Annotated in this window: 54 protein-coding genes, 5 tRNA genes, 5 pseudogenes and 1 other annotated feature (2 of these 65 cut by a window edge); of the genes and pseudogenes, 44 read left to right on the top strand and 20 right to left on the bottom strand. The window is 40.9% G+C overall.

Annotation, left to right across the window (positions count from 1 at the left end; all coding sequences use genetic code 11):
* The 6 genes from NQU59_RS09815 to NQU59_RS09840 form a co-directional block, all read left to right on the top strand.
* Positions 1–6, top strand: partial view of a hypothetical protein gene (locus tag NQU59_RS09815; RefSeq protein ID WP_257063276.1) — the 3' end only. The gene continues 633 nt to the left of window position 1, outside the view; 6 of the gene's 639 nt are visible here — the last part of the coding sequence; its start codon lies beyond the left edge, outside the window; it ends in the stop codon at positions 4–6.
* A 17-nt stretch (positions 7–23) separates the two neighbouring features.
* Positions 24–989 carry a 2-hydroxyacid dehydrogenase gene (locus NQU59_RS09820; RefSeq protein ID WP_005243080.1) on the top strand — a complete coding sequence of 322 codons (966 nt, stop codon included), beginning with the start codon at positions 24–26 and terminating at the stop codon, positions 987–989.
* 111 nt (positions 990–1100) lie between these two features.
* Complete coding sequence (locus NQU59_RS09825; RefSeq protein ID WP_257063278.1) at positions 1101–1688, top strand: 1-acyl-sn-glycerol-3-phosphate acyltransferase; 588 nt, start codon at positions 1101–1103, stop codon at positions 1686–1688.
* A gap of 125 nt (positions 1689–1813) precedes the next feature.
* Positions 1814–3256, top strand: a complete 1443-nt coding sequence (locus tag NQU59_RS09830) for a M48 family metalloprotease (RefSeq protein WP_257063279.1) — start codon at positions 1814–1816, stop codon at positions 3254–3256.
* Between the two features lie 30 nt (positions 3257–3286).
* Positions 3287–3652: a GFA family protein gene (locus NQU59_RS09835; protein ID WP_005243072.1), complete on the top strand. Its 366-nt coding sequence runs from the start codon at positions 3287–3289 to the stop codon at positions 3650–3652.
* A 40-nt stretch (positions 3653–3692) separates the two neighbouring features.
* Complete coding sequence (locus NQU59_RS09840) at positions 3693–4052, top strand: hypothetical protein (RefSeq protein ID WP_005243069.1); 360 nt, start codon at positions 3693–3695, stop codon at positions 4050–4052.
* Positions 4053–4125: 73 nt separating this feature from the next.
* Here NQU59_RS09840 and NQU59_RS09845 read toward each other — a convergent pair whose 3' ends face one another.
* Both NQU59_RS09845 and rpsU read right to left on the bottom strand, forming a co-directional pair.
* Positions 4126–4572: a GatB/YqeY domain-containing protein gene (locus NQU59_RS09845; RefSeq protein WP_005243067.1), complete on the bottom strand. Its 447-nt coding sequence runs from the start codon at positions 4570–4572 to the stop codon at positions 4126–4128.
* 29 nt (positions 4573–4601) lie between these two features.
* A complete protein-coding gene (rpsU, locus tag NQU59_RS09850; protein WP_004652785.1) occupies positions 4602–4817 on the bottom strand; it encodes a 30S ribosomal protein S21 in 216 nt (71 codons plus the stop codon).
* Positions 4818–4962: 145 nt separating this feature from the next.
* Here rpsU and tsaD point away from each other — a divergent pair, with 145 nt between their 5' ends.
* The 5 genes from tsaD to NQU59_RS09875 all read left to right on the top strand — a co-directional run bounded on the left by tsaD (position 4963) and on the right by NQU59_RS09875 (position 8165).
* Complete coding sequence (tsaD, locus tag NQU59_RS09855) at positions 4963–5970, top strand: tRNA (adenosine(37)-N6)-threonylcarbamoyltransferase complex transferase subunit TsaD (protein ID WP_005243066.1); 1008 nt, start codon at positions 4963–4965, stop codon at positions 5968–5970.
* Position 5971: 1 nt separating this feature from the next.
* On the top strand, positions 5972–6424 hold the full coding sequence (locus NQU59_RS09860) for an AAA family ATPase (protein ID WP_257063281.1): 453 nt from the start codon (positions 5972–5974) through the stop codon (positions 6422–6424).
* Positions 6424–7206: a tRNA(His) guanylyltransferase Thg1 family protein gene (locus NQU59_RS09865; protein WP_257063283.1), complete on the top strand. Its 783-nt coding sequence runs from the start codon at positions 6424–6426 to the stop codon at positions 7204–7206. Before NQU59_RS09860 ends, NQU59_RS09865 begins: the two co-directional genes overlap by 1 nt.
* 12 nt (positions 7207–7218) lie before the next feature.
* Entirely contained in the window at positions 7219–7722 is a 504-nt protein-coding gene (locus tag NQU59_RS09870) for a hypothetical protein (RefSeq protein WP_005243063.1), read from the top strand.
* 119 nt (positions 7723–7841) lie between these two features.
* Positions 7842–8165, top strand: coding sequence for a hypothetical protein (locus tag NQU59_RS09875; RefSeq protein ID WP_005243062.1), 324 nt, complete (start codon positions 7842–7844; stop codon positions 8163–8165).
* An 8-nt stretch (positions 8166–8173) separates the two neighbouring features.
* On the opposite strand, the gene NQU59_RS09880 is transcribed toward NQU59_RS09875, so the two are convergent.
* The 3 genes from NQU59_RS09880 to NQU59_RS09890 all read right to left on the bottom strand — a co-directional run bounded on the left by NQU59_RS09880 (position 8174) and on the right by NQU59_RS09890 (position 10368).
* Positions 8174–9100, bottom strand: coding sequence for a DMT family transporter (locus tag NQU59_RS09880; RefSeq protein ID WP_257063285.1), 927 nt, complete (start codon positions 9098–9100; stop codon positions 8174–8176).
* Positions 9097–9675 carry a TetR/AcrR family transcriptional regulator gene (locus NQU59_RS09885; protein WP_257063286.1) on the bottom strand — a complete coding sequence of 193 codons (579 nt, stop codon included), beginning with the start codon at positions 9673–9675 and terminating at the stop codon, positions 9097–9099. Before NQU59_RS09885 ends, NQU59_RS09880 begins: the two co-directional genes overlap by 4 nt.
* Before the next feature lie 150 nt (positions 9676–9825).
* The gene (locus NQU59_RS09890) at positions 9826–10368 is read right to left on the bottom strand and encodes an HPP family protein (protein WP_005243058.1); all 543 of its coding nucleotides are present in this window, start codon (positions 10366–10368) and stop codon (positions 9826–9828) included.
* A 91-nt stretch (positions 10369–10459) separates the two neighbouring features.
* Here NQU59_RS09890 and NQU59_RS09895 point away from each other — a divergent pair, with 91 nt between their 5' ends.
* Positions 10460–11020, top strand: coding sequence for a TetR/AcrR family transcriptional regulator (locus NQU59_RS09895; protein WP_043971618.1), 561 nt, complete (start codon positions 10460–10462; stop codon positions 11018–11020).
* Between the two features lie 71 nt (positions 11021–11091).
* Here NQU59_RS09895 and NQU59_RS09900 read toward each other — a convergent pair whose 3' ends face one another.
* Together NQU59_RS09900 and NQU59_RS09905 are read right to left on the bottom strand one after the other, a co-directional pair.
* Entirely contained in the window at positions 11092–12192 is a 1101-nt protein-coding gene (locus NQU59_RS09900) for a DUF6670 family protein (RefSeq protein WP_257063290.1), read from the bottom strand.
* A 101-nt stretch (positions 12193–12293) separates the two neighbouring features.
* Positions 12294–13184, bottom strand: a complete 891-nt coding sequence (locus NQU59_RS09905) for an ATP-binding protein (RefSeq protein ID WP_257063291.1) — start codon at positions 13182–13184, stop codon at positions 12294–12296.
* A gap of 174 nt (positions 13185–13358) precedes the next feature.
* Between NQU59_RS09905 and NQU59_RS09910 the strand changes: the two genes are divergently transcribed.
* The 9 genes and pseudogenes from NQU59_RS09910 to NQU59_RS09950 all read left to right on the top strand — a co-directional run.
* Positions 13359–14867, top strand: a complete 1509-nt coding sequence (locus NQU59_RS09910) for a DUF3336 domain-containing protein (protein ID WP_043971623.1) — start codon at positions 13359–13361, stop codon at positions 14865–14867.
* A complete protein-coding gene (locus NQU59_RS09915; RefSeq protein WP_257063293.1) occupies positions 14842–15666 on the top strand; it encodes a protein kinase domain-containing protein in 825 nt (274 codons plus the stop codon). The genes NQU59_RS09910 and NQU59_RS09915 overlap by 26 nt, the downstream gene beginning before the upstream one ends.
* 106 nt (positions 15667–15772) lie before the next feature.
* Positions 15773–15857: transfer RNA gene (locus NQU59_RS09920), tRNA-Leu, on the top strand.
* A 68-nt stretch (positions 15858–15925) separates the two neighbouring features.
* Positions 15926–15999 (top strand) — tRNA-Trp (locus tag NQU59_RS09925).
* Between the two features lie 150 nt (positions 16000–16149).
* Positions 16150–16234 (top strand) — tRNA-Leu (locus NQU59_RS09930).
* A gap of 63 nt (positions 16235–16297) precedes the next feature.
* Positions 16298–16371: transfer RNA gene (locus NQU59_RS09935), tRNA-Trp, on the top strand.
* A 535-nt stretch (positions 16372–16906) separates the two neighbouring features.
* The gene (astA, locus tag NQU59_RS09940; RefSeq protein ID WP_005243041.1) at positions 16907–17944 is read left to right on the top strand and encodes an arginine N-succinyltransferase; all 1038 of its coding nucleotides are present in this window, start codon (positions 16907–16909) and stop codon (positions 17942–17944) included.
* A gap of 457 nt (positions 17945–18401) precedes the next feature.
* Positions 18402–19865 (top strand): amino acid permease, encoded by a 1464-nt coding sequence (locus NQU59_RS09945; RefSeq protein ID WP_005243039.1) that lies wholly within the window; start codon positions 18402–18404, stop codon positions 19863–19865.
* A 248-nt stretch (positions 19866–20113) separates the two neighbouring features.
* A pseudogene (locus NQU59_RS09950) lies at positions 20114–21612 on the top strand (type VI secretion system Vgr family protein); the annotation flags it as partial.
* Between the two features lie 116 nt (positions 21613–21728).
* Here the strand turns inward: NQU59_RS09950 and purB are convergent.
* From purB to NQU59_RS09970, 4 genes are all read right to left on the bottom strand, one after another.
* On the bottom strand, positions 21729–23117 hold the full coding sequence (gene purB / locus NQU59_RS09955) for an adenylosuccinate lyase (protein ID WP_005243024.1): 1389 nt from the start codon (positions 23115–23117) through the stop codon (positions 21729–21731).
* A 108-nt stretch (positions 23118–23225) separates the two neighbouring features.
* Positions 23226–23957, bottom strand: coding sequence for a high frequency lysogenization protein HflD (gene hflD / locus NQU59_RS09960; protein ID WP_005271865.1), 732 nt, complete (start codon positions 23955–23957; stop codon positions 23226–23228).
* An 18-nt stretch (positions 23958–23975) separates the two neighbouring features.
* On the bottom strand, positions 23976–25109 hold the full coding sequence (gene mnmA / locus NQU59_RS09965) for a tRNA 2-thiouridine(34) synthase MnmA (RefSeq protein ID WP_005271862.1): 1134 nt from the start codon (positions 25107–25109) through the stop codon (positions 23976–23978).
* A gap of 4 nt (positions 25110–25113) precedes the next feature.
* On the bottom strand, positions 25114–25602 hold the full coding sequence (locus NQU59_RS09970) for an NUDIX hydrolase (RefSeq protein ID WP_043974389.1): 489 nt from the start codon (positions 25600–25602) through the stop codon (positions 25114–25116).
* A gap of 299 nt (positions 25603–25901) precedes the next feature.
* Here NQU59_RS09970 and NQU59_RS09975 point away from each other — a divergent pair.
* Positions 25902–26693: pseudogene (locus NQU59_RS09975) on the top strand (acetamidase/formamidase family protein); the annotation flags it as partial.
* Between the two features lie 17 nt (positions 26694–26710).
* Here NQU59_RS09975 and NQU59_RS09980 read toward each other — a convergent pair.
* Positions 26711–27931 (bottom strand): annotated as a pseudogene (locus NQU59_RS09980) (IS3 family transposase).
* Positions 27540–27656 (bottom strand) — a sequence feature (AL1L pseudoknot). Its footprint overlaps the pseudogene before it by 117 nt.
* A 51-nt stretch (positions 27932–27982) precedes the next feature.
* Here NQU59_RS09980 and NQU59_RS09985 point away from each other — a divergent pair.
* Together NQU59_RS09985 and NQU59_RS09990 are read left to right on the top strand one after the other, a co-directional pair.
* A pseudogene (locus NQU59_RS09985) lies at positions 27983–28390 on the top strand (acetamidase/formamidase family protein); the annotation flags it as partial.
* Positions 28391–28425: 35 nt separating this feature from the next.
* The gene (locus NQU59_RS09990) at positions 28426–28722 is read left to right on the top strand and encodes an FmdB family zinc ribbon protein (RefSeq protein WP_081408471.1); all 297 of its coding nucleotides are present in this window, start codon (positions 28426–28428) and stop codon (positions 28720–28722) included.
* 75 nt (positions 28723–28797) lie between these two features.
* On the opposite strand, the gene NQU59_RS09995 is transcribed toward NQU59_RS09990, so the two are convergent.
* The 3 genes from NQU59_RS09995 to NQU59_RS10005 form a co-directional block, all read right to left on the bottom strand.
* A complete protein-coding gene (locus tag NQU59_RS09995; protein ID WP_043974187.1) occupies positions 28798–29340 on the bottom strand; it encodes a gamma carbonic anhydrase family protein in 543 nt (180 codons plus the stop codon).
* 90 nt (positions 29341–29430) lie between these two features.
* Complete coding sequence (dacC, locus tag NQU59_RS10000; RefSeq protein WP_043974190.1) at positions 29431–30579, bottom strand: D-alanyl-D-alanine carboxypeptidase PBP5/6; 1149 nt, start codon at positions 30577–30579, stop codon at positions 29431–29433.
* 127 nt (positions 30580–30706) lie between these two features.
* Positions 30707–31111, bottom strand: coding sequence for an MCR_0457 family protein (locus NQU59_RS10005; RefSeq protein WP_005243001.1), 405 nt, complete (start codon positions 31109–31111; stop codon positions 30707–30709).
* 325 nt (positions 31112–31436) lie between these two features.
* Between NQU59_RS10005 and NQU59_RS10010 the strand changes: the two genes are divergently transcribed.
* Positions 31437–31799, top strand: a complete 363-nt coding sequence (locus NQU59_RS10010; protein ID WP_257063298.1) for a hypothetical protein — start codon at positions 31437–31439, stop codon at positions 31797–31799.
* A 124-nt stretch (positions 31800–31923) separates the two neighbouring features.
* Here the strand turns inward: NQU59_RS10010 and NQU59_RS10015 are convergent, their stop codons facing one another.
* Positions 31924–32298, bottom strand: coding sequence for an MCR_0457 family protein (locus NQU59_RS10015; RefSeq protein ID WP_257063299.1), 375 nt, complete (start codon positions 32296–32298; stop codon positions 31924–31926).
* A 102-nt stretch (positions 32299–32400) separates the two neighbouring features.
* On the opposite strand from NQU59_RS10015, the gene surE reads away from it, so the two are divergent.
* The 3 genes from surE to NQU59_RS10030 all read left to right on the top strand — a co-directional run bounded on the left by surE (position 32401) and on the right by NQU59_RS10030 (position 35173).
* Complete coding sequence (surE, locus tag NQU59_RS10020) at positions 32401–33171, top strand: 5'/3'-nucleotidase SurE (RefSeq protein WP_257063301.1); 771 nt, start codon at positions 32401–32403, stop codon at positions 33169–33171.
* Between the two features lie 110 nt (positions 33172–33281).
* Entirely contained in the window at positions 33282–34106 is an 825-nt protein-coding gene (locus NQU59_RS10025) for a peptidoglycan DD-metalloendopeptidase family protein (RefSeq protein ID WP_005242996.1), read from the top strand.
* 137 nt (positions 34107–34243) lie between these two features.
* A complete protein-coding gene (locus NQU59_RS10030; RefSeq protein WP_005242995.1) occupies positions 34244–35173 on the top strand; it encodes a LysR family transcriptional regulator in 930 nt (309 codons plus the stop codon).
* 42 nt (positions 35174–35215) lie between these two features.
* Here NQU59_RS10030 and NQU59_RS10035 read toward each other — a convergent pair whose 3' ends face one another.
* Positions 35216–37852, bottom strand: coding sequence for a Lon protease family protein (locus tag NQU59_RS10035; RefSeq protein ID WP_257063303.1), 2637 nt, complete (start codon positions 37850–37852; stop codon positions 35216–35218).
* 186 nt (positions 37853–38038) lie between these two features.
* On the opposite strand from NQU59_RS10035, the gene NQU59_RS10040 reads away from it, so the two are divergent.
* The 4 genes from NQU59_RS10040 to rpmE all read left to right on the top strand — a co-directional run bounded on the left by NQU59_RS10040 (position 38039) and on the right by rpmE (position 42143).
* Positions 38039–40210, top strand: coding sequence for an AmpG family muropeptide MFS transporter (locus NQU59_RS10040; RefSeq protein WP_257063304.1), 2172 nt, complete (start codon positions 38039–38041; stop codon positions 40208–40210).
* Between the two features lie 2 nt (positions 40211–40212).
* On the top strand, positions 40213–40614 hold the full coding sequence (gloA, locus tag NQU59_RS10045) for a lactoylglutathione lyase (RefSeq protein ID WP_005242991.1): 402 nt from the start codon (positions 40213–40215) through the stop codon (positions 40612–40614).
* Positions 40615–40751: 137 nt separating this feature from the next.
* Complete coding sequence (locus tag NQU59_RS10050) at positions 40752–41720, top strand: bile acid:sodium symporter family protein (RefSeq protein WP_005242989.1); 969 nt, start codon at positions 40752–40754, stop codon at positions 41718–41720.
* Positions 41721–41918: 198 nt separating this feature from the next.
* Positions 41919–42143, top strand: coding sequence for a 50S ribosomal protein L31 (gene rpmE / locus NQU59_RS10055; protein WP_004652835.1), 225 nt, complete (start codon positions 41919–41921; stop codon positions 42141–42143).
* 104 nt (positions 42144–42247) lie between these two features.
* Here the strand turns inward: rpmE and NQU59_RS10060 are convergent, their stop codons facing one another.
* The 3 genes from NQU59_RS10060 to epmB are packed head-to-tail and all read right to left on the bottom strand — an operon-like array spanning position 42248 to position 47107.
* Positions 42248–44341, bottom strand: coding sequence for an EAL domain-containing protein (locus NQU59_RS10060; protein WP_043974198.1), 2094 nt, complete (start codon positions 44339–44341; stop codon positions 42248–42250).
* Positions 44323–46077, bottom strand: a complete 1755-nt coding sequence (locus tag NQU59_RS10065) for a hypothetical protein (RefSeq protein WP_005242987.1) — start codon at positions 46075–46077, stop codon at positions 44323–44325. Before NQU59_RS10065 ends, NQU59_RS10060 begins: the two co-directional genes overlap by 19 nt.
* Before the next feature lie 13 nt (positions 46078–46090).
* Positions 46091–47107 (bottom strand): EF-P beta-lysylation protein EpmB, encoded by a 1017-nt coding sequence (gene epmB, locus NQU59_RS10070; RefSeq protein WP_005242986.1) that lies wholly within the window; start codon positions 47105–47107, stop codon positions 46091–46093.
* Between the two features lie 86 nt (positions 47108–47193).
* Between epmB and efp the strand changes: the two genes are divergently transcribed.
* From efp to NQU59_RS10125, 12 genes and pseudogenes are all read left to right on the top strand, one after another.
* Entirely contained in the window at positions 47194–47763 is a 570-nt protein-coding gene (efp, locus tag NQU59_RS10075) for an elongation factor P (protein ID WP_004652839.1), read from the top strand.
* Between the two features lie 461 nt (positions 47764–48224).
* Positions 48225–50327 (top strand): carbon starvation CstA family protein, encoded by a 2103-nt coding sequence (locus NQU59_RS10080; protein ID WP_005242984.1) that lies wholly within the window; start codon positions 48225–48227, stop codon positions 50325–50327.
* Positions 50328–50329: 2 nt separating this feature from the next.
* Entirely contained in the window at positions 50330–50632 is a 303-nt protein-coding gene (locus tag NQU59_RS10085) for a YbdD/YjiX family protein (protein WP_257063310.1), read from the top strand.
* Positions 50633–50710: 78 nt separating this feature from the next.
* Complete coding sequence (locus NQU59_RS10090; RefSeq protein WP_005242981.1) at positions 50711–51670, top strand: AAA family ATPase; 960 nt, start codon at positions 50711–50713, stop codon at positions 51668–51670.
* A gap of 15 nt (positions 51671–51685) precedes the next feature.
* Positions 51686–52603, top strand: a complete 918-nt coding sequence (locus tag NQU59_RS10095; protein ID WP_257063312.1) for a DUF58 domain-containing protein — start codon at positions 51686–51688, stop codon at positions 52601–52603.
* A 2-nt stretch (positions 52604–52605) separates the two neighbouring features.
* Entirely contained in the window at positions 52606–54579 is a 1974-nt protein-coding gene (locus NQU59_RS10100; RefSeq protein WP_257066248.1) for a transglutaminase family protein, read from the top strand.
* Between the two features lie 47 nt (positions 54580–54626).
* A tRNA-Val gene (locus tag NQU59_RS10105) sits at positions 54627–54703 on the top strand.
* A 120-nt stretch (positions 54704–54823) separates the two neighbouring features.
* Positions 54824–54916 (top strand): annotated as a pseudogene (locus NQU59_RS18755) (transcriptional regulator); the annotation flags it as partial.
* Positions 54917–54925: 9 nt separating this feature from the next.
* Complete coding sequence (locus NQU59_RS10110; protein WP_257063313.1) at positions 54926–55249, top strand: hypothetical protein; 324 nt, start codon at positions 54926–54928, stop codon at positions 55247–55249.
* On the top strand, positions 55242–55490 hold the full coding sequence (locus tag NQU59_RS10115; protein ID WP_257063314.1) for a hypothetical protein: 249 nt from the start codon (positions 55242–55244) through the stop codon (positions 55488–55490). The genes NQU59_RS10110 and NQU59_RS10115 overlap by 8 nt, the downstream gene beginning before the upstream one ends.
* On the top strand, positions 55483–55827 hold the full coding sequence (locus NQU59_RS10120; protein ID WP_257063316.1) for a hypothetical protein: 345 nt from the start codon (positions 55483–55485) through the stop codon (positions 55825–55827). The genes NQU59_RS10115 and NQU59_RS10120 overlap by 8 nt, the downstream gene beginning before the upstream one ends.
* Positions 55820–57671, top strand: the 5' portion of a protein-coding gene (locus tag NQU59_RS10125) for a phage/plasmid primase, P4 family (RefSeq protein WP_257063317.1). It continues 830 nt past the right edge of the window; 1852 of the gene's 2682 nt are visible here — the first part of the coding sequence; it begins with the start codon at positions 55820–55822; its stop codon lies beyond the right edge, outside the window. Before NQU59_RS10120 ends, NQU59_RS10125 begins: the two co-directional genes overlap by 8 nt.

The raw sequence follows: 57671 nt of genomic DNA on the forward strand, positions 1-57671 counted from the left end.
CAATAAAGAACGGAAATCGAATCATGAAGAAAGTCGTTGTATTCAGCCAAATAGATCAGGACGTTTTAGCGCAGTTACAGCAAGATTATCAGGTGGTGGTACTCAACCCGAAACTGGGCGATATCAATGAACAGATTCGAACTGAAGTGGTAGACGCTGATGCCATGATTGGTGCAGGACGCTTACTCAATGAAAGCAATTTAGCTCCGGCCCAAAAACTCAAAATTATTTCGACCGTGTCGGTTGGTTACGATAACTACGATGTCGACTATCTCAATCAAAAGAAAATCTGGCTCGCGAATACACCGCATGTTTTAACTGAAACGACGGCTGATCTTGCCTTTACTTTGTTGCTCAGTGCCGCACGTCAAATTCCTTATCTAGATGCATGGACCAAACAAGGTCAATGGAAACGCACTGTTTCTACTGAACAATTTGGTGTGGATGTTTTTGGTAAAACCTTGGGTATTATTGGCTTGGGGAATATTGGGGCTGCCATTGCCCGCCGTGGTTTTTATGGTTTCAATATGAATATTTTGTACCATAACCGCCGTGAAAAGATTGAAGTGGCGCAAGCTTTGAATGCGCAGTATCGTGACTTAGACCAGCTCTTACAGCAGTCGGATTTTATTGTGGTGGCTGTTGATTTAAATCATGAATCAAAAGCACTGATTGGTGCAGAGCAGTTTGATTTAATGCAAAAACATGCCGTCTTCGTCAATATTGCACGGGGTTCTGTGGTTGATGAGAATGCCTTAGTCGACGCCTTGCAACAACACAAAATTTTTGCTGCTGGTTTAGATGTTTATGCCAAAGAACCGTTGCAAAGTTCTCCCTTATTCGAATTGGCAAATGCAGTCACAGTACCGCATCTAGGCTCAGCGACAGCTGAAACACGTCAGAAAATGGTGAAGCTAGCTTATCAAAACCTGATAGATGCTTTAGAAGATCGTACGCCACGTTATCTGGTCAATCCAAAGTTTGAATAATTGCTTACAATGCTGAGCAATTGGTTGCTGCATTATTGCACTATCCCATCTTTTTAAATTGATTAATATTGGTACACTTGCGCCCTTTGTGACTTCATCTTGGGGTGTCTGGTGTTCGAGAAATTAGCTGAACAAAGTTTGGGCTTAATGGGCTGGGAAATTGATAATCATTGGGATTTAAATATTGACCAATGTGTGATGATTGCGGCGCCGCATACCAGCAATTGGGATGCGCTTTATGCCCGTTTGGCATTAAAGGCTTTGGGGGTTAATGTTCGACTTACCATCAAAGACAGTTATATGAAATTGCCATTTGGCCCCTTTGTCCGAGCTATGGGGGGGATTGGAATTGATCGTAGCGTGAAGCATGAAGGTCAAGCACGACCAAGCATGGTTCAACTGATGAGCGATTTATTTAAGATGCATCCCAAGTTGGTGATGTTGGTGACTCCAGAAGGGACACGTGCCAAACAGGAACAATGGAAAACAGGTTTTTATCATGTTGCAATGACAGCAGGTGTACCGATTGCACTTGCCTATATGGACTATGCCAAGAAAAAAACTGGTGTAGGTAAAATTGTCTATCCTACGGGCGATTATCAAAAAGATATGACTGAAATTATGTCTTTTTATGCGGAAATCAGCGCCAAATTTCCAGAAAAATTTAGTGTCGACCAGCGTTACATCGCGGCAGAGTGATTCAAGCGCTTGCAAAAATCATAAAGTCAGGCAGGTTTTTCCTGCCTTTTATAACACTTTGTTGCAAATTTCTCCTACTTTCAATGCTATATTGAATTTCTTTATTAAAATCATAGAGAAACCACTTGAGATCGTTGCTGCTCGCCTGTGGCCTTTTCGCCACAACCCAACTCAGTCACACTGAAGTTTTTTTACCTTCGCAGGGCGTAGGGCAAGCAGAAGTGCCTGAAATTGGCAGTGGCATAGGTTTGCTCGATCAACAAAAAGAAAAATTTATTGGTGAAAAAGTTTATCGTGAAGTGCATCGTCAAATGCCAACAGTACAAGATGCATGGTTAGAAGATCAGTTCTTTCAGGTCTTTTCTGGGATCCTAAGCCAGACCCAACTTGGACAGCCAATTGGTTTAGTCATTATCAAAGATCCTCAAATTAATGCCTTTGCCGTACCTGGTGGTCTATTTGCATTGAATACTGGTTTAATTACCTCTGCCAAAAATATTGATGAGATTGCAGGCGTGATGGCGCATGAAATTGCACACGTTGCACAGCGACATTATAGCCGCTCTCAAGAAGCGTTTAAGGGGCAGGGTTTACTCGCATTAGCGGGAATTATCGTCGGTGCTGCCATTGCGTCTCAGGCAGATGGTAATGCGGGTGCAGCGGTAATGATGGGGACACAAGCTGCATTGATGGATAAGCAGTTGAGTTATAGCCGTAATCAGGAACGCGAAGCGGATCGTATCGGGATGCAGTTTATGTATGCTGCTGGTTATAACCCGCAAAGTATGGCCGATTATTTTGAAACAATGCATCGAGCGACCAGTCGGGTCAGCTTTTTACCGGACTTCTGGTTTACTCATCCTTTAACCACTGAACGGATGAGTGAGGCGCGTTTGCGTGCCAATCAACTACCTAAAGTGAAATCAAAAATTTATGATCTCGATTTTGAAATTTTAAAACTTTATACTTTGGTTGTTTCTAATCAGGCCACTGAAATTCAATTACAGGCATTGGCGAATCAAAACAATACCGCAGCGCAATTGGCGCTGAGCAAGTTTTATCTTGAACAAGGTGATTATAAGCAAGCACAAGCCAACTTGGATTTGGTGAAAGCGAAACTCAAGAACCATGTGCTGATTCCCTTGATTCAAACTGATATCTATCTAGGCCAAAATAAATTAGATCAAGCATATAGCAGCATTAACTCGATCCAGAAAGTTATGCCTGAAAATAGAGCTTTATCTTATAAGCTAGCAGAGGTGCTGATTCGCCAAGGGCAAATTGCACAGGCGCAGGCTTTGGTACAACGTTTTATCCATAAAAACCAACGTGACATTGAAGGCTGGCAGTTGCTGCAACAAGCCACCAATTTAGACAAAAGTTCACCCTTACAAGCCGTCAATGTGTTGGGTTATCGGGCAGAGGCTGAGTACTGGTCAGGTTATGAAGAAAATGCGATTAAGTCGATGTTGCATGCACAACGACTTGCGAAAGGAAATGTGGCGATGTCGGCTAAGATTGACGCACGGTTGAAACAGATGCAAGATGAGCGTCGTATGAAACTCTAATATGCATTAAAACAATTAAAGGAAAGGCACATGATTCAAGGGCAATGTTTGTGTGGCGCTGTGCAGTATCAATATCATGGGGAAATTGAAAACAGCATTTTATGTTATTGCAGCGATTGCCAACGGGCACAAGGCTCTATTGCGGGCTGGAACAGTCCAGTCGAGCAAAGTAAATTTGAACTGATTACTGGGCGTGAGCAGCTAAAAGAATATTTTCACACGCCAAATAAGGCGCGTGTATTTTGTCAAAACTGTGCCAGTCCACTCTATTCTTACCGCAAGGATTTGCCTGATGTGATTCGTTTACGACTTGGGACGGTGACCGAAGGAGAAGTTCCTGCACCTAAAGAAGAATTTTTTCTTGAGCATAAACCAAATTTTATTGAATTAAGATAAGATGACGAGCGTAAGAAATCGCTGAGAAGTTAGAACATTTATGAAGAAGATTTTAGTTTTTATTTTTGCGATAAGCAGTGTGGGGATCAGCTCAGCAGCATCGATTGAGCAGTATGCAAACTCAGTCGATAAAATTCGAGGCACATATGCACAGGATATTCGGAGTTTTTTACGAAGTCTAAATCCACAAACTTCACAATTTAGCCCTGAGCAGCAAGCAAAGTATTGTCAGATTAATCAGCGTTATATTCAGGATATGTCCGATGCGATTGAAAAAAATCGATCATCATTACCAGCGCAATATGCCAGCATGACTAAACAAGATGTAATCAAGCAGGTGGTTGAGTCAAAAGAAATGCAAATGCTTGCAAAATATAATGTTCAGTGTGATTTTAAATAATAAAAATACTTTGGGTTCATTGTTAAAATGAATCCAATTTAAAAAATAGGGGAATATAAAGGAGTTAAGCGGATTAGCTTAATTTTGCTTTAATTTTAGCAGATACTTGTGCAGGATCGGCACGCCCGGCTATGATCGGACGTAGAGAATTCATCACCTTACCCATATCTTTCATGCTAGTAGCTTCTTGAGCAGCAATCGTTTGCTCAATGATAGAATCAAGTTCTTCCTCAGTCATAGCTGCTGGTAGAAATTGAGATATAATCTCAACTTCGGCTTGTTCTTTACTAGCTAAATCATCTCGACCAGCGCCAGAAAAGGCCTTGATCGATTCTTTACGTTGTTTAATTTGCTTTTCAATGACCGCAAGAACCTGAGCATCGTCAAGCTCTTTGCGCTCATCGACTTCGATTTGCTTAATTGCTGCCTGTACACCACGAATAACCGTTACTGTTGCCATATCTTTGGCACGCATTGAGTTTTTTAACACGTCAGTAATCTGGTTTTTTAAAGTATTCATAGTCTCTTCAGCAGTCAATCACAAATTAATTAGTAAAGGCGAGTAGTACGTACAGATTCGCGAGTCAATTTCTTTTGATAACGCTTAACTGCAGCAGCTTTTTTACGCTTACGTTCTTGAGTTGGTTTCTCATAGAATTCGCGCTTACGAACGTCAGCTAAAACACCCGCTTTTTCGCATGAACGTTTGAAACGACGGATAGCTACGTCTACTGGTTCGCCTTCTTTCAACTTAACTTGTGGCATGTAAAATCCTCTAAGATTATGGATAAGATCTAACGCACGATTGCACTAGATCGCAAGTGAAGGTCAGTATTTTACTCATTTACAACTCAGATCACAAGTCTATAATAGCTTCGATATTATTTTTGATCGTTGTAAAGGCAGTTTAATGATTGTTTTGGGCTTAGAAACTTCGTGTGATGAAACTGGGTTAGCACTCTATGATAGCGAGCTCGGCTTACGTGGACAGGTTTTATATAGCCAGATTAAATTGCATGCGGAATATGGTGGCGTTGTCCCTGAGTTGGCATCACGCGATCATGTTCGAAAGATGATTCCTTTGATTAATCAACTGCTTGAGCAAAGTGGTGTTAAAAAACAAGAGATTGATGCAGTTGCCTATACCCGTGGTCCTGGACTGATGGGTGCACTGATGACAGGTGCTTTATTTGGACGCACTTTGGCATTTGCATTTAATAAACCTGCGATTGGTGTGCATCATATGGAAGGTCATATGCTTGCTCCATTACTTTCCGAGACTCCACCGGAATTTCCGTTTGTGGCTTTATTAGTCTCTGGTGGGCATACTCAATTAATGGCTGCCTATGGCATTGGTCAATATGAGTTATTGGGTGAGTCCATTGATGATGCGGCAGGTGAAGCCTTTGATAAAGTCGCAAAAATGATGAATTTACCTTATCCAGGTGGACCGAATATTGCGAAATTGGCGTTACAGGGCGATGCCAAAGCATTTGAATTCCCGAGACCAATCTTGCATCAAGGTTTGGATTTTTCTTTTAGTGGCCTTAAAACAGCGGTTTCTGTACAACTGAAAAAGTTAGGTGAAGAAAATCGCGATGCCGATGTGGCAGCTTCTTTTCAAGAGGCGGTTGTTGATACACTGGTTAAAAAATCAGTGAAGGCTTTAAAGCAAACAGGTTTAAAACGTTTGGTGATTGCAGGCGGCGTGAGTGCTAATCTAAGATTGCGCGAGCAATTAGAAACGTCACTGGCAAAGATCAAGGCTCAAGTTTATTATGCCGAGCCTGCATTGTGTACAGACAACGGCGCCATGATTGCCTTTGCTGGATATCAACGTTTAAAAGCTGGGCAACATGATGGTTTGGCGGTGACGACGACACCAAGATGGCCAATGACTGAGTTACAACCGACCTAAAATGGAACTTATCATTTTTGTCGGTGGACAAGCTTCAGGTAAATCAACATTTTTTAAGCAATATTTCTCTGATACACATATTCGTCTCAATCTTGATATGTTGAAAACCAGACATCGTGAGAAAATATTGTTTAATGCCTGTTTAGAAGCAAAACAGAAAGTTGTTATTGATAATACCAATCCGAGCAAACTAGATCGAAAGATATATGTTCAAGAAGCAAAAAATGCCCACTTTAAAGTGATTGCATACTATTTTGATAGTTGTTTGGATGATTTACTACTACGAAATGAACAGCGAGAAGGAAAAGCAAAAATTCCTCGAGTTGGGGTTATTTCAACTTTTAAAAAGTTAGAAATACCTGAGCTTAATGAGGGTTTTGATGAAATTTACAGCGTTTCAATTGATCAAGAAAATGACTTTAATATGAGCTTGCTGTATCAAAGAGAACAATAATGAGATTTGAAGATTTAGATACAAGATTAAGAAAATATGAGACGGCTTACGATTTCTGTATCCCGCCTGAAAACTATATTGTGGTCAGGCTAGATGGTCGGGGGTTTACACGGCTAACCAAAGAGATCTGGCAATTTGAAGCGCCATTTGATGTACATTTTAGAGATTTAATGGTAGAAACCACAACCCATTTATTACAGTGTGGTTTTAATATCATTTATGGTTATACCCAGAGCGATGAAATTTCTCTTTTATTCCATTACCGCGATGAAAGTTTTAACCGTAAGGAACGTAAAATTCTTTCTATTTTAGCAGGTGAAGCCAGTGCAAAATTCTCTGTTCTGCATGGTCAAATTGCTACTTTTGATGCCCGAGTTTGTGTTTTACCCAATTCGCAATTAGTAGATGACTATTTCCGTTGGAGACAAGAGGATGCTCATCGAAATGCATTAAATGCGCACTGCTATTGGATGTTAAGAAAATCGGGTCATGCCGTAGGTGAAGCAACGGAACAAGTTAAAGGATTAAATCGTCAAGAAAAGCATGATTTACTCTTTTCACAACAGATTAATTTTAATGAACTCCCTGCATGGCAAAAGCGTGGTACCGGTGTTTATTGGAAAGACGTTGAAAAAACGGGGCTGAATCCGAAAACTGGTGAAATTACACAAACGACAAGAAGGCAGTTAGTTGCTGACTTTGAGTTGCCTTTAAATGAACTCTATAGTGAATTTATAGGTCAAAAATTTTTTGAAAATATTTTTATGAACAGTCGTTCATAATGGAGTAGTAAGTTGAAAATTTCTTATATTTTTACATGTGGCCGATTAGAGTCTTTATTTAAGATTCTCTGCCTCACTCAAAAAGGTGAGGAGAAGGTTGCATCAAAAGAAAAAGTCATTGAACAATATAGAAAAGATATCGCTTTGGGGCGGCCATTTGAAGAAACTGAGCTTTATCAATTGATTGAGCAAAGTGAAGAAAAGATTGTGATTAACCGCTTGAGTAATATTCTGCGCGAAAAACCTACTCAGCAGAAGGGTAGCTTTGATGCGGACGAATATAAGACCGGTGCATGGTCTGAGTTTAGTGATTATAAGCTGGCAGTTCGATTCTCAAATGCGAAAACCGAGTTAAGTGAAAAGCACTTTGCGAAAACCGGTGAGTATATGACCAGTCGTGGTATCGCAAAATTGACAGGCTTTAATCCAAGCAATATTAAGAATATGCTGCATCATAAAAGAAGTGTGGTGAGAAAAATGCTCACAACCTTAGAGAAGTTAGCAAAAGAGTATTAATCTTTAAACGCTCTGTCGGTGCAGAGAAATCGATTTTTCTGCACCTAGAATAATTAATAATGGTGGGTTAGCATCAAATTTTAGTTTGTATTCTCAATAATAAATAAAAAGGTAAAATAATGTGGTCGGCTAAAGCAGCAACGATAATTGCATGGTTCAGTATCATTATTATTGCTGTGGCAGCAGTGTTTTCTATTTATGTTCTCAGTATCCCATGTGCCTCTGATCGGATTTGTGAAATGCCACCTGTCCATCTATTTTTTTTCTTGGTATTAATCATCTCGGTGATCTGTAATTTTATCGGCATCATTTTGTCAATCATTGGATTAAAAAAACAAGAACCCATTAAAAAATCAGCCAAAGAGGCACTACGTTTTAATGGGAAAATGATTGTTTTTAGCTTTACAACTGCAATGTTACTACTTTTGATTTTAATGGCTTAGACGAATTACTAAGTCATTTGCTGTGAACGATCTGCTTTAGAGAGTACGGCCAGACAAACAAAAATCAGGGCCATACCGACCCAGCCAATGAGTGCTAATTGCTCACCTACCAAGAGAACTGCAAATAAAGCTGCAACCAAAGGTTCAAATAGCGTCAGTGTCGTTGCCGTACTGGCTGAAATCGTTTTTAGGGCATAACCAAATAACAGATAACCGAGAAACATTGGAATCAGCATCATATAGGTGACAACATACAGATTCACAGGTTCGTCAAATAAGTTCGAACCCGTAAAAAATAGTGTCGGTAATAAAATTAAAGCACCAAAACCAAAAATTAATCCCATAGACGCTTTCGAGTCGACACCACGATCAATCATCTTTTTGGCAGCCCAAGAGTATAGAGAGTAAGTTAGTGCCGCGATCAGTCCAAGAATAATCCCAAGGGTTTTCTGGTCTGTTGCAATCGTTTGTGCCGTTGCTTGCGAGTGCGATTCACCAATCGAGAGCAAGAGGACACCAGCAACTCCGAAAATAAAGCTAATAAACCACTTTTTAGAGAGGGCTTTTTTATCAAAGAACTTTTCTAGTAATGCAGTAAATAAAGGGGCTGAACCAATTGAAACCACCGTACCAATGGTAATCCCTGCCATACGCATTGACGAATAGAATGCCAATGGGTAAATCGCAACCGAGACCATGCCAATCAGTAGCAAAGGGGAGTAAGAGCGAATTTGTGGTAAATGGCTGCGGATATTTTTATAGGCCAATAAGGCCTGTAATAACCCACCACCTCCCATGGCGATTGCACCAATGGCTAAGGGGCTTAAATTGGGTGCATAAGAGGCGGCTGTGCCTGTAGTACCCCATAAAATAGAAGCGACTAAAACTGCAATAAAGCCAGAATGAGAACTGAGATTGACAGAAGTACTCTTCACTTTGCAACCTCTTGTTCTAAGAGGTTGTGAACCATGTGTTTAGCGGCAAATACTTTGTCACTGGCACTTTCTAAACCGGCACGGGCAATTGAACCTTCCAAGATAAATGAAAGCAGCAGTGCCAGCTCATTTACCCGCTGTGGGGTGATACTGAGTTGCTGCAAATGACCCGCTAAAATCGCTTCAATTTCATCTTTATGCTGCTTAACCGCCAAACGTTCAGGACTATGTGCGGGAAATTCGGCGGCTGCATTGAGTAAGCCACAACCACGGAAGCCTTTTTCATAGGCAAATTCGGCATGATCTTGATAAGCATCAAAAACCGCCAAAATACCCTCAATTGGGGTTTGGATTTGCACTTTTCTTTTTTCATACAAATACAGCCATTCCTGATGACGGGCTTCGATATAACAGGTGATTAAGTCTGATTTAGTCGCAAAGTTATTGTACAGCGACATTTTGGCGACATTGGCTTTCTCTGTAATGCTGTTGATGCCTGTGTTACTGATGCCATCGTTATAAAACAGGGTTGCTGCTGCATCCAGAATTTTTTGTTTTGCTGATTTTGAGCTCATAAGAAAATATATTTATGTATACCGACCTACCTAATTTTATGGGAAAGTAAATTATTTGCAAGCAAAAGTTTATGCGTTCTATTTATTTAAGTTGGATTGATAAAAGGAAATCGATTAAAGCGTATGGGTCAGGCTTTAATCGATCAGGATTTATTGAAGATTCTTTTTACTGTGGATAAAAGCCAATCCATACACAGGCCATTTCTTCTCGGATTTTAGATTGTTGACCAGCCATGCAACCAGCACCAATGCAATTGAGCCTAAGAGCACAGGGAAGAATAAGAAATTCCAATGATATTGAATGGTATCTGCCGTCAGTAAAATTACCAATGGATTTGCGCCAGCGGGTGGATGCACACAGCGCAAAATTTGCATGGCTGCGATGGCACAGCCAACAGACAGCGCAATGCTCAGTGTCGAGACACCAAACACTTTAAGAAACAGTAGGCCAATAAAAGCCGAGACAAAATGCCCCAAAATCACATTACGAGGTTGTGCTAAAGGCGATTGTGATACCGCATAGAGAATAACGCAGGTTGCACCGAATGGTGCCATGATAAATAGATTGTGGGTGAGCTTACTAAGGAAAATTAAGATCAAGATACTCAATGTTCCACCGATGAGACTTCTTATGACATCAATGGATTGGGGCATGGGGGCGAGATGTTCTCTACCGTTGAATAAAGATAACATGGTGATCTCTATGCGGGGTTGCTTTACGGCGATAATAAAACTAAAATCATAAATAGTACAGATCTGTACTATTTTGATTGAGTAAATTTTTATGTCAAAGTCAGCCAATAAAATTTTGCATACCGCAGAAAAATTATTTTATGAAAATAGTTTTGTTGGAGTGGGGGTTGACCTGATTCGAGACGAGTCTGGCTGTTCAAAAACCACCATGTACACCTATTTTAAAAATAAAAATCAATTGGTGAAATCCGTCTTAAAGGCGCGGGATGAAAAGTTTAGAAACAGCCTGCTGGATTATGTTGCGGATGCAACAGGACGAGAGGCGTTGAGCAGGCTGATCGATTGGCATTTATTATGGTTTCAAGAAGATAACTTTAAAGGTTGCTTGTTCGTAAGAGCGGTCGCTGAGTCGCATTTGGGCGATCAAGAGATCATCTCCGTGTCAAAACAACACAAAGTTTGGATTCGAAACTTAATCACAGCATATCTGCATGCTTATCCAAAAGCAGAGATGTTGATTGAAGTAAGCTATACCTTAATTGAAGGATTGATTAGTCGCTTTTTGGTGGAAGGTTATGATGCAAACGTAGCAGCGCAGATCAAGGCATCTATTCAGCAAATGATCGATGCATTTAATCCAACAGCAGATTAAATGTTGTTCGTACTATTATTCTTATCGTATAACAGTAAGCCTTTGATCAAGTACCAAAGGCTTACTGCTTTTTATTGTTTAAATGCGTTCTGATCTTCTACATCCACATATTCGATATAACCACGACCTTGAACGGGTTTATTTAAATATTCCCCTGTGAAGGTATAAGCACTGGCATAACCAACACCATGACCATAACGGAATGGACTATCAATTTCCGCAGTGATCTCGAGAACCTTTTGATCAGCATCATCTTTGACTGACCAAGAGAACAGTTGCGGTAAACGCATTTTCTTGCCGCTCGGGGAAACATAATCATCAACTTGATGGGCAATCACCTTAAATTCGACCTTGGTATAGATTTCTGCTGGTTGGTCGGTATGACGGACGTGCAGACTATAGGCCGCAGGTTGCCCCAGAATATCGGCTTTGGTGAGCAGTAACTGGGTGGTCTCGGTTAAATTAATAATTTGATAAGTGAAAAAGTCTAAAGGCAATTTATAGGGTTCAGGCAGGAGTTTTTTCACCACGCCATGTGCACCTGCTGCACGGGCATATTCATAAGTACATAAGCCTTCGGCAGGGGTGGTTTTACCTTGATACTCAAGCTGACCTTTAAAGTTCGCCAATAGACTAAAATGATCATAGATCGGGGTTTTAATAAACCATGAAATTTGGTCTGTGACATCCAAATCAAACTCAAAGCTGAGCCCATGATAGCTGCCTTTGAGATGAATATTCGGTAATGTGCCTTGAATAGAAACTTCTTCGCCAAGTTCGATCAATGTGCCATTGTCTTGGATATTGGTTTCTTCTGGAATGATGTAGGCTTTTAACAGATGTTCATCTACAGCAGCCGTGCTAGAAAAGAAAGTTGCGGTTTTTCTCGGGTCACCCACAGTAATGTCATCATGGTCAAAAGCCAATGCGCCAGGCGTACCCAACAAAATCATAATATTTAAATAACGATGAGGTTCTGGGAGCAGTGGAAAGAAAACTCCATAATGCGTCCAGGTATAAAATTTTTCTTCTGTACGTGGGCGGATAATTTCAGGTTCCGAAAACGGAAGGGTAGAATATTTGACGGCTTTATCGAGCGTACCTTGTGCAAGCAATAAGCTTTTGCCCATGATTTTGCTGGTCAGGGAGGTTGGTGGCAATTGTTTCTTCATCTGGTTTCCTAGACTCAATCCATGCTGTGGAAGCTAGGGTATGAAAAACAATTGCCAGTGCTAAGCGGAAATGAGGACAAAACCACAGCTTTTGAGGACAATTACGGACTTATTCTATTGGGTAATTTTTCTAGATTTTGTGAACCAATCCAATGTTTTGAGAACTGGTAAGCAGCACGACCAGAGCGTTGGCCACGAGCCTGACACCACTTCAAACTTTCACCACGAACCAGATCGTTATAGTCCAAATTGGCCTTCACAATATAGTGTTCAACGATTGCTAAATAGAGTTGCTGATCCATTGGGTAGAAAGACAACCATAGGCCAAAACGATCTGAAAGTGAAATTTTTTCCTCAATTGCTTCCTGCGGATGCAACTCGGTATATTGCGGTACATCGACTTTACGCACAGGGGTATTTTCATGCATAAATTCAGGTAGCAGGTGGCGGCGATTACTGGTGGCATAAATAATGAAGTTACTTGAACCTGATTGTAAAGAACCATCCAGCACACTTTTTAAGCTGCGGTAATTTTCATCTTCAGCATTAAAAGCCAGATCATCACAATAGACGATGAATTTTTCAGGACGATGTTCAATCAGCTTTTGAATCTTGGGTAAATCCGACAAATCATCGCGTTCAATCTCAATCAAACGTAGCCCTTGAGCTGAATATTGAGTCAGTAGGGCACGTACAATCGATGATTTCCCTGTACCGCGAGAACCTGTCAGTAATACATCATTGGCTGGTAAACCATTCAGAAACTGCAGCGTATTTTGAATGATTTTGTCTTTTTGGCGCTCAATTCCTTTTAGATCTTCAAGGTGCATTTCTTTGGGCTGCTGTATTGCAACCAATTGTTGATTTTCCCAACGGAAAGCAATTGCAGAAAAATCAGTGGGTTGTTTTAGTGCAGGCAGCGTTTGCTGCAGCTGTGTTAATACGCTGGATAAAGATTGAAGAATAGACTCGGGTAAATCAAGGATAGCCATAAATATAAACCAAACTCAATGATGAATAGGGATACTATCACTGCTATTACGGAAATAAAGAAAATATCATCAGAAATATCGAAATAAATCGATTTTACCCTTGATTGTTGTTGCAGCTTTTTGCATTGTATAGGTGCAAGAATACAAAAAATAAGCTGAAAATCGGGATTGCAAATGTTCAATAGAGTTCAGGAAAAAAAGAATACATATCAGTCGTATAGAGTTGATGTGTTGCAAGAACGCTTACGACATACCAGCTCATATGATGAATGGAAAGACATTGCACTAAAACTGGATGAAGAGTCGGGCAAAGAGGCCTGGAAATATGACAATGAGTCGCCTTATTTTGATGCGGAAATACTCTCTAAACGCTATAACTTATTAAAAAAATATCGAACCCAGCATCGAACGCTTGATCTGATCTATGTATTAAGAGAAGGGCTGTCTTATGACTTTGCTAATATTGGACATCCGATGCTATTTGCCGAAACCTATTTTGGCACGAAGAAAATTATTGAAAACTATGTTGAAGAAATGAGTGACTGTTTACGTTACTTGGCTTCGAGTGAATGTATTACGTTCCAGTTAAAAGAGAAAATTCAGTTTTTTGAGGAATGTCAAAAAGCCTATGGTCAACCTGCTTTAATGTTTTCTGGTGGTGCCACTTTGGGTTTATTTCATACCGGGGTCTGTAAGGCACTGTTAGAGCAAGACCTGATGCCGCAAGTTTTATCTGGCTCAAGTGCAGGCGCGATCATGACCGGCATGCTGGGAGTTTCCACACCCGATAAAGTGCCTGAATTGCTGCAAGGTGAACATTTTTTTAGTGATGCATTTAAGTTCAGAAAAATCAGTGAACTGGTTCGGGGTCGTGGCGGTGTTGCAGATGTGATGTATTTGAAAAAATTCCTGATGCAGAACTTGGGTGATGTCACCTTTGCCGAAGCATATAAACAGTCGAAACGCCATATTAATATTGTGATTGCACCATACAATACCGCACAAAACCCACGCATTATGAATGCATTAACTGCACCGAATGTATTGGTCTGGAGTGCGGTATTGGCTTCTTGTGCGGTGCCTGTATTATTTCCACCTGTGCATTTGACCAGTAAGCGCTATGATGGACAGCATACGCCGTATCTCGCCAATACCAAATGGGTGGATGGCAGTATGCGTAGTGATTTTCCGCAGGAGAAAATGGCTCGGCTATATAATATTAATTACACCATTGCCAGTCAGGTGAATCCACATATCGTGCCGTTTATGCAGAGTGATTCGGAAAGATTTCGTCGAGATGTATTGAGTTGGCCAGAAAGAATTATTCGCCATCAAGGTAAAACCATTGCGATGGATGTCATGGATTTAACCCGCAGCTATATGGGGAGTTTTTTCCCGATTCGCCGTATGCTCGATCATGGCTATGGGATTTTAGGGCAACGCTACTATGGCGATGTCAATATTATTGCCAGATATGGGCTACGACACTATAGCTATATGCTAAAAAATCCGCGCCCGAAACTGTTTAAAGTATTGCAACAAGAAGGCGAACGGGCAACTTGGCCGAAAATTGCCTCGATTGAAATCCATGCACGGATTGGTAAAACGATTGAGCATTGTTTAACATCATTGCGAAAGCAGGACGAAAAGCAGCAGAATGAGTTTTACTACGTGGATCTTTAATCCCAACATTCAACTTGAAGATTTAAATTTAACAACAAAAGCGCAAAGCTATGCCTTTGGGCGGCGTGTCTATACTTTTCAAGTGGAGCAACAAGCTTTTTGGCTTAAATTTCATAAGCTGGGGACTCATTCGCTTCTAGAACAGGCTTTTCTGCAGGAACTCGTGTTCTATCAGCAATCTGCTCAGGCGCTGCAATTGTTTTTATTGCCCTATCAAGTGATTCAATTAAGCTATATTGCAACAGGCTTAGATCTTGGGGGAGCTGAGCAGGGGCTGTTAACTGTCAATTCAGATGCATTTTTTAGTGATATCACGGTAATCAATGATATTGAAGTAGTAAAACAAAAGATTATAAGTGCATTAGATGCATTAGATGCCTTGCACCAAGCAGGCTGGATTCATGCTGACTTGAAGACTGAACATTTCCGTTTATATGAAGACACATGCCGGTTGATTGATTTTGAGCAATCTTTTAGAGCGGAACAACCCATCCAGACTTTAGATGCAACGCCACATTATATGGCACCAGAGCTTTTTCACGGGGCAGGCAAAAGCATTCAAAGTGATCTTTATGCTTTGGGTATCATTGTGTATGAATGGTTGGCTCAATCACGATTAAAGGCAAAGACTTATCACGACTGGGCCGTTTTGCATTGCCAACAGCTACATATTCAGCTTCCAACTGAATTTGAGGTTTTTCTTCCTTTATTGAAAGGGTTAACCCAAAAGCATGTTAAACAACGTTTTAATTCAGTCTTAGCGGCAAAAAACTGTCTAAACAACCTTGATTTGCCGTAAAAATAAACATCAATACGTGATTTGAATATTATGTGTTCAGTTGATTGATTTTTTTATACGAAAGACTTGTCATGCTGCATCTTTCTCACTAATATGCATACCCATCGGGGGCGTGGCGAAATTGGTAGACGCACTGGATTTAGGTTCCAGCGCCGCAAGGTGTAAGAGTTCGAGTCTCTTCGCCCCCACCATATTTAAAAAGCAAGTTTATCTTGCTTTTTTTATGGTTAAATCTAAGCGGATTTAATCATGTGGTTATAGAGGATTGGTGTAATGGTAGCATGACGGTCTCCAAAACCGTTCGTCAAGGTTCGAGTCCTTGATCCTCTGCCAAATTTGAAAAGGGCCTTCGAGAGAAGGTCCTTTTTTTATTTGTGTAATTTATCTGATCTGTATATTAAAAAGCATTAGCTTTCATAAACATAGTTTTTTATAAAAAGGGCTTGTCAGTCGCAGGGTTTATCTCTAATATACACACCCATCGGGGGCGTGGCGAAATTGGTAGACGCACTGGATTTAGGTTCCAGCGCCGCAAGGTGTAAGAGTTCGAGTCTCTTCGCCCCCACCATATTTAAGAGAGTTTCCGACTTTCTTTATGATGAAGTCTGAAGGACTTTCATCATGCTGTTATAGAGGATTGGTGTAATGGTAGCATGACGGTCTCCAAAACCGTTCGTCAAGGTTCGAGTCCTTGATCCTCTGCCAAATGAATAAAAAAGCCCTTGTGAAAACAAGGGCTTTTTTATTGTCTGAAGTTTTGGATCTATATCGCTTTACTTATACTTTTGCATTCATTTTATTTGGTTGTATGAATCTATTTGTTGAGTGATTTGTTTAAAGTTGAGGATAGCTAGCTGCTTTTATCTTTCAAAAGTAGAGAAATAATTTTTCACATTGTCACTGTCAATAAATAAAATGCTAAAAAATAGTCCTTTTTGCTTAATTTTAAATTTTTGTGCCAATTAGTTTTTGAATAATAGAGTGATCAGCTTGGTTGTTGAGCATTTTAACGTATTCAAATTTGATTTCAGCTTGATGAAAGACGTTAAAAAAGACTGACATAAATAAAGCCAGCTCAGCCTTGAATAGGTTGTACTAGGGAAAATTGAATAATTAAGGAAGAGGCAATGTCTGTATTGTGCATGGTTCAGCATAGAAAAAGTAATTTAGATGGCCTTAGCCCACAAAATCATCCAAGCAGCCGTGGCTTGATTGTGATTCAAAAAAGGGGGTAAGTCATATGATGCTGATTCGTTATATCCAGCAAAAAGATATCCATGATCTTTATCAACTGGCGCAAAAAGCTGGTTTTGGTTTAACCTCTTTGCAACCCGATATGGAAATACTGGCTGCACGGATAGATCGAGCAATTAAGACGGTCGAAGGCAAATTAGACAAGTCGGAGCAGGGCTATTTATTTGCCTTAGAAGATACCACACTGCATAAAGTGGTGGGTGTATGTGGAATCGAGGTGGCCCTAGGTTTAAAAGAGCCTTGGTATAACTTTCACGTCGGTACGCAAGTGCACTCTTCAGAGCCATTAAATGTCTATAAATCATTACCGACCTTATATTTAAGTAATAACCATACCAACTGTAGTGAGTTATGTACTTTATTTTTAGACCCTGATTATCGTTTAAATAAGAATGGCAAATTTTTATCCAAGGTTCGGTTCTTGTTTCTTTCGGCCTTTAGACAATATTTTGAAGAAACGATTGTGGCGGAGATGCGGGGCTTTTCGGATGAAAATGGCCGTTCACCCTTTTGGGATGCAGTCGGGCATAAATTCTTTGATATGGAATTTAGCAAAGCCGATTATTTAAGTGGAACAGGCAAAAAGGCCTTCATCGCAGAGCTGATGCCGCGGCATCCACTTTATGTCGATATGTTACCTGATGAGGCCAAGGCTGTGATTGCTGCAGTCCATCCCAATACGGTACCTGCCTATAATCTTTTGATTGAAGAAGGTCTGCGTTATAAGGGCTATGTCGATATCTTTGATGCAGGTGCAACTTTGCAAGCCGATATTGAAAACTTAAGAGCGATCAAAGACAGCCATGCGGTGACGGTAAAGATTGAGCCATCTGATCACATCATTCTAGGTAATGATCCTTATATCATTGCCAATGACGATTATAAAAATTTTCGCGCTCTCCTCATTTACAGCCAGCCAGATACAAACCAAGTGAAATTAGATCCTGAGCAGGCTCATCAGTTACATGTGAAAGAAGGAGCATCGGCACGGATGCTCAATATCAATATTCCAAAGAAAAATTGAGGCATTGTCGGTTGAAAATGAGAACAAGGATGAGGATATAATTCATCTACTTATCTCGTAATTTTATGCGCTAATTAGACCTATTTTGATTTGTTTGCATGCCGTGTGAGCAAATCAATCCAGTCTTAATTTGCACAAAATATTCACATTGTTAATTGAATATATTTCACGTTTAATTGCTGGTAAATTGAACGGAAAAGCACGGCATGATCTTACAGTGTTTGAGGAATGAGATATGATGCTTTCGCCCAAATAACTTTTGACCAATAACAACAGGTTTTAGGGTGCATATAAGGACTTTATGGAAAATAACAGATAAGCGAGGTGGCTGAGTTAAGCACTAAATTTAAAAATAATTTTATTGAGCAAAATGGAATTTTGATATTCAGGCATTTTAAAAATATTTTAATTTTATTAGGCAATTATAACGGCTGTTATACATTGGAGTAAGGATTACATGAGTCAGGATAAAGATAAGCAGCTTCTGGAAGGAGATCTGCTTGGTAGTCAACATATGACTCAGCAGGATGAAGAAAAATTACAACGCTCTTTAACCAATCGTCATATTCAGATGATTGCCATTGGCGGTGCAATTGGTACGGGACTATTTATGGGCTCTGGTAAGACCCTAAGTGTTTCGGGTACCTCCATTATTTTAACTTATTTAATTATTGGCTTTTTCTTTTTCTTTGTGATGCGGGCGATGGGTGAACTGTTGCTGGCAAATACCAATTTTAAGACTTTTGCTGATTTTGCAACAGCGTATATCGGTCCGTGGGCTGGCTTTTTTCTCGGATGGTCGTATTGGTGCAACTGGATTATTACCGCAATTGCAGATGTGATTGTGATAGGAGGGTATATGCAGTTCTGGTATCCCGATGTTCCTGTCTGGATTCCTGCTTTTACCTCCTTAGCCATTCTTACGATTCTGAATTTTGTTGCGGTTCGCATGTTTGGTGAGTTGGAGTTTTGGTTCTCATTGATCAAAATCGCCGCCATTATTATGTTTATTCTGGCAGGGATTTATTTAATCAGTACTGGTTTTACTTCGCCGAGTGGTGTCAAAGCGTCGATGAGTCATGTATTTGAAACTCAGTCGATGTTCCCCTATGGGGTTACTGGCTTTTTAGCTGGTTTCCAGATTGCGATTTTTGCCTTTGTTGGTATTGAATTGGTTGGAACCACAGCGGCTGAAACCAAAGACCCACATAAGTCATTACCTAAAGCGATTAACTCGATTCCATTGCGTATTTTACTTTTCTATGTCGGTGCATTGGTTTGTATTATCGCAGTTACATCGTGGGCAAAAATTTCACCAGAAAAAAGCCCATTTGTGGAAATGTTTTCCTTGATTGGATTGCCGATTGCAGCAGGCTTGGTCAATTTTGTGGTGGCGACTTCTGCACTTTCTTCAGCGAATAGCGGTATTTTTGCGACCAGTCGAATGCTTTACGGTCTGGCTTTGGACAATGATGCACCAAAAAGTTTTAGTAAATTGTCGAAAAGAAAGGTGCCGATTTGCGGTCTGGTTTTTTCAATGACTTGTGTCACCATTGGAACCTCGATTTTATTTATTGTACCGAATGTCATGACGGCGTTTACCATTATTTCAGCTCTGACGTCGATTCTATGTATTTTTACTTTTATGTTGATAATTTTGTCTTATATCTGCTATCGGAAAAAATTCCCAGAGTTGCATCAACAGTCTAAATTTAAAATGCCAGGTGGCTTGGTTATGGCATGGTTCACTATGTCATTTTTGGTGTTTACCATTGTGATCTTGGCTTTAGATCACGATACACTGATTGCGCTGGCTTTTTCGCCCGTGTGGTTCATCGGCTTGCTGATTGCATATCGTCGTAAAAAGAAAAAAATGCTGCAACTGGATCTGTTAAAAGCAAGAGCGGTTGATTATGTTTAAGTTAAGTTGATCCGTTGTCATCATAGATTGTTGGCTTTTAAATACGCAAGCAGAGTAAGGGCTCTGCTTTTTTATTTCAATGCTAAAAACATTGATTTGAGTGCAGACCTATCTGTATGAATAAAAAGGATTCTTTCAAGCCAATCCATAAGGAGTGACAAAAAACGTCATAAACAGACCATGTTGTATAGACAGAGGCGGATTAATATCGTTACAATGCCGTAAATTTAAGCAAAAAAATCTATAAAATGTTGAACAATATCTATCAGGCCTTGGAAAGTTTGGGCCTTACTGCACAGAGACGTGCGATCCATATTCAGTTTTCCAATCAAAATTTAAATACTCAAGTGTTCCTGCAACGCATTGATGGTCAGCATCAACTGAATGCGGGTTTTAAAGCAGAATTAATTTGCTTATCGACCAATGCTACTATTCCGCTAAAACAATTTATTGGTAGCCAAGCCCAATTGATACGGTGACTGATCAAGGTCAGCTGACTCGTGTCACAGGCATTATCACCCAAGCCCTGCAAGGGCAATCGGATGGTAGCCTCACGGTATATAAGCTGACTTTAGAAGACCCAACCGCACTGTGGAAACAACGCCGTAACAGTCGCGTGTTTATGAACAAGAGCGTGCCTGATGTGGTGCAAATTGTCTTCAAGGAGTGGCAGCAAAAGAGTCCCTTATTCGCTTCCAGTTTGACTTTGGATTTAAGCGGACTCAGTCAAGATTACGATATTCGTCCTTTTATTATGCAATATAATCAATCAGATGAAGCGTTTTTAACATCCTTGATGCGTAGCGAAGGGATTAACTGGCTAATTGACGAAGCTCAGCTTAAGGTAAGTAGTATCAATGAAAAAATCCAACCACAAAAGCTACGTTTGATTGATGACAATAGCCAATACCAAGCGCTCGATCGTCGACAGATTCGTTACCACCGCAGCAGTGCCACTGAACAATACGACAGCATGACCAGTCTGGTGGGGCAACGCAGCTTACAACCGAGTAGCGTGCATGTACAGCGTTGGCAAGCCGATGCACTGGAACAGGAAGATGGTGCAGGCAGCGTACAAAGCACGCATAAACACAGTGCTCAATACGACAATGCCAGTTTAGGTCTGGAACAGGCATGGCACTTTTCACCGGCTTGGATGCAAGACCTGAATGGTGAAGATGGTGCAACTGCATCGGGCAATGCACAGATTGAAAAGCTGAATCAGAATCTGGGTCAATATTACGATCTGCAATCCAAGCAATTTATCGCCGATACTACCGTGCGCGATACCCATGTGGGTTACTGGTTTGAATTGGCTGAGCATCCTGAAATCGATCAACACGATGGCAGCGACAAAGAATTTCTGATTACAGGTAAAAACTTCTATAACCAAAACAACTTGCCTAAAGACCTCAATCAGCAGATCAATCAATTATTAGCGCAAAGCAACTGGCAGCCAACCCAACAAAGTAACAATGAAGAACGCCAAGCCAATCAACTGACGCTACAACGCCGTAGCATTAAAATCGTACCCGAATTTAACCCATTACAACACCGTCCAGTCGCTTCACCGCAGCGTGCCAAAGTGGTTGGGCCAAGTGGCGAAGAAATCCATGTGGATGAATGGGGACGGATTAAAGTCCGCTTCCTGTTTACCCGTAATGAAGACCACAGCCATGATGGTGGTGCAGGTGCCAATGACAACGATACCGATTCAGCTTGGGTTGATGTACTCACGCCTTGGGCGACATAGTAAAATTTATGATTGAAAAATATATTGATCAGTGCAAAAAAGAAAAATAATTGTATGCTGATGAAATAAAAAAGCAGAGCCGAAGCTCTGCTTTTTTGAGTCAATCAGTTTTAGATCTTGCTGATCAAATCATTGATTTGTTTTGCTTGTTCAGCTGCATTACCAGTATAAGTTGCAGGAGTAAGCTCAGCTAAACGAGTACGTTCATCTTCTGGAACTTGCGCAAGTTCATCACCTTTCACGAAGTTTACCATCATGTCGCGTGTCATAGCCTGACCACGGGTAAGCGCTTTTAATTTTTCGTATGGCTTTTCAACGTTATAACGACGCATAACCGTTTGAATTGGTTCAGCAAGAACTTCTTGTGCTTGGTTTAAATCTTCGTCTAAACGTGCAGCATTCAATTCAAGTTTACCAATCCCTTTTAAGCAGGCATCAAACGCAATCAAGCTTTGCGCAAAACCAACACCCATATTACGTAATACAGTTGAGTCGGTTAAGTCACGCTGCCAGCGCGAAACTGGAAGTTTTTCACCAAGGTGACCCAAGACAGCATTGGCAATACCCAGGTTACCTTCAGAGTTTTCAAAGTCGATCGGGTTTACTTTGTGTGGCATAGTTGAAGAACCCACTTCGCCATCTTTTAACTTTTGTTTGAAGTAACCGAGAGAGATATAACCCCAAACATCACGGTTAAAGTCGATCAAGATGGTGTTGTAACGGCGTAAAGCATCAAACAATTCAGCCATATAGTCATGTGGCTCGATTTGTGTGGTGTACGGGTTGAAGCTTAAACCTAAAGACTCAACGAATGCTTGTGCATGTGCAGCCCAGTCAATTTCTGGGTAGGCAGAAAGGTGGGCGTTATAGTTACCGACAGCACCATTAATCTTGCCCAATAACTCAACATTTTCAAATTGTTTGATCTGGCGCGCTAAACGATAAGCAACGTTTGCCATCTCTTTACCCAAAGTGGTTGGGCTTGCAGTTTGACCGTGTGTACGAGACAACATCGGTTGGTCGGCATGTGTAATCGCCAAAGCTGAGATCGCATTGAGAATTTGTTTCATGCTTGAAACGAGAACCTCACGACCATTTTTCAACATAAGCGCATGAGACAAGTTATTGATGTCTTCAGAGGTACAAGCAAAGTGAATAAATTCACCTGCATTCTGTAATTCATCGATGTTGGCAATTTTTTCTTTAAGGAAGTATTCAACTGCTTTTACATCGTGGTTAGTGGTGCGTTCAATTTCTTTAATGCGGTTTGCATCTTGTTCAGAGAAATCTGCAACAATCGCATCTAAAGCAGCATTGGTTTCATTTGAAAATGGCGCAACTTCGATGATTTCTGCACGATTTGCAAGTGCTTGTAACCAACGCACTTCAACCGTGACACGAGCGTGGATTAAACCAAACTCAGACAAAAAAGGGCGTAGGGCATCGCATTTGCTAGCGTAACGTCCATCAAGTGGCGAGAGTGCGGTTAAAGCATTCATACAGATTCCTTAAAGTTTAGCTCTCCCTTGCGGAACTTTAGTCGTTCCTCAGGAGAGATTTAGAGAGGTTGTAAAACGGTATAAAAATAAATTCGTTGTAGCATCGGTCTATACCACCTGATACTGCAAACGAGCGAGAGCTTGAATATCTTGTAATAACTTGCGTTTGCTAAAGATCATCGCCCAAGAGCTACCACCGAGCTGTTTCCATAAATGCGCCAACTGCAAGCCTGTAAACAGGCAAGCACGAATACGGTTGGTATGGTTGATGTCTTTAAAAGCTTCGGCATTGCCACGCACTAAAATACGTGGATTAATCTGTCCTGCGGTTTCAACATAGGTCTGTGCGAGATTGGCAATGATGCTTGGGTGTAGATAGTTATTATCGAAAAATGAGAGTTGCTTTAAGATTTTTTGTTGTGCGGTTTCGATGATTTTGACGTACTCGGGATTACTGTAGACTTTCTTTTCCAGTTGCAATAAGGCCATTGCATAGGACATTGGCAGTTTAGCGGTGGACATTTTGGGAACACGAGATTTGGGTGACGTATTAAAAGGTTGGGTAATACAACCTTCTAATGTTTTTAAACCAAGTGAAATATCAGCAAGCTGGTTAAAGAAATCGAGGGTTTGCTTGGCATTATTGGCGGTCGGGCGGATATTCAGACTGGCTTTGATCAAGAGTTCAAAGTAAAAATTACCACTATCGCCAATACTTTGCTGACCTGCCATTGCGGTCATATGCGTAAGCTGGGTTGCTTGAAAGACCGCAGCCAATGCCAGAGCACGGTTCTGTCTAACATTCAACGCTTGAGTGTGCTGAAAGGGTAACTCGACCATGCTTCGCTTCCAATTTCCTTAAATAAAATCTGGTTCAGGTGCATTGGTATGGTGAATCACACCACCCCCTAAGCACACCTCTCCGGAGTAGAACACCACGCTTTGCCCAGGCGTTACAGCGCGTTGTGGTTCATCAAACTCAACCCGAATACCATGTTCAGTCTGTTCATCACGATAAATTGTACACGCCTGATCAGGTTGGCGATAACGGGTTTTTGCCGTGCATCGGAATCCAGTACTTGGAATATCCTGTTCACCTGCAACCCAATCAATCGACTCACTCCAAAGCTGAGTACTTTGCATTAATGGATGTTCATGTCCTTGGCCAATCACCAGTCGGTTATTGGCAATATCTTTATGCAGTACGAACCATGCACCTTCTTGTACACCTTTCATCCCACCGATACCAATACCACCGCGTTGACCCAGCGTATAGTACATCAAGCCATGATGTTCACCAACTTCTTTACCTGATTCCAAAACAATTTTTCCAGCTTGTGCAGGTAAATATTGTTTGAGGAAGTCAGTAAAACGGCGCTCACCAATAAAACAAATACCAGTTGAGTCTTTTTTCTTGGCTGTTGCTAAATCAAGTTGTTCTGCAATACGACGCACTTCAGGCTTTTCAATTTCACCGACAGGGAACAAGGTCTTGTTAATTTCGCGACCATGCACCGCATGTAAGAAATAAGTTTGGTCTTTGTTATTATCAACACCACGCAGTAATGGGGCATAGGTTTCACCGCGTGAGTTCTGCATGCTCGCACCACGACGCGCATAGTGACCTGTTGCAATAAAGTCTGCACCTAAGGTCATGGCATGATCAAGGAAGGCACGGAATTTAATTTCTTTATTACATAAAATATCTGGGTTTGGGGTGCGGCCAGCAGCATATTCAGCCAAGAAGTGTTCAAAAACACGATCCCAATATTCCATGGCAAAGTTGGCGGTGTGCAGCTTGATACCAATCTTATCAGCAACAGCCTGTGCATCTGCTAGGTCTTCTAATGCTGTGCAGTAATCCGTACCATCATCTTCTTCCCAGTTTTTCATGAAAAGACCTTCAACTTGATATCCTTGTTGAAGTAATAATGCGGCAGAAACAGAGGAGTCTACACCACCAGACATACCGACGATGACACGTTGTTGCATCTAATTAAGCGTCCAAATGAGAAGTTAATGAGGGAGAGAAAGGGTGCTCGTAAATAAGCGATAAAGGATATTTTTTGCCAGCAAGGGCATCTTTAACAGCTTTTAAAACCAATGGACTACGTGCACGTGCGGATTCTTGCAGCTCATCCAGATTCATCCACACCGCAGCAACAATGCCTGTATCCAGTTGCGCATTTTCTTCAACTGCCGTGACATGGGCCAAGAAGCAAAAGCGGTAATAGGTGCGGTCAGGAAACATTGGCGGTGTATAGGTGTAGATCCCGAGCAGATGATCGATTTCGACATGATGACCTGTTTCTTCTAAGGTCTCACGGATTGCTGCTTCGATAATGGTTTCACCACATTCGACATGACCCGCAGGTTGATTAAACACGGTATGTACAAAGCCTTCGCTGTGTTCTTCAACAAACAGAAAACGTCCGTCTTTTTCGACTACAGTGGCGACTGTGACATGAGGTGTCCAAGCGGTCATACAAAGCACCATGGTTTTAAAAAACGTATTCTACAAAATTTGGCTGTTTTTGGCTATATAGGAAGGCTAATTCGCTAAAGTGGAAGAAAAATATTTGCCATCATGAGTGAGTATTTGTTGTGTTGAGAATCGAAAAGGAATTGCTTCAAAAAAACAGAATGTGCTAGTGTGTTTTTTGATCGCAAGGTAAAAATAATTATTCCGCCCAAGAACAGTAGCCTTGGTTTGGCCTTTCAATGATTTAGAAGTAGAACAGATAATTGATTAGATTCATATACATCACACGGAGTTGAAGTCATATGCAACATATTAAAATTAAACCTGGTGTCGCTTTAGCAGAACAAGCAGAGATTGGTCATAATCGCTGGCATCCAGATATTCCTTTTTTAACATCGGTGAAACCCGGCGAAGAAATTCTGATTGAAAGTCTGGATTTTTTAGATGCCCAAATCAAAGATACCGATGATGTCTCCGATGTGAAAAATGTGGATCTTACTCGAGCACATCCTTTGACAGGACCTTTTTATGTTGAAGGAGCTGAGCCGGGTGATTTATTGGTAATCGATCTACTGGATATACAGCCAATCTCTTCGGTTGGCTTTTCTGGAGTCTTTGCCAAGGAAAATGGCGGTGGGTTTTTAGCTGATTATTTTCCTGAAGCGGATAAAGCAATTTGGGATTTAAAAGGATTATTTGCAACCTCGCGTCATATTCCCGGTGTACGTATCGCAGGTTTAAAACATCCCGGATTGATGGGAACGCTTCCTTCGCATGAACTTTTAAAGGAATGGAACCGTCGAGAAGCGTTATTGGTGCCTAAAGGGCAGGCCAATCCACCCGATCCAAGAACTGCGGTGCTGAGAGGCGTGACAGGAGCAGAGTTTGATCGGATGGCTGCTGAAGCTGCCCGTACAGTGCCACCGCGTGAGCATGGGGGTAATACCGACATTAAAGATCTTGCTGCGGGCAGCCGTATTTATTTTCCTGTATATCAAAAAGGTGCCGGCTTCTCTATGGGAGATTTACACTTTTCACAAGGTGATGGTGAAATCGGCTTCTGTGGTGCGATTGAACCGTACCGGGTTTGTCGGAGACTTTTTTATTTAAGTTAGGCCACCTGACCTAACGGGTTAATCTTATCATAGTACATTGCTTCAAACTCAAAAGGCGATACATAACCCAGTGCACTGTGTACACGCTTTTTATTGAACCAATCTACCCAGTTTAGTGTCGCAAGTTGTACATCTGCTAAACCTTGCCAATCTGCTTTTAAATATTCAATCACCTCTGTTTTGTATAAGCCATTCACCGTTTCAGCCAGAGCATTATCGTATGAATCACCTGTCGTACCGACTGATGCTCGTAAATTTGCAGCATCTAAACGATTGGTATAGCGAATAGAAAGATATTGAACACCTCTATCGGAATGATGAATCACATTCTTTGGCATGCCTCGATCGTGCAATGCTTGCTCCAATGCATCGAGCACCATATCTGTATTCATCCGTGTAGATACTTTCCATCCAACAATTGCTCGTGAGAACACATCAATAATAAAGGCGGTATAGACCCAGCCTGAATGTGTTTGAATATACGTAAAGTCACTGACCCATAATTGGTCAGGTCGATCAGCACTAAAATTCCGTTTCACTAAATCATCTGCTCGTTTTTGATCATCTCGGCTACGGGTGGTTTGTTTATTCTTACCACGCCAAACACCTTGTATACCTAGCTTTTGCATCAATCGAGCAACTGTACAACGATGCAATAACATAACCCTCACGTTTCAATTTTTGCCAAACTTTACGTACACCATATCGACCTGAACTTTCTTTCCAAATACGTTTGATTTGCTCTGCATGATGTAAATCATGCAGAGCACGTTTCGCTCGATGTTCTGGGTTATCAACGAAATCTAAAGCCCGATAATAGGTCGAAGCTGCAATCGGTAAAATTCTACAAATCGCTTCAACACCATATAACGCCTTATTGTTATGGATAAAATCCACCATTATTTGTGTGGGCGGTCGAGCTCCGCCTGGGCGAAAAAAGCGGCTGCTTTACGTAGAATTTCATTGGCACGTTTTAATTCTTTAATTTCACGTTCCATTTGCTTCATTTTTTCTTGGTCAGATACCTGTTGTACTTTGGCGGGATTTTGTTGATCTAAGTATTTTTGATACCAAACACGAAGTGTTTCAGGAGTACAGCCAATTTTAGGAGCAATTGCGGAAACTGCTGCCCAATTCGATGGATAATCTTTTTCAGATTCAATTAGTAATTGAACCGCTCTTTCTCTAATTTCGGGGGTATAGTTTGGTTTTTTCATCGGAATAGTCTCTCAGAATATTGAGTCTCCGACAAACCCGGTACGGTTCAGATTGAAATGGATGGGGTAACCCGTGTTGGTTTTGATCTGATTAAAGGCGGAATGGAAAAATATAATATTGATTCACCGATCTTTGTTCCAAGTAATGTCAGACCTAATTACGATCAGTGGTTAACCTTTGAAGGCATCAGTGTTGAAAATGGGGTAAATCATTATTTGGATGCCACAGTTGCCTATCGTCAGGCTTGTTTAAAAGCGATTAAGTATCTTGAGAATTTTGGATTTACCGGATCTCAAGCCTATATGTTGCTGACTGCTGCACCTGTTGAAGGGCGTATCGGTGGGATTGTGGATATTCCAAACTGCGCCTGTACAATTTCTTTACCAACCTCTATTTTTGAGAAGAATATTTTGCCGCAGGGTGCCTTAAACGAGAATAAGTTTTGGGGACGCCGTTAGTAATATGAATACCAGCGTATAAGAAGGATTTTAAGATGCCACTGTATGATTTTAGATGTGAACATTGTGAAGGGATTTTTGAGCAGAATGTCCCGATGGTCAGTATAGCAAGGGATAACACCTCCTGCCCATATTGTCAGCAATCCATGTTATTAAAACCGATGATTACAGGGCATCAAAAGATTTCAGTCAAAAATAAATGGCGACCCTCATCCAGCGCCGAGCAATTGGCAGGACCCTTGGTTGGAGGACCTGGGACCAGCAAAAAAAGTGCTCGGACTTCAGTGTTGCATAACTGCCGAGGTGTGAATTGTTCTTTGTGTGAGCTTTGATCGCTTGCTGGGATTAGCGCTTAATTATTTATATTTGATCAGCATTTAATAGAGTATTAAATGCTGATTTTCAAATTAATGCTCTTGATTGAGATAATTATCCTTCACTTTCACATAATGACGTGCTGAGTAAGGTAAAAATTCCATTTCTTTTTCGGTCAATGCGCGAACTTGCTGAACTGGACTACCGACATAGAGATAACCACTTTTTAACACTTTGCGTGGAGGAACCAGACTGCCTGCGCCAATCATCACATCATCTTCAATTATCACATCATCTAATACCACGGTATTAATCCCGATTAAGACACGATTGCCAATGCTACAGCCATGTAAAGTCACATGATGCCCAACTGTCACATCTTCACCAATCACCAGTGGAGAGCCATTCGGTTTAGATTGATTTTTATGGCTGACATGCAACATACAATGATCTTGTACATTGCTGTTTTTACCAATTTGAATTGAATTCACATCACCACGAATCACCGCAAAAGGCCAAACTGAAACATTCTCTGCTAATTTGACATCACCAATGACCACTGACATGCCATCGACGTAGCAGCTTGGATCAACATCAGGTTTTTGGTCTAGATAAGGGCGAATGTTATTTGGCATAGTTGCTTTCAATCGAAAATTTAAAGCCATTATAAAATAAAAAAGCATTCATACCCAAGGGCATGAATGCTGAATTAACTTAGTTTAAAATTAAAATAAGTTACTGAAAAACATTTTGATATGATCAAAGATACGTGCAAAGAAACCAGCTTCTTCAACAGGTTTTAATGCCACAAGTGGTTTTTCAGCAATCACTTTACCATCAAGGCTTGCGACTAATTTACCAACCACTTGACCTTTGGCTAAAGGTGCATTGAGTTTCGGTTGAACTACAAGCTGAGTCTTGATTTTGTCAGCTTGGCCTTTAGGCATAGTGACGTTGAAGTTTTCAGCTAAGCCAATTTGAACTTCATCTTGTTTACCAAACCATACTTTTGCTTTAGCAAGTACTTGGTTGGCAGGTTGAACGTTTGCCGTTTCAAAGTTGGCAAAGCCCCAAGCCAATAAAGTACGGGTTTGGCTGGCACGTTCATTCATGCTTGGTGTACCAAAGATCACCGAGATTAAACGCATTGGACCACGTTTACTTGAGGTGGTTAAGCAGAAACCAGCTTCATTGGTATGACCTGTTTTTAAGCCATCAACACTTGGATCGGTATAAAGCAGGGCATTACGGTTACCTTGTTTAATCCCGTTAAAGGTAAATTCTTTTTCAGAATAGATTGGGTAGTACTTCGAGCTGTCTTTAATGATGTGCTGGGCAAGAATTGCCATATCTTTTGCAGTTGAATAATGACCTTCAGCTGGCATACCTGTTGAGTTGATAAAATGTGTATTTACCATACCCACACGTTTTGCTTCTTGATTCATCATGTGAGCAAAAGTGCCTTCGTTGCCCGCAACGTGTTCTGCCATTGCTTTTGATGCATCATTGCCTGATTGGATAATGATACCACGTAGCATTTCCAAAACTGTCGCTGTGCCATTTAATGGAACATACATACATGATTCAGAACTGCTGCCACGACACCACGCAGATTCGTTCATGCGGACTTGTTCGTTTTCAGTCAATTCACCTTTTAAAAGCTTCTGCTCAATGATGTAGCTTGTCATCATTTTTGTCATTGAAGCAGGTGCAAGTTTTTCATTTTCATTTTTTGCAGCGAGAATCTGTCCGGTCTCGTAATCCATAAGTACATAGGATTTATTATTTAATTCTGGTGGAGCGGATAGGACAGTTGCTGCATATGAAAAGCTTGGCAAAAGGAGTAATGCAGCAAGAGCGCTTTTGTGAGTCATTCTAGGTGGTTCCAATATCTTGTATGAAGCAGACGAGCCTAGCATTTTAGGACAAAGCAAAGCCGACTTCTACGGGAGAAATCGGCTTTTTCATACAGTATTGTAACCTGACGCTTAATTGGTCGGATTATTTCGAATAATAATTACGAACATCATCGCAAATTTGACGGTTGTCATTGTCAGAAGCAGCTTTGGCATCAGCACGCGCTTCTTTTAAGGCTTCTTGGAAATCTTTGCCTTTCACACGCTTGTTTAGGGTTTCGACAGCTTTAGCATCGTTATTTAAATAGGCTTTGACTAAATTGTCATAGGCTTTATTAAATTTTAAATCTTTGCCAATTAAACTTGGGCAAATTTCAGATAGGACATAGATTGCCGCAAGTTCTTGCTTGGTCACACTATCAGAGGTAGGTGTTACTTCAATCTTTTCTGCTTCAGCGGCTTTTTTATCTGCTGCAAAGGCTGTAGGAGCTAAAGCGCTCGAAGCGATGAGCAATGATAAACCTAGTGTTTTAAAAACATTTTTCTTCATAAGAAATCAAACTCAAAACAAGACTTAAACAATTTGAATAACTTATAGCATAAAAGCATGTTAAAAAATGTATGTTTGCTGTAGGAAGCGTAGAGAAAGTGTGGCTTTCAATCTTCAAAATATAAAATTTGGTTAGTGTGATAAGGAGAGATACCCCTTTGGCTTGACATCCTTGTTTGTACATAACATGCTTAAAAAATAAGCTAAAGTGATTGGTCCGAGTGTGGCTAGTGGTATGCTTAAAGTCGCTTGAGCAGTAGCAAAAATGAGCAGGGTAAATAAAAGTACGAGAAAATAAAAAATTACATGGAAAAGGAGCTGGAAAATGAAGGCAAAATTCACTGGTGGTGTTGATATCGCCCTTAAACTTCCACCACACCAATTTGAAGCCACGGTTATATTTTATCGTGACGTAATTGGGCTTAAACAAATTACAGAAAAAGCACCTGATATTGGCTTTGAACTTGGTCCAGTCAAATTGTGGCTAGCGCCAGCGCCAGAAATGAGTCAAGCTGAGCTTTGGCTGGAATTGTTTACGGATAATTTTCCTGAGGCTGCTCAATATTTAAATACACAAGGGGTGACCCGTTGTGATGCAATTGAACCTTTGCCAGAAGGATTTCGAGGAGGGTGGATTACAAGCCCAGCCAATATTATTCATATGGTTCGAGAACCCGATGCTTGGTAATAATTTATATTGCTTAAATTTGAAAAAAATGTGCAGGGCGATTGAGGGGCTATTAGATGCGTTATACAGCTTGTGTGGTTTTAAACAGTTCTGTGTAAAACCACAGCAAAATCTTGAAAGCAGTTTAGCCTTCGAAATTGAGTACGTCTTCACATACTGATTTTTGTTCAGCTTTGTCCACTTCTGAGGCAGCTTCGCGAGCTTCTTTGAGTAGGTTTTTAAATTCTCCATCTTTTTGTAGACTGTCTAAAGATGCAGATTTGTCTGAGTAATTACTTAAATATGACCCCAGCATTTTTTTGATGTTCTGGTCAAATTTAGCATTCTTGCCAATCAGATTAGGGCACATTTCAATAAGGACTTGTGCATTGGCAATGTCATCTTTAATTAATGCATCCGCTTCTTTTGCTGAAACTGCTTCGTCTGCAAAAACAGCGGGTGCTGTTAAAAGTGTGAAACTTACCCCAAAAATTCGAATAAAATTAGATAAATGTCTCATGGCTGTATAAATTTCTAATACTATGAAGCCATAAATATATATAATTCAAGGAATAATTCAATTGAAAAAACTGCCTAGTAACATTGAAGAGATTTGATTTTAGTGAATATTTTGATCGCGAATGATGATGGTGTGTTTGCACCAGGATTACAGGCTTTAGCGCAAGCGTTAAAGCCATTAGGCCGAGTGGTTGTGGTCGCTCCTGAAAGTGAGCGAAGCGGTTACTCGAGTGCTTTGACCTTAGACCGTCCCTTACGTCCTATCCAGATTTCTGAAGATGTCTGGGCAGTTAATGGAACACCTGCGGACTGTGTTTATTTATCAATGAACGGTCTTTTTGATTTTGAATTCGATCTGGTGGTCAGTGGCATCAACAGCGGGGCAAATCTGGGCGATGATGTTCTATATTCAGGTACGGTCGGAGCCGCTTTTGAAGGACGGTTAATGAAACATCCTGCAATTGCCGTGTCATTGGCGGGCTCTAATGTTCGTGCTTATGAACATCCGCAGCACTATGCAGCAGCGGCGAAATGGGTCCATGACTTTATTGCTAAAGGTCTGCCCGTGCTGCCACCACGTCACATCTTCAATATTAATATTCCGGATATTGAGCAGATTAAAGGGGCACAAGTCACCTATCAGGGGCGCCGTGCACAATCAAAGCCGATTAGTAGTCATGTCGACCCACGTGGACGTCAAGTGTATTGGATTGGTTTAGCTGGAGAGGCAATTACTGACCCACAAGCAGGATCAAGTGAAATCCAGTCCGATTTTTTTGCTGTTTCAAATGGCTATGTCAGTATTACACCGATCCAGATGGACGCAACCAACTATGCGGTACTTGAAAATTTACATGCTCATGTAAATGGTTAGCCCTATGAATGTTATAAGTTTGTGAATATAGAAAGTGAGAACTCGTTTTTTCTCACTTTTTTGATACTCTTAGGCGCAAAGTAAATAAGGTTTTTTCGATGAGGGCGAAGATGCACTTAAACCATGTCTCGGTTTTTCTATCACAGAAGATGATTAAAACAATCGTTTTGTCTATGGCGGTTGCTACAGTGGCAGTTATGACAGGTTGTGCATCTAAACCGCAAGTAAATAGTGGAACACGTTATGTGCAAGCACCGAATTATTATACTGTACGCTCGGGTGATACACTAAGTGCAATCTCAAACCGTTATGGTCTGAACTATTTGGATGTTGCTGCACTGAATGGAATTGCACCGCCTTATCGAATTTATGTCAATCAGTCTTTACGTTTAAAAGGTTCTGTGGCGCAGCGTACAACCTCTACACAAGCCATGACACAAACGGCACCTATTCAACGTCAAAGTATTAATTTGCCAACTCAGCAGCCAGTTGTGCCAAAAACACAACCTGTTATACCGAGACCCGTTGTTCCTGCTGTCCCAGTTAATCCATCAACAACTTTGGCTTCAAGTCTACGTTGGGTTAAACCATCGAATGGTCCAATCATTCAAACCTTTAATTTAGCGAGTAATGTGAAAGGGACGCGTTACGGTGGGAATGAAGGTGATCCAGTTTTTGCTGCAGCAAATGGACAAGTTGTATACGCCGCGGATGGGCTTAAAGAATATGGTAATCTGGTTTTGGTAAAGCATATTGATGGTTACATCACCGCATATGCGCATAACAGTAAAATGTTAGTGAAGAGTGGTGACACAGTGACTGCGGGACAGAAAATCGCAGAAATGGGATCATCAGGTGCATCACGTGTCATGTTAGAGTTTCAAGTTCGTTTAGATGGTAAACCTGTGAATCCTGTCACAGTTTTACCAAATTAACGTTAAGATTATTAATAATCATTCAATAATTTATTAATAATCCTCTAGTGCATAAATAGACTTCCTTGTATACTGAATTGAGATTGCTTTCATTAGAACAATAAGCATATTAATAAATTAAGGTAAGAGGGAAGTCTATGCTAGATCAATTGCGTGCAATGGGGGTTTTCGCCTGTGTTGTGGAAAGAAGCTCTTTCAGTGGTGCAGCACGAGAGTTAGGAATCACAACCAGCGCAGTTAGCCAACAAATCCGTTCTTTAGAGCAAGAAATGGATGTTACCTTACTTCATCGCTCAACTCGAAAACTGAGCCTTACAGAGGCTGGGCAAGCATTCTTTTTAAGTTGCCAAGAAATGTTAGCTGCGGCTGAACGCGGCAAAATCCGAATTAATGAATTACGTGATGATCTTGTTGGTGATCTGCGTATTGCGACCACACCTGAACTTGGTGCATTGCATATTATTCCTGCGCTTTCTCATTGGATGTCAGCACATAAGGGCTTAGCCATTCATTTTGAAGCGGATCATCGTTATATCGATCTCATTGAAGAGCGTATTGATATTGCGATTCGAATGAGCCTGAAAGTGGATGATCATCAACTGACGGCTGTGCCTTTGGCGAGGGTTGATCAGGTATTGGTTGCTTCCCCAAGTTATTTGAATCAAGCTCAACCGATTACGCGTCCTGAAGATCTACGTCACCATGAATTACTTCCAATTACGCTCATGCAGAATTATCAGCATTTTGGATTCCGACATGGAACCAGTGGTGAAGTGGTGAATGTCGATATGAAGTCACGTTTAGGAACCAATAATGTCTTTGTTGCTAAGTCATTATGCCAACAAGGACACGGAATTGCCCGTATTTTATATATGGATATTCAAAAGGAATTGGTGAGTGGCTCTTTGGTTGAAGTGTTACCTGATTGGCAGTTACCTGCGTATACCTTACACGCGTTAACATCCAAACGTGAACAATATCCAATGAAAGTACATCGCTGTATTGATGCACTGAAGCAATATTTTGCTCAGTTACCTGGTGGACGTTCCTTGCAGGGCGTAGCCTGATTCATAAAAAAGCCATGTTCCCCAAGGAACATGGCTTTTTCTTTATTTCTTTTTCCGTTTCTTTGAGTTGATTGGCTTTAAGCTTTTTGCTTCAGCTACTGTTTCTTCAGTGTTTTTCGCTGCAAGCTCATCTTTTTTGGTCTTCTTACGCTTTTTCTTTTTCTTGGGTTCCTCATCTTCAACGGCCTCGCCATCTTCGATTGCTTGCCAGTATTCAAGCTGTTCCATCACTGCAGCATAGATCGAGTTTTTGGTATAGCGGCCTTTCTTATCGAGCGTCCCGACTGGGCGTGCCATCAGAATTTCTAAAGCTTGGTCAATGGTATCAATCGCATGGACATGGAATTGACCAGTTTGTACTGCATCGCTCACATCTTGGCGTAGCATTAAGTGCTGCATATTTTGACGTGGAATGATAACGCCTTGTTTGCCTGTTAAGCCTTGAAGCTTACATGCATCGTAAAAGCCTTCAATTTTTGCATTGACGCCACCAATCGGCTGTACTTGGCCCAATTGATTCATCGAGCCTGTAATTGCCCAAGATTGATCAATCGGAATTTGACAGATTGCAGAGATCAGGGCTGAAAGTTCTGCAACAGTTGCACTATCGCCATCGACTTGTCCGTAACTTTGTTCAAAAGCTAAAGCGGCGGAGAAGTGCAGGATTTGTTCACGACCAAAGTGAGCCTTTAAAAAGCTTGACATCAATAACACGCCTTTGGCATGTAGGGAACCACCAAGCTCAACACTGCGTTCAATATCCAGAATATCACCACCGCCTTGATACACTGATGCAGTCAGGCGAGACGGTAGACCAAATTCAACATCAGCGTAATGAATCACGGATAGGGCATTGATTTGACCGAGACGGTGTCCTGAGGTTTCAATTAATTGAGTCCCGCGAGAAAGATCCTGCCAATACAGTTCTCTTAAATAGCCTAAGCGATATTGACGGTGATGTAATGCTTGATTGACATGCTGGTCAGTGACGATCTTGTCATCTGCTTTAAATGCATGATGGTGTGCTTCACGAATAAGATCACCTAAGGTTGATGCATGTAGCGACAATGAACTTTGATCTTCCGCCTGACGGCTGGAATCAGTTAACAAAGCTGCGAGTGCAGAACGATCAAAGGGAAGCAACTTGTCAGCTTGAACATAATCTGCAATCAGCTGCATATAGGCCTGCTCATTACTGTCATTACGTTGTAATGTGTCGGTGAAGTCGGCGCGAATTTTAAAGACACTGCCTAATTCTGGTTCAACTTCCAGAATTTCATAATAAATTTCAGGTTCTGCAAGTAAAACCACTTTAATATCAAGTGGAACGGATGCTGGTTCAATAGAAATGCTACCTGTTAAGGTCAGCATGTGTTCGAGTGATGACAGTTTGAGTTGTCCCGATTTTAAAGCGCGTTTTAGACCTTGCCAGGCATAAGGCTGTTCAAGCAGTTGCTCTGCTTCAAGCATTAAAAAGCCCCCGTTGGCTTGATGTAAAGAACCAGGGCGAATCAAAGTAAAGTCGGTGGTGATGGTTCCGTTATGCGTGAGTTGTTCAACATGGCCCAATAGATTGTAATGCGTCGGGAAATCTTCAAAAATAACTGGCGCACCGCTATTGGGTTTGTTGGCAACAATCACATTGGCCTGATAGCGTGAAGGAACACGGTTAAACAAAGCAGGGGTAAAGTCATCTTCTTCTTGTTCTAGAATCAGCTCTACATTTTCAATGATATCTTCAGCATAATGTTTTAAATATAAGTCGAGACCTTTGACGTCTTTGTTTTTATTTAGGATCGATTCTACACGTGGCATGACGACCTGAGTAGCGATGTCGCGATTTAAACTTGAAACCTGATCCCGTGCGTCATCTTCTAAATCACCCAGATGCAGACCCAGGCGTTCGAGTTTTTTCTCCATATAACGAACATTGGCATTGATTTCAGCGCGTTCTTTACTGCCAAGTGCATTCAGTTCATTTTGACTTAACTCGTGATATTCATCGTTGCGGAGTTGCATCGGGATGAATGTATGTTTGTCATTACGAGAAACCAGTTTCAAATCGAGTTCTTCGCCTTCTTTGGTTAACTCGACTAAAGCCTTTTGCTGTACATCACCAGTATCCTGACGGATACGTTCAATGCGATTGTGATAACTTTCAGCGCTAAAACGACGCTCTAGTTGCTTTAAAATGATTTGCCATGCTTGTTGCAAAGCATTTTGAAATTTAGTGCCTTGTCCTGCGGGAAAGCGTAATGCAATCGGTTGTCTTGGATTTTTGAAGTTGTTGACATATACCCAATCATTCGGTGTTGGCATGGTTTTCGCGTGTTGCTGGAGTAAACGTTTGATCATGGTACGTTTACCTAATCCTGCAGTCCCAACCGCAAAAATGTTGTAGCCTGAGTATGGTAGAGAAATACCAGCTTCAACAGAAGCACGTGCGCGGTCTTGCCCTAAAAAATTATTCAGTGGTTTGATTCGTTTAGTTGAACTCGGAATTTCTACGAGGTCTGGAATATGCGTCAGTTGATCGGCACGTAAAGCGGTTTTAATCAGTGTTGCTTGTATTTCCGTCTGCTCAAAGGCACTTGGTAAAGAGTTTATATTTGCGTTAATAGTGTTTGTTGGTGTTAAAGATAAAGTTGTTGCAGTCATTTGATCGAGTTTTTGGGTCACTGTTGCTATCCAACAAATAAACTAAAGTTGAGTAATTAAAGGTATACAGTTTTAACCCTAAAGATCAAGCGAACTTGTGTTTTTTATCGACAAAACAAAAGAATGATTGCATAAAGCAACTTGCAAGAGAGAGCAAGAAACGATTGAATAAGCACATTCACGCATGTTCATGGAAAATAATAACCAATGACCACTCAAGCCTCTGGTTGGGCGTCGGCATTTAAAGCATTTTTAGATCGCCGTGCGCTGATTATGTTATTTCTTGGTTTCTCGGCAGGGATTCCAATTTTATTGATTTTTTCTAGCTTGTCATTATGGCTAGGTGAGGCTGGTATTGATAAAAGTGCAGTCACTTTTTTTAGTTGGGCAGCACTCGGTTATTCCTTTAAATTTGTGTGGGCACCACTCATTGATGAGCTGCCTGTACCCTTTTTGACCAAAAGTTTAGGTCGACGTCGCGCCTGGTTGTTAATTGCGCAGTGTTTAATTATTTGTGCGATTTGTATCATGGCCTTTTCTGATCCAGCGCTTGGAAAAAGTTATCTGGTTCAGATGGCGGCAGGTGCGGTCTTATTGGGTTTCTCTGCAGCTACACAAGATATTGTGATTGATGCTTACCGTATTGAGCTGGCTGAGACGGAAATGCAAACGGTTTTAGCTTCGACTTACAATGCCGGTTATCGGATTGGGATGATCGTTGCAGGGGCAGGTGCTTTGTTCTTGGCAGCCTATTTAGGCACAGCAAAAGGCAATTATATTTACGAAGCTTGGAAATATACTTATTTAACCATGGCAGCAGTGATGGTGGTCGGTATCATCACGACCTTATGTGTACGTGAACCCCAAGTAAATCGTGTTTATAAGCAGTATAAAACTACAGACTATTACCGTTTGGTATTTGTATTCTTTATTGCCGTTGTAACTTTTGTGCTCAGCTATATCTATTCAGGTAATGTGACCGATGAAATCGCAAAATCAGCAGCAATCAAAGACACTGCAACCTTGTTTGGTTTAGAAGCATTACGCTTTTTAACGGCCACCACAATTGCCTTATTGGCCGGTTTTGGACTGGTCAAGATGGGGGTGGTCAATCAGCAGATGGCGAAAGAAACATGGGTTGCGCCGATTTTAGATTTCTTTAAACGCTATGGGGTAAAACTGGCTTTAGTTTTATTGCTGTTGATTGGATTTTTCCGTATTTCTGACATTATTGCAGGGGTAATTTCCAATGTGTTCTATCAAGATCTGAATTTTAGTAAAGAGCAGATTGCTGAAGCGGTTAAAATTTACGGTGTACTTTTTAGTCTGGTTGGTGGTTTCCTGGGCGGTTTGCTGGCGCAGCGTATGAACATTATGAAATTGATGTTTGTCGGTGCGGTTTTAGCTAGTTCAACCAATTTGATTTTTATTGGTCTAGTCAAATCGGGCAAGCCACTTGATCAGGTTGAAGTTCAGGTCGGAGATCAGCACTATAAGGTACAGCCGGATGAGGTTGGGTATTGGAAGCTGCAAGTACCTAACGAAGTCTTATTAAAAGCACACCAAGTACAGGTGAGCACCCAATATCAGAATCAGGCAGCGTCTAAAATTCAGTTAGAAGTGCCATATTTAACTCATAAGCAACAACCTGAGATTCAAATATTGCCGATTAACAATGATGATCAATTAACACTGAAAGAACTTAAACAAAGTTTAGTGATCAAAGGTCAGCTCGCAGGGGTGAAAGCGGAAGAGTTAGATGCAGAACGTCCTGTGATTTTAAAGTTGGATGGGCAGGAGTTTACCGCAAAAATTGACCAAAAGGGCTTGTTTACAGGGGCTATCGATGGAAAGTTATTACACGCTTCTCCGACTAAAACAGTCCAAGCTATGGCTAACTTAAAATCTCATACCGGGAAAGAAGTGTTAGCAATGCGACAATATCGTATCAATTCTGCTGCTCATGCGGACGTTTTAGATATTGATATTCAGCCTGTGGCTGTACTTGATCCAGCCCAGTCAGGCACTGTAGAGCTTTCTGGAAAGGTAATTAAAAGTTATAGCTCTTTATGGCTGTACTTTGCAATTATTATCGATAACCTGGCTTCAGGTCTGGCAGGTGCTGCTTTTATTGCCTTTTTATCTAGTTTAACCAGTGTGTCATTTACGGCAGTTCAATATGCAATTTTCAGTTCTCTGATGACACTCACACCTAAGTTGTTGGGTGGATACTCTGGAACTATTGTTAGTAATATTGGTTATCCGAATTTCTTTTTAATGACGACTTTAATTGGGATTCCAATTTTATTTCTCGTGGTTTGGGTCGCGAAATTATTACGTGACCATGAAAACCGAACAACACAACAGACAGGTGAATAACTATGCGCATGTTACATACGATGCTACGAGTAGGTAATTTAGAACAATCTTTAAAGTTCTACACTGAGGTGCTTGGTATGAAATTGCTACGCCAGCGTGATTATGAAGAAGGGCGTTTTACGCTAGCTTTTGTGGGTTATGGTGATGAAGAAAATAACACGGTACTTGAGTTAACCCATAACTGGGATACCGAGAGTTATGATCTTGGCAACGCTTATGGCCATATTGCGATTGGTGTGGAAGATGCTTATAAAGCATGTGAAGAAATCAAGGCACGTGGCGGTAAAGTCGTGCGTGAAGCAGGCCCAATGAAAGGTGGTGTTACGGTAATTGCTTTTGTTGAAGATCCAGATGGTTATAAAGTTGAATTGATTCAACAGGATCAAAACGCACGTAATAATTAGGCTTTGGTCTGGTCAGTCCAAGATTTCTGATCTAAAGCCCTAGCTTTATTTGTAGAGCCCAGTATGATGAGTCGATCAAATGGTCAACAACATCATATTGGGCTTTATAGTTATTCGTGAGTAGATAAGGATAGGTTATGTTGAAGCTATTGGCAGTGGATCGCTTTACAATATTATTAATTGCAATGGTCGTACTGGCGACTTTTTTACCCGTCTCTGGACAGGCTGCGCATTATTTTAATATGCTAACCACGGTTGCGATTGCCGTATTATTCTTTTTACATGGCGCCAAGTTATCACGTGAAGCTGTGATTGAAGGTATGCTGCATTGGAAAATGCATGCGCTCGTTTTTGCTTTTACTTTTCTAATTTTCCCAGCAATCGGATTGTTGGCGAAACCTGTGTTAGAACCGCTTTTAGGGCAACAATTGTATTGGGGTTTTCTGTTTATGTGCTTCTTGCCATCGACAGTGCAATCTTCGATTGCATTTACCTCGATGGCTAAAGGCAATGTTGCTGCTGCTGTTTGTAGTGCTTCTTTCTCAAATATTATCGGAATGTTTATTACTCCAATTTTGGTGAGCTACTTCATTTTGGGACAAAGCCAACATGGTTTTGATCCGACTAAATCTATTATCCAGATTACATTGCTGCTGCTGGTGCCTTTTGTTCTGGGGCAGTTACTGCGTCCTTATGTGTTTCCTTATATGGTTAAAGTCCCAAGTGTCGTTAAAGCTTTCGATCAGGGTTCGATCTTAATGGTGGTATATGGTGCATTTAGTAGTGCTGTAATTGCGGGGCTTTGGCATCAGGTCAGTGGTCTAACGTTATTATATTTGGTGCTGGCATGTTCGCTGCTGTTAACCATAGTCATGCTATTGGCTTTGTATTTACCTAAATGGCTGGGCTTTAATCATGCTGATCAAGTCACGATCTTCTTCTGTAGCTCCAAGAAAACCTTGGCGAGCGGGGTGCCAATGGCACAAATCCTGTTCATTGGACAGCCATTAGGGATGATAGTACTGCCAATTATGATTTTTCATCAAATTCAGTTAATGGTCTGTGGCATGATTGCGAATCATTGGTCAAAATCAAATCAGGAATAGTTCGCAAAAGTGAATTCTTTGGCGTATAATACTCGCCACTTGTTGGCTTTGCTCTGACCATAGAGTCTCGGTGAGTCAAAAGAAATGGTCTGTTGTGGTGTTGATCTGCAAGTGTGAAAACACTTTGCTTTCCTCAAATTGAGAGTGATCAATTGCGATAACAGCTTAAGCCTTTCTTACTTAATAGGAGCATCGACCATGCGTGCCGATATTCACCCTAAATATGAAAAATTAGTTGCTACTTGTTCATGTGGTAACGTAATCGAAACTCGTTCTGCTCTTGGTAAAGAAACAATTTACCTTGACGTATGTTCAGCTTGCCACCCATTCTATACTGGTAAACAAAAGAATGTGGATACAGGCGGTCGTATCGACAAATTCAAACAACGTTTCTCTGGTATGTCACGTTCTATCAAACGTTAATACTAAGAAAGAAAAAAACGGGCAATATGCCCGTTTTTTTGTGTCTGTTAATTTTCCTTCTTTTGAAAAGGTGAGGAGCTATAAAGCTCCATAAGAAGGATTTTTTATTGATCTTGAACGTCCGTGAGACGATCGAGTTTCTTCTGGAAATAGTTACCTTGCAGGAAGCGAGCCTCAACATTCCATGCATTTGCAAATAAATTCATGTCATTCAGTTCCATCAAGAAAATTTCCACGGGTTTTTGACCGATAAAATGTAGGATTTTCTCTTGTAGGGTTGAGATGTCTTTATCTGAACTCAGCATTTTGGTGAGCTTGCTATGTAAATTGAGGTACTGTACATCAATTTGCTGTAGCATACTGTCGCTGTACAGCGAGTCGCCAAAACCACGAATTGAAATTTCGGCACCATGTTGGCGTAGTAAGGCAATCTGTGGCTGTGCTTGAGAAAGATTCTGTTGCAGTGCCTGCTCTGAGAATTGCAAGATCAGTGGATGTGCTTGTTTACTACCAATAATGGTGAGTAGTTTTGCAACCAGCTCAGGCAGTTGCTTATCATTTAATAGTACCTGATGATTCAGGTTAACAATCAGTTTTGCCTTAGGATATTGGGTAATAAAATTGTGCAATTGTTTGCATGCTTCAACCAAAACCCAGCGATCAAGTTGAACAGAAAGCTCAGCATCATCTTTAAGATCAGCCAGATCACTTAGGTCTTGCCATTGATTGTTATAGATAAAGCCACCAGAAACTTCATAGGTATGCGTGTGCTGATCTTGTTTATCATAAAGTTGCTGATATTTAAGATGGATATCACCCGCATCCAGTTTTTGTTTAAGCTCTTGTAGCAAGCTTAACTGTACTTTTGTTGGAATATGTTCGGTTGTCAAACCAATATCGGTATCAATTTTTGGACTGTTGAATACGGGTAAAGCTGTAGAGAATGCTTTGCTGAGAACTTGCTCAAACATGGCCTCATCTGGAATGGCTTGTGCAAGTTCGCAATATCCCAATTTTAGGTGTAAAGGGAAGGTGTAATTTGCTGTCGCTAAAAGTTGGGGTTTTTGCAAGCTATTTAAACCGATCAGCAGTGAATTTAAAACATTCTTAGATTCAGCTTGAAACAATGCAACGAAGAGTGTGCTATCGACTTGATAGACAGGAACACTCACTTGTTCTTTGATAAAGTTTTGGATATTGGCAAAATATGCTTTTGTTCCGCGCCAATCATTTTGGAAAACTTCATTTGGGCAGCTACTGAGACTAAATAGCACAATCGCATTGGCGTTGGCTGGATGATTGGTCAGTTGTCGATTGAGCTGTTGTAAAGCTGTGCCTAGAGTCGAGACTTTTTCAGATGAAACAGTCGCTGCTGGCGCTTGAGTTATCACCTGAGCAGATGTAGGGCACTCAATATTGAGTTGAATTTCCTCTTCATTGCCTGAAGGCAGAAACTCTAGGTGTAATGGATTATTCTTTACGGTTGAGTTTTGAGTCCGAAGTTCAAAGCGCCCTTGCTCAAATTGTCCTTGAGAGATCTTTTTAAAGCGGAGCTTAAATTGCCCTAAATCTTCGGGTTGTAACACATCAAGAATTGGCAAGCCAATCAATTCATCTACATTACTAAAACCAAATAGGTTGGCATATTCAGTATTGGCACTGATATGAATACCTTCCTGTAAAATGGCAACTGCTTTATGTGTCTCTGCAACCAAAGATTGTGCTTGCGATTGTGCGGCTTCCAACTCATTGAGCAAGCGGTGCTCGGCCTGCACCAAACGACTATACGACAGGGCACGGATCATATTGATATAAAACGTTTCAGGTGTTTTTAAATTCACTACATCATAGATTCCTTTATGAATATAGCTCTGGTATTGATCAGTATCAAAGTCATCTGGTTCAAATAGTAAAACTGGTAAACTGGGTTGGGATGATGCCTGTATTAAGGAAAGCGTTTGCTCGATTTTTAGGTCATAGGCACGACCAAAAATCACAATATCCCAAGGTAGATTGAGCTGCTTTTCAAATGTCTTAAGATCATCTAGCAAAGTGGCTTTAATTTGATGATCTTGTGCTTTAAAAATTGTCGCAATTTGATTATAACGAAGCTGGTTGTCGTCAATAATCAGTAAACGTGTTTCAGTGCGTTTTAGTTTTTTAGAGAGTAAAGAATTTCTCACTTCAATGCTTCCCATAAATCTTGATCAATTGTATCCATATTTTTTTGAGCCATATATTTTTGCAGAACAGGAAGTTCTTCTTCATTTAACAGTTCAAACTCAAATTGAACAAAACTCTGGGTAATTAATTGTGCGTTTAATAAATACACTTTGACTTCCTCTTTCCCCAATCTTAAATGAACAGCTTGGTGTTCTCTAAAAATCTGTGAACCTGGCAAAATTAATGTAGTTTTTGTTTCATCCAGATTTTGATTTTTTAATAAAAGTGTTGGATGATAATTGCTGATATGTCGATCTGCTTGTAAACGAACTGCACAAGGAAAAATCTCCTGTGCCAATACTTCCAAACCGAGTTCTAAACTTTTTTCGGTTGATTGTTTGAGCCAACGAATTACTCCTCCACGCCAATGCCCATGTGATGTTTCTTTAACTAAAATATACTCGCCTGTTCTAAGATTTTTTGGTGCTTCTCCTGACCATTTAATACGATAACCATTGACGCTGATATCCAGAATGTCAGCCTGATATACTGCTTTACTTTCGCGGCTTAGACGTTGAATTGCTGATTCCTGGTTGTCTGATGTGCTTTTTTTGTCCCATGCGGACATAAACTTCGATTCATTTTGCAGACCGTAGCTATGATCTAGCAATAAAGTTTCTGAAAAGTTTTTGGCTTTTGAAAGATAAAAATGCGCTGTAAGCAAGCCAAAGCAGATATGCAGTTGCGCGGAATACTCATAACGTTCATGACGGCGTTCCGCTGTTGTACCTAAAATAGTTTGCACATGGAACTTTAGTGCAGGAGTTAAATAAATTTTTTCATTCTTGGAAATGTATTCCGCATTTTTATGCAGTGTCGCCGTGACATGATCCAACAGGCTATGGGTACTGATAAATATGTTTGGATTAAAGCCTGAGCTTTGCTTTTTATTATAAATTGGTGGATGGTCTTTCGTAGTATCTACGACATATTTGGTTAAATCTGTTTCTTTAGATAACACTTGAACCATTTTAGCCCAGTCAAAACTACACTGGAATAAAGCCTGAATTTCAGATTGACGGATTTGATTGGTATTAAAAATATCCATCAAAATCAATTGGGCATAAGCTTGGCTAATGTTGCTAATCGCGCTTGGTTTGCCCTGAGCTTGATCGAGGTTGGTATGCTGGTATTTATGCATGACTGCTGCATCATAGAGTTGATGTGCAATTAGCCATTGCCCTGCAACAGGCTCGCTATACAACATATGTTGTTGATAGAGTAGCTGTGTTAATTGTTGCAGCGATTGAAAGGTGGCAAGTGTTCTTGCCGTTTGCAGGTTCTTCTTTTGATTTAGAGCAAAAATAGAAAACTTTTGCTGATCGAGTTGATCGTTACTACGGCGCACAATATTGATATAGATGGCGGCAAAATAACAACGCAATAACATCGCCAACTCGATGATGTGCTCATTACGGTCTGAACTGATCACACCCTGATTAAAAAAGTTTTTTTCCAGACTGCCCAGAACATTTTCAATAGTCGGGTGTAGAACCTGCACTAAATCAAAGCGCAGGGTTTCAGAACATTCTAATTCACTAAGTTCTAATAAGGCGGCAAATAAAGCCTTCGAAGTATCACCTAACTGCATAATCGACAGGTTTGAGACCCATTCATTCAGACTTTTTGAATTGGTATCACAGAAACTGAGTTTGTCCCGTCTCAAAACTGTTGGAATTTGAAAAATATCCGAAAAAGCATTATTCATCATTGTGTAATCAATCTCAGAACGTTTGAACCCCAAAAAGCGGTGTTTTATTTTTTTCGCCCGCAATTTCCCTGACAAGTTTAGGAACTAAATATCCAGGTAAACTCGCTAATACATCACTGTATATCTGATCTATCTCTGAAGATCTTAAATCAAAATGCTGAGCACCTTTGACTTTATCTAAAACATGAAGGTAATAGGGCATTACTCGTGCTTCAAATAAACGGAGACTCAAGGCATTGAGCGTTTCTGCAGAATCATTCACACCTTTGAGTAGAACCGCCTGATTCAGCACGGTTATATGGTGAAGTGATAACTGCAATAACTTCGAGCAGGTGAAATCATCGAGTTCAGCTGCGTGATTTGAGTGTACCACTACTACAATGCGCAGCCTACTGTTTTTTAATATAGAAATTAGCTCTTCATCAATACGATTCGGGATCACAATCGGAACGCGTGAATGAATTCTCAATATCTTAATCTGAGGGAGAGATGCTAGACGTTCTAACCATAAAGAAATTTTTCGATTATTCAAAGTGAGTGGATCACCACCACTTAAAATCACTTCATTGATTTGTGGATTTTGCTCAATATATTGCTTGATGTTGATCCAGTCGTCATTTTTAGGCAAATTCTCCTGATATGGAAAATGGCGACGGAAACAGTAACGGCAGTGAATTGCACATGCACCGGTTAACGTCAGCAAAAAACGCGATTGATACTTATGTAAAACCCCAGCCATTTGATTGGCCGCTTCTTCGCCGAGTGGGTCGGTGACAAACTCGGGATGTTGTTCTAGCTCCAGATGGTGTGGTAATACTTGTAGCAATAAAGGATCAAGCGGATCGCCAGTGCTCATTTTTCCGACGAATGCACGCGGTACGCGCAATTTAAACTGTTCAGAGGCGAGGATTGCACCTGATAATAGCTGATCGGTAGATAACTCAAGCAGATTTAACAGCTCTAAAGGATCGGTAATTAGATCACTGAGTTGTGATTGCCAGTTTTGCTCTTGATGTAAATAGTTTATCATGCCATACGTAAAAATAGTGTTAGCCGCAGCTGTGTGCCTAGTCTAGCATTAATAGATTTGAGTTTTAAGTTTGGAGTGCGCCTTTCATGGCCTATTATTCTACAAATGATTTTAAAGCAGGCCTTAAGGTTATGCTTGATGGTAACCCATGTTCAATCATGGAAAATGAATATGTAAAACCAGGTAAAGGTCAAGCATTTAACCGTGTGAAATTACGTAACCTTCGCTCTGGTAAAGTATTAGAAAAAACATTTAAATCAGGTGACTCTTTAGAAGCAGCTGATATTGTAGAAGTTGAAATGGATTACCTCTACAACGATGGCGAAATGTGGAACTTCATGGATCCTGTATCTTTCGAGCAAATCGCTGCTGATAAAACAGCAATGGGTGATGCTGCGAAATGGTTAAAAGATGATTCTAATGAAAAATGTACGATTATGTTGTTCAATGGCGTACCTTTAACTGTAAGCCCACCGAACTTCGTTGTACTCAAAATTGTTGAGACTGATCCAGGTGTGCGTGGTGATACTTCTGGCGGTGGTGGTAAGCCTGCGAAACTTGAAACAGGTGCTGTGGTACGTGTTCCATTATTCGTACAGCAAGAAGAAAGTGTTCGTGTAGACACGCGTACGGGTGATTACCTAGAGCGTGCATAATTGTGAATGAGTGGCCGAGCTACTCAAGATATACAATTATCGAAGGGATGATTAAACAATCATCCCTTTTTTTATGCCAAAGTATTAGATAAATAATTGTAGCTAGAAGGTAAACTTACAAAGATATTTCTTCTACAGAAAATATGGAAAGGGAAATCTAATAGGGTTTGTTGACATTTCAACCATGCATGCGTTATCGGCTAAAACGAGATAAACAAGGCATGAAACACAGGCAATGGCGATACCCTTGTCAAGTTTCATAACGCAGTTTAGGGAAGTTTTAGCCATAACCCTAAGGGACAGGGACATTTTTTGATGCCACTACGTTATATTTTATTTATTTAGAATAGCTAAATGGCATAAAACATGCCTTGTGCCATCTATAAAATGTCCTCTGTCGCATGCATCTGTGAAATATCAACAGACCCTAGCCACGCGTTATGTATTGAGAGGTTTTTTGAATGGAGACAACACAAGCAAAGTCATCACTTCCCTCAAAACTCCTATGGAGTTTGGTTGCCATTGTTGGGGCAATTTCATTTGGGATTTTGGCAGTTAGTCGTGGTGAGCATGTTAATGCGGTCTGGTTAGTCCTTGCTGCGGTCTGTGTATATAGCATTGCATATCGGTTCTATAGTTTATTTATTGCAAACAAAGTTTTTGAATTAAATCCCAAACGGTTAACACCAGCTCATCGTCTTGCCGATGGTCTGGATTATGTTCCAACCAATAAATACGTTTTATTTGGACATCACTTTGCTGCGATTGCTGGTGCTGGTCCTTTGGTTGGGCCGATTCTAGCAGCGCAAATGGGTTATTTACCCGGGACGATCTGGCTTTTGGTTGGGGTGGTGATTGCTGGTGCGGTGCAGGATTTTCTGGTTCTATTTATTTCAACACGACGTGATGGTCGTTCTTTGGGAGAAATGGCTAAGCAGGAACTGGGTACCTTTGCGGGTGTGATTGTCATGCTTGGTACATTGGGTGTGATGATCATTATCCTTGCAGTGCTTGCATTGGTTGTGGTCAAGGCACTGGCACATAGCCCATGGGGGGTATTTAGTATTGCCGCAACAATTCCAATTGCGTTATTCATGGGCATTTACATGCGTTATCTGCGCCCAGGAAAAATTGCAGAGGTATCGATCATTGGTTTTGTACTAATGATGGCTGCAATTGTCTATGGGGGTGATGTTGCAAAAGATCCATATTGGGGCCAGTTATTTACCCTGAGTGGCACCCAGTTGACATGGGCGTTGATTATTTATGGTTTTATCGCGTCAGTTTTACCTGTTTGGTTGTTATTAGCACCACGTGATTATCTTTCCACTTTCCTAAAAATCGGTGTAATTGCAGGTTTGGCGATCGGGATTATCTTTGCGATGCCTGATTTGAAAATGCCAGCGGTGACGCATTTCATTGATGGCACAGGGCCTGTATTTGCAGGTAGTTTATTTCCTTTCTTATTTATTACCATTGCCTGTGGTGCCATCTCGGGCTTCCATGCCTTGGTGGCTTCAGGGACAACACCAAAACTGGTCGATAACGAAGTCAATATTCGTATGATTGGTTATGGTGGGATGCTCATGGAATCCTTTGTCGGGATCATGGCCATGATCTGTGCAACAGTACTTGATCCGGGCGTCTATTTTGCGATTAATGCACCTGCGGCAGTTCTGGGCACAACGGTCGATACCGCTGCGGAAGCAGTACGTAACCTTGGTTTTGTCGTTAGTCCTGAAATGCTGACCTTGTTGGCACAAGAAGTGGGTGAGAGCTCAATTCTATCACGTACAGGTGGCGCACCAACCTTCGCGATTGGTATGGCGCACATCATTTCGGAAATTTTCAATAGCCGTTCAATGATGGCATTCTGGTATCACTTTGCCATTCTATTTGAAGCCTTATTCATTTTAACTGCGGTAGATGCAGGAACACGTGCCTGTCGTTTCATGGTTCAAGATACAGTCGGTATTGTGGTACCAGCGGTAAAACAATCTAGTTCATTTGTGGGTAATTTGATTGGAACGTTTGTGGCCGTTGCAGGTTGGGGTTTCTTTGTCTATCAAGGTGTTGTTGATCCATTAGGCGGGATTAACTCCTTGTGGCCATTATTCGGTATCGGTAACCAGATTCTTGCCTCTATGGCTTTGATTTTGGGGACGGTTATTCTATTTAAGATGAAGAAAGAGAAGTATGTGTGGGTCACCATTGTCCCGACGATTTTCTTGTTCATTACCTCAATGACTGCAGGCTGGCAGAAGATTTTCCATGAAAATCCGAAGATTGGCTTCTTGGCACAAGCAAACCGTTTCTCGGATGCGATTGCGCGTGGTGAAGTGCTTGCACCAGCCAAAACCGTGGCTGAAATGCAGACCATTGTGATGTCGAACCAGATCAACGCTGCGTTGTGTGGGTTCTTTATGATTGTTGCAATCGTGATGGTGATTGCTTCGATTGGCATCGTACGCCGTGCTTTGGCAAGTCCAACGCCTACTGCCAATGAAGCGCCTGCAGTTTATTCAGAAACACCGATGACTGCGAATAGCATCAAAGGAGAGTAAGTATGGACTTTAAAATTGCCCGACAAGGTGGTTCAGTGCTTGTGAAGATCATTAAATTCACCATCATGTCACAGAAGCATTTGCTATTGTCACCGAAGAATTGGTCACGTATCGCCGTACTGTGGCAACGTTTACAGCAAAGTTTTCGTCTCATGGTGGGTGTGCCTGATTATGAAACCTATGTCGAGCATATGAAAGCACATCATCCTGATCTAACCCCGATGGATGCCAAGACTTTTTATCGTCATTGTATTGATGCACGTTATCCTTCAGCGGGCGGCAATATGAAAAAATGTCCTTGCTAGAAATCAATTGATTTCGTTGAAAAAAAAGCAAAACAGTGTATGTTGAAGCATGCACTGTTTTATTTTGGGGAGAATATGATGTGGGGCATGGGTCAGACTTCGGTTCAGGACAAAAAACAGCAAAATCAGTCATTAGAACAAGATATTAAAAGTTTTGCACAGAAGATTGAGCACTTTTTAATTGAAGTGAATCAGCTGATTTTAGATAAACCTCAGCAAACTAAATTGGCTTTGACCTGTCTATTGGCAGGTGGGCATGTACTGTTTGAGGATCTACCAGGATTGGGTAAAACCACTTTGGCCAGTGCTCTGGCACGTCTGGCAGGATTGCATTTTCAACGGATTCAATTCACCAATGATATGTTGGCGAGTGATGTCATCGGCATCAATATTTTTAATCAAAAAGAACATGTGTTTGAGTTTAAGCAGGGACCGGTGTTTACTCAGATCTTACTTGCGGATGAAATTAACCGCTGTAGTCCTAAGACCCAAAGTGCGTTACTCGAAGCGATGGAAGAAGGTGCGGTGACTGTAGATGGGCTACATTATGCGTTACCACAACCTTTCTGGGTGCTGGCAACGCAAAACCCACTGTTTCAAAGTGGAACCTATGCATTGCCAGAGTCTCAACTTGACCGTTTCCTGATGCGTTTGTCACTGGGCTATCCATCTCGTCAGGCAGAAAAGTTACTGTTGCAGCAAAGCTCTCGCCAAGTGCTGATTCATCAATTAGATGCCGTGTTTAATCAAGCTGATATCTTACATTTACGTGAGTTAGCAAAGCAGGTTTTCCTCAGTGATGCAGTACTTAACTATATTCTGGATCTCGCTGCTGAAACACGTAAGCAACGTCATGGGCTGTCTACACGTGGTGTACTTGCACTGAAGGCTGCAGCGCAAGCCTATGCCTTGGTTGAGGGGCGCAGTTTTGTCACGACTGATGATGTGCAAACCGTATTTGTCGCTGTTACCGCGCATCGTATTAGTTTGGGTGAAGCCGAGGTACAACAACTTTTGCAGTCGGTTGAAGCATTGTAAGCGAGTAATAGGCATATGCAAACTGGATTCAAACAGCAGCTTAGCCAATGGATTGCCAAACGCTTTCAGGTGGGTGTCAGTAAAACGCTACGACAAAAAGATGTATTGGTTTTTATCTATAAGCAAGGCTTTTTATATTTAATCCTGATTCTGATTACCTTTATTGCAGGAATTAACTATGCCAATAACCTGATTTTAGGATTTTGTTTTTTAATCAGCGCCATTTTGTGTATCAGTTTTTATCTGACCTTTAAACAATTACATGCTTTGCAAATCGATGTTGTGATACCTGAGGTTGGACAAGTCGATCAAACACTCATTTTAAAGCTCCTATTTAAGCAGTCTGTCAGTTCAGCACGTTATTTGAGAATCCAGTGGCAAACTCAAGAGCAACTTGTTTATCTAGACCAGACTCAACACAGTATTGAACTGCCTGTTGTTGTTACGGTACGTGGATACTATGAATTTGAGACCATTAAAATTTATTCAACTTACCCTTTGGGCTTAGTGCGGGCTTGGACTTATTTATCGCCAAAACAAAAAATATGGATTGCACCCAAAGCTTATGATTGGCAAAAAGAACATAAAAGCCAACCGACTTCTGCACATGATCGTCTGGATGAATTTAAGGAGCTCAGAGGCTTTCAACAAGGCGATTCTTATCAGAATGTGGCTTGGAAACAGGTGGCGCGTGGGCAGGGTTTTTTGATCAAAATGTTTGAGGCTCAGGCCAGTCATCAACATTTAGAAATTGATTATCAACAGATTCCAGCACAAGGTCATGAAGAAAAATTAAGTTTTATGATGGGCTTGGTCGAACAATGCGAACAATTGGGTGATGATTATGCCTTGATTTTACCGCATGCACGTTTGGAAAGTGGGCAAGGGCAGGTTCAGTTGATTAAAGCAAAACTTTTATTGGCGCAGGCTTAATGATGACGCAACAAATCTATTTCTGTGTCTTAGCTGTCTTGGCGCTGGCGTTGCTTGGGCAGACTGCTTTCGCACCTGCTGCTTTAACTGGATTATGGGCGGTGATCTGGCTGCTATTGGTTCGGAGATATCGTAAACAGAGCTGGGCACCTTTTCCTAAATGGTTTTTGATGATCTTTATTCTATTGTGTTTAGGTGTCGTTTATATCAATTATCAAACAATCCTTGGGGTTGAAGCGGGCGTCGCCTTTTTAAGCACCTGTTTATTTGCCAAATGTTTAGAAGCGAAAAACACACGTGATTTATTAATCATCTTTAATTTTGCCTTATTCGTCAGTGCGAGTTTGCTGTTACATAGCCAAGCATTTTGGATGGCTATGATTGTCTTTGCTAAATTTGTGATGTGTTTAGTCGGCTTGTATCGAATCCAGACGGGATTATTTAATCAAAATAAATTGTCATCCAGTCAACTGAAGCAAGATGTTAAACAAATTCTTAAATTTGTTGGAATCGCAATTCCTTTCTTTCTAATTCTATTTATCTTTTTTCCTCGTTTACCACCACTCTGGGCGGTTCCAATTCAAGGTAATCAAGCCACTACAGGGATGAGTGATCGCATGTCACCAGGAGATATTGCTCAATTATCACAGTCTTCGGCTTTGGCCTTTCGGATTGTAGCTAATATGTCGCAATTTCCAAATCGATCTGAGCTGTACTGGCGAGCTTTGGTGTTGGATCAATATGATGGCAGTACATGGACCAGTAGTGACTTTAATCAACAGATTAAAAATGTGCAGTCCGCACCACGGAGTGTGCCTTATCAATATTTATCGGCAGATGAGCAAGCCAACTGGATTATGGGGTTGGAATACTCGATTCCACAGGAGCGCTATTTGCAGTTGTATCAAGACAATAGTATTCGCCCGACTAAATTGGTTAAGCGCAATGTACCGATACCAATGTTGTGGTTAGGACCTAACTCGGGGGAAGCAATTTCCCTACAATCACGTCAACTTGAGTTAAATCTCAAATTTGACTCGAATCGTGATGAAAAAGCACAGCAATTGGCACATCAGCTTTTTGAACAGAGCCAAAAGCAACCTGAAAAATATCTACAATCTGTGCTTTCTTGGTACCGAAAAAGTGGCTTTGTGTATACCTTAACACCAGGTACTTTAGGTGGCGATCGTATTGATCAGTTTTTGTTTTCCAGTCGCAAAGGTTTTTGTGAACACTACGCCTCAAGTTTTGTCATGCTAATGCGTTACGCTGGCATTCCAGCAAGAGTGGTAATTGGTTATCAAGGTGGGCAATTAGCACTTGATGGGCAGAGTTGGGAAGTACGCCAGTTAGATGCACATGCATGGAGTGAGGTTTATCTTGATGGTAAATGGAAAAGAATTGACCCCACCGCAATGATTGCGCCGCAACGAATTGATACAGGCATGCAAAATTATCTGGCACAAGACCAGACGGTATGGGGAAATGAAAGCAAGGCTTGGCGTTTACAACAGTTTAAGTTTTTAAAAAATATGCGGGTTTGGAGTGACTACTTAAGCTATCAATGGCAAAGCAAAGTCGTAGGCTATGATGCAGAGAAGCAGAAAAACTGGTTGTCCCGACTCGGTCTGGATTCAAGTTATACTTATGTAATTGTTTTGATTGCAAGCACTGGTACGATTTTAGTGATCTATATGGGGGGGTATTGGTGGAGACAAACGCGACAGCAGGCAGATTATCAAAGAGCGGTATTTAAGTTTCAAAAGCAGTTGCCTAAACATTTGCATAAACAACCCGCAGAGACTTTTCAGGTCTGGATGCAGCGTTTAGCAGATCAGGTTCAAGACAAACAGGTATTTGAACAAACGATTGTGTTATATCAACAAATTGTTTTTTTAGAGCAAAAAGATAGCGGAAATATTCAAGAATTTAAGCGCTTGCTTAAAGACTGTGCGATTGCACTAAAACACTCGTAAAAAAACTTGTGAAGCTCATAAAAAATGAATATGATGCTTCTCATTCTAGGTGTATAGCTCAGTTGGTTAGAGCGCTACGTTGACATCGTAGAGGTCTCCAGTTCGAGTCTGGATATACCTACCAAGATATTAAAATCATATACTGTTACATAACTTTATATAGATTAAAAAGCCCCAAATCTCAATGGTTTGGGGCTTTTTTATTGCTTTATATAACTTAATTTTACTTTCTATAATAACCCTATTTGGGAAAACCAGACAAGCTCCTGTTTATTTTGACTATGCTGATTTAGTGGAATGGCATAACTCTCAAAAGACAAACCATGTGAGTGGATAAGGTGGCCCTATGAAAAAATATTTTTTATATAACCCCCTTGTAAATAAGCTTCAGCAGGGCTATTCTAATTTTGTCCAACAAAAAGCAGTTGGATTAGCTTTGGTCGGCTATAAACTCTCAATAGGCGCATATTCCGCGTTAAGCGGTTTTTTTATGCGTAATATCTCTATGCATTCGCATATCTCTATGGCGAAGCTGGAGAGGGACACGTTTACGTGTGCAGGTAACCTATTGAGCCTGTCGACCAACCCTTTTCAGCTTTGCCACCCTCATTTGGTCGTGAATGGCAAAGCTTCTTTGAGTTTATCAATAGGAGTGCTTACTCATGTCTAGCCGTATCTCAAAAATAAATTTTAGTGATTTTCAAGATCATGCTGAACTTACCCAAGATCAGATGAAAAAATTATGGGCTTTATTCAGTCAAATTCAACATAATTTAAAACAAGAAAAAGTGCATCCAGGTACTGCGTATTTAGCCGAAATCGGTAATTACCTTACTGATATGTGGGCCTATGATAATGAAGAGCTTTATAACAATTTAACTAATCAATTGGAGGCCGCTCCAAATGAATAATATTAAGATTGATATAGTTCAAGAAATGATGCCATTTTGCATTCAAAAGCTTTCAAAAAGAGAAGGTCCTTTTTCAGCATATGACAGTGCTATGCTTGCGGTGGATTATGCTGATGCCTTGATCGAAGCCTTGAAAGGCAAAAGCGATTTGCATGGTCGATTTGCAGCTAAAATGTTACCTATTACTGCAAAGCAAATTGATGATAGAAATCTTGCAGCGTGTAGAATTTTCGGATCATATGAGGTTAAAAAGCCTATTAAGCGCAGTGCTGAATTAGCAGTTTCATTTGCTGATTCAATGGTATTGGCTATGGATGCGGGGGAAGCAAATGACTGACCGCATTTCTGTGCTTAGGCATTCAACTATCCAGTTAGCCAAGGCTTGGCAGAATGATGGCAATATTTCTGCTTATCAGGATGCCAAGTATTTTTCCTTGGTGGAAAAGCCTGTATCTAATATTCAGGATTTATCCAAAATATTAGCTGAGCTTGAACATGATAGCTGTGCGTGCATCATCCGCGGCGTATATAAAGGCGATGAACAGGCCCAGAAGATAGATCCAGAGTTTAAACAGGGCAAAGTTCGTCGTCAGAAAAGATTATTTGAAGATAAACCGCATCACTGGGTCTTGATTGAAATTGATGATTTCGAACCGATGCTTGCCGATCCTGTAAGAGAACCGGTTGAGGCCATTAATGAATACATCGCAACTTGTTTACCCGCATGTTTTCATGAGGTCTCATATCATTGGCAATTATCCAATAGCGCAGGGCATCTTAAGCATATTGGAAAATTAAAGGCTCATGTTTGGTTTTGGTTGGAAACTGTCTATACGAGTGATCAATTGAAAACATGGGCAGAACAAAAAAATATTGCCCTAGATAAATCGGTATTGAATACAGTTCAGATTCATTACACAGCTGCGCCGGTCTTTGAGGCAGGGGTATCTGATCCTGTGCCTATGCGTAGTGGATATTTTCAAGGATTAATTGGTGATGAGGTAGATTTAAAAATCGTGCTTGATCTCGGGTCAGCAAGAATATCAAGCACGATTGAAACAGAACATGACTTTGATGATCCATTCGCAGGAATAGAGCCTAAGGTCGGTTTAACTTTAACCGATGCACAATCTTTGATCAAGTTTATTGATAGCAGCGATTATGAAACATGGCTAAAAACTGGTATGGCGCTACACCATGAATTTGATGGTAGTAATGAGGCTTTGGCAGTTTGGGATGAATGGAGCCAATTCTCAAGTAAATATGCTGGATATGATGTGTGTCAAGATAAATGGTCAACATTGGGGAGTGGGGGCCAAAATCCTATTACTGCTCGATGGTTGATTAAGTTTGGTAAAGAGGCAACGAAGAGCGCTGAGAATCAAGAAAAGCATCAGGCAATGGAAGAGATCAAGAGTGTCATCCTTGAGTGTAAAGATAGTGTTGTCCTGATCAATGATATTGCTAAAAAAGCTGGTCTCGTTGCTGCTGGCGATATTGCCATGCGTACGGAATTGACGGGCTTAATCCGTGCCCAGTTTAAGCAAATTACTAATACTTCATTACCGTTGCCCGATGCACGTATGGCAATGAATAGTGCCATTCCATCCAAGGCAAAGAGTGTGGACGGTCGCCATGAGATGACGGAACTTGGCAATGTTGGTCGTATGATTGATCGCTACGGGGATGACCTTATGTTCATTCCTCAAACAGAGACTTGGTTCTCATGGAATGGTGCGTACTGGCAGCCAATCACGGCAGTTGAAATTATCCAGTATGCAACGGCAACGATCAATGCATTGCCTAATGAGTTAAAAGATATTCAGAGCGATGATGATCGTGCAAAGCATAGAAAATTCTACATCGATAGCCAAAAAATAAAGATGGTAGATGCCATGGTGAAATGGTCCAGAAGTGACAAACGCCTGCTCCGCCATATCAATTCGCTTGATGCCAATATGAACCTATTGGGTTGTGCTAATGGTGTTGTGGACTTGACTACAGGCGAACTACTCGATGCGGATCGGGAATATATGATTTCCTACAGTACAGGCATTGAATATAGCCTAAGCGCGAAATGTCCTATATTTGAGCAAACAGTTTTAGATGCATTTTTTGGCGATGTTGAAATGGCTGCGTTCTTTCAACGGGTGATAGGCTACATTGCATTAGGTCAACCAA

This window comes from Acinetobacter colistiniresistens, from assembly GCF_024582815.1.
Classification (GTDB): Bacteria; Pseudomonadota; Gammaproteobacteria; order Pseudomonadales; family Moraxellaceae; genus Acinetobacter.

Bases quoted from the DNA above. Each gene is read 5' to 3' on its own strand.
- NQU59_RS09970 (WP_043974389.1), bottom strand. From the start codon at position 25,602: ATGACCGCTTGGACACCTCATGTCACAGTCGCCACTGTAGTCGAAAAA.
- NQU59_RS10015 (WP_257063299.1), bottom strand. From the start codon at position 32,298: ATGAGACATTTATCTAATTTTATTCGAATTTTTGGGGTAAGTTTCACA.
- NQU59_RS10100 (WP_257066248.1), top strand. From the start codon at position 52,606: ATGACGCAACAAATCTATTTCTGTGTCTTAGCTGTCTTGGCGCTGGCG.
- purB (WP_005243024.1), bottom strand. From the start codon at position 23,117: ATGAATGCTTTAACCGCACTCTCGCCACTTGATGGACGTTACGCTAGC.
- NQU59_RS09845 (WP_005243067.1), bottom strand. From the start codon at position 4,572: ATGAATACTTTAAAAAACCAGATTACTGACGTGTTAAAAAACTCAATG.
- mnmA (WP_005271862.1), bottom strand. From the start codon at position 25,109: ATGCAACAACGTGTCATCGTCGGTATGTCTGGTGGTGTAGACTCCTCT.
- NQU59_RS09890 (WP_005243058.1), bottom strand. From the start codon at position 10,368: ATGTTATCTTTATTCAACGGTAGAGAACATCTCGCCCCCATGCCCCAA.
- NQU59_RS09865 (WP_257063283.1), top strand. From the start codon at position 6,424: ATGAGATTTGAAGATTTAGATACAAGATTAAGAAAATATGAGACGGCT.
- gloA (WP_005242991.1), top strand. From the start codon at position 40,213: ATGCGCATGTTACATACGATGCTACGAGTAGGTAATTTAGAACAATCT.
- dacC (WP_043974190.1), bottom strand. From the start codon at position 30,579: ATGACTCACAAAAGCGCTCTTGCTGCATTACTCCTTTTGCCAAGCTTT.
- NQU59_RS10010 (WP_257063298.1), top strand. From the start codon at position 31,437: ATGAAGGCAAAATTCACTGGTGGTGTTGATATCGCCCTTAAACTTCCA.
- epmB (WP_005242986.1), bottom strand. From the start codon at position 47,107: ATGATAAACTATTTACATCAAGAGCAAAACTGGCAATCACAACTCAGT.
- NQU59_RS10110 (WP_257063313.1), top strand. From the start codon at position 54,926: ATGAAAAAATATTTTTTATATAACCCCCTTGTAAATAAGCTTCAGCAG.
- NQU59_RS09990 (WP_081408471.1), top strand. From the start codon at position 28,426: ATGCCACTGTATGATTTTAGATGTGAACATTGTGAAGGGATTTTTGAG.
- NQU59_RS09875 (WP_005243062.1), top strand. From the start codon at position 7,842: ATGTGGTCGGCTAAAGCAGCAACGATAATTGCATGGTTCAGTATCATT.
- NQU59_RS10080 (WP_005242984.1), top strand. From the start codon at position 48,225: ATGGAGACAACACAAGCAAAGTCATCACTTCCCTCAAAACTCCTATGG.
- NQU59_RS10025 (WP_005242996.1), top strand. From the start codon at position 33,282: ATGCACTTAAACCATGTCTCGGTTTTTCTATCACAGAAGATGATTAAA.
- astA (WP_005243041.1), top strand. From the start codon at position 16,907: ATGATGCTGATTCGTTATATCCAGCAAAAAGATATCCATGATCTTTAT.
- NQU59_RS09835 (WP_005243072.1), top strand. From the start codon at position 3,287: ATGATTCAAGGGCAATGTTTGTGTGGCGCTGTGCAGTATCAATATCAT.
- NQU59_RS09895 (WP_043971618.1), top strand. From the start codon at position 10,460: ATGTCAAAGTCAGCCAATAAAATTTTGCATACCGCAGAAAAATTATTT.
- NQU59_RS10005 (WP_005243001.1), bottom strand. From the start codon at position 31,111: ATGAAGAAAAATGTTTTTAAAACACTAGGTTTATCATTGCTCATCGCT.
- NQU59_RS10040 (WP_257063304.1), top strand. From the start codon at position 38,039: ATGACCACTCAAGCCTCTGGTTGGGCGTCGGCATTTAAAGCATTTTTA.
- efp (WP_004652839.1), top strand. From the start codon at position 47,194: ATGGCCTATTATTCTACAAATGATTTTAAAGCAGGCCTTAAGGTTATG.
- NQU59_RS09900 (WP_257063290.1), bottom strand. From the start codon at position 12,192: ATGAAGAAACAATTGCCACCAACCTCCCTGACCAGCAAAATCATGGGC.
- NQU59_RS09905 (WP_257063291.1), bottom strand. From the start codon at position 13,184: ATGGCTATCCTTGATTTACCCGAGTCTATTCTTCAATCTTTATCCAGC.
- rpmE (WP_004652835.1), top strand. From the start codon at position 41,919: ATGCGTGCCGATATTCACCCTAAATATGAAAAATTAGTTGCTACTTGT.
- NQU59_RS09945 (WP_005243039.1), top strand. From the start codon at position 18,402: ATGAGTCAGGATAAAGATAAGCAGCTTCTGGAAGGAGATCTGCTTGGT.
- NQU59_RS10060 (WP_043974198.1), bottom strand. From the start codon at position 44,341: ATGGGAAGCATTGAAGTGAGAAATTCTTTACTCTCTAAAAAACTAAAA.
- NQU59_RS09860 (WP_257063281.1), top strand. From the start codon at position 5,972: ATGGAACTTATCATTTTTGTCGGTGGACAAGCTTCAGGTAAATCAACA.
- NQU59_RS10120 (WP_257063316.1), top strand. From the start codon at position 55,483: ATGAATAATATTAAGATTGATATAGTTCAAGAAATGATGCCATTTTGC.
- hflD (WP_005271865.1), bottom strand. From the start codon at position 23,957: ATGGTCGAGTTACCCTTTCAGCACACTCAAGCGTTGAATGTTAGACAG.
- NQU59_RS10090 (WP_005242981.1), top strand. From the start codon at position 50,711: ATGTGGGGCATGGGTCAGACTTCGGTTCAGGACAAAAAACAGCAAAAT.
- tsaD (WP_005243066.1), top strand. From the start codon at position 4,963: ATGATTGTTTTGGGCTTAGAAACTTCGTGTGATGAAACTGGGTTAGCA.
- NQU59_RS09885 (WP_257063286.1), bottom strand. From the start codon at position 9,675: ATGAGCTCAAAATCAGCAAAACAAAAAATTCTGGATGCAGCAGCAACC.
- NQU59_RS09840 (WP_005243069.1), top strand. From the start codon at position 3,693: ATGAAGAAGATTTTAGTTTTTATTTTTGCGATAAGCAGTGTGGGGATC.
- NQU59_RS10050 (WP_005242989.1), top strand. From the start codon at position 40,752: ATGTTGAAGCTATTGGCAGTGGATCGCTTTACAATATTATTAATTGCA.
- NQU59_RS10065 (WP_005242987.1), bottom strand. From the start codon at position 46,077: ATGATGAATAATGCTTTTTCGGATATTTTTCAAATTCCAACAGTTTTG.
- rpsU (WP_004652785.1), bottom strand. From the start codon at position 4,817: ATGCCACAAGTTAAGTTGAAAGAAGGCGAACCAGTAGACGTAGCTATC.
- NQU59_RS09910 (WP_043971623.1), top strand. From the start codon at position 13,359: ATGTTCAATAGAGTTCAGGAAAAAAAGAATACATATCAGTCGTATAGA.
- NQU59_RS09820 (WP_005243080.1), top strand. From the start codon at position 24: ATGAAGAAAGTCGTTGTATTCAGCCAAATAGATCAGGACGTTTTAGCG.
- NQU59_RS10085 (WP_257063310.1), top strand. From the start codon at position 50,330: ATGGACTTTAAAATTGCCCGACAAGGTGGTTCAGTGCTTGTGAAGATC.
- NQU59_RS10095 (WP_257063312.1), top strand. From the start codon at position 51,686: ATGCAAACTGGATTCAAACAGCAGCTTAGCCAATGGATTGCCAAACGC.
- NQU59_RS10115 (WP_257063314.1), top strand. From the start codon at position 55,242: ATGTCTAGCCGTATCTCAAAAATAAATTTTAGTGATTTTCAAGATCAT.
- NQU59_RS10030 (WP_005242995.1), top strand. From the start codon at position 34,244: ATGCTAGATCAATTGCGTGCAATGGGGGTTTTCGCCTGTGTTGTGGAA.
- NQU59_RS09915 (WP_257063293.1), top strand. From the start codon at position 14,842: ATGAGTTTTACTACGTGGATCTTTAATCCCAACATTCAACTTGAAGAT.
- NQU59_RS09995 (WP_043974187.1), bottom strand. From the start codon at position 29,340: ATGCCAAATAACATTCGCCCTTATCTAGACCAAAAACCTGATGTTGAT.